The organism is Cryobacterium lactosi (assembly GCF_004403945.1).
GTDB lineage: Bacteria > Actinomycetota > Actinomycetes > Actinomycetales > Microbacteriaceae > Cryobacterium > Cryobacterium lactosi.
Window position 1 is genome coordinate 57,393 of the sequence record NZ_SOHM01000040.1, and the last position, 57,671, is coordinate 115,063.

Below are 57,671 nucleotides of genomic sequence, written 5' to 3' on the forward strand. Positions count from 1 at the left end.
TCTCGGTGGCAGTCCCCGTGGTGGACTCTGCGGTGGGGTCCGCTTCGGTTGCCGCTGTGGTGGTCGGGTCCGTGGGCGTGATCCCGGCGGGGACCTCGGCCGGCGCGGCCGCGGCCGCGGCATCGGTGGCCGTGGCATCAGCATCGGCGTCGCCGGCGCCGGCGCTGGCCGACACGGCGTCGTTCGGCGGCGAGCAGACGTCCAGGGTGAGCTGGGTGCCGTCGGGCTGGGTGGCGTAGACCACGTCTTCGTCGATCACCGCGTCGCCGGGCGCGGTGAACGTACGGATGCCGACAACCGCGGTGGTGTCGACCTCACTGGCGGTGCCGCCGGCCTGGGCGGGGGCCACCGGGCGCAGGTTCCAGTGCAGTCCGCCGAGCAGGGCGGTGGCAACGACGGCCATCCCTCCGGCGTACGCGACGAAGAGAACGAGAAAGCGTCGGGAGCCTAGTCCGATGATGCGGCGACCGGTGCTCACGGATGCTCCTGAATGCGCTGGGTGCGGGTACACCCGAGAATAGATCGGACCGGCCTGGCCTGCTAATCCGCGGGCGCCGCGGAGCAGTCCGGGCGCGTCGCGCTCAGCGGTTCGACAGTGCAGTCAGCCGGCCGGGACGCGGGGGCGTGGACGCGTCAGGCCGGTGCCGGAACGTCGCGGGTGATCCCCGGGCTCAGGGCGGCGATCATCCGGGTGATATCGAGGGCCGCCGCGCTGGCCGCGACAATGGCTTCCGCGCCCAGCTCCCGGTGTTCGTGGATCGCCAGGGTCACCGCGGCGGCGGCCTCCTCGGCCGCCGTCAGGGTGTCCAGGCTCGGTGTCCCGGTGTTCCATTCGTTCACCAGGGTGGCCGTCGCCCGCACCGCGGCACTGAGCGGCGGCCGCAGCACATCCGGCAGTTCAACCGGAACGGGTGTGCCCCAGGCCGCCCCGGCGAGGACATCGGTGAGGTCGCGCACATAGAAGGTCGCATTCTCGAGGGCCGCGAGGTCGTCGTAGTCGCTGCTGAGATCGTGCGGGCGGATGCGCGCCCGTGGGTTGATCCGGCGACTCTCGTCGGCCTCCGCCAACGCGCGCCGCACGGCGGTGCTGGTGCTGGCCAGCGTGGCACCCTGCTCGGACCACTCGCCCTCCTCCGGCGGCCAACTCCCGTCCATCGCATCGGCGAGGGAACCCAGGTGCAGCCCGAGCGCTTCGCGCAGCCTCGACAGCTCCTTCATCGCGGCGTTCACCCGCAGCGGCGGCGCGACCAGCAGGTTCACCGCCAAGCCCACCACGATGCCCAGGCTCATCTGCGAGACGTAGCCGATGGAGTAGCCGTCGGCGTTCGGGCCGCCCACGATCAGCACGAACAGTCCCGCGATGGGCACGTATTCCCGTCCGGCGCCCAGCTGCCGGATCCCTCCGAACAGGATGCCGATTCCCACCACGAGCGAAACCGTCAGCACGCTGGGTTCGCTGAAGATGATCACCGCGGCTGCCAGGCCGATGCCGATCACGAGTCCGGCGAGGGTCTGCGCGGCGTTCTTGATCGAGCCCATCAGGGTCGGGAAACTCGCCACGATGACCCCGAGCGGTGCGTAATAGGGGTAGTCGTTGGCGACGCCGGGCATCAGCGGTGCGAGCTTCCACGCGATCGCCACCGCAATCGCCGTCTTCACCGCCTGCAGCAGACGTGGATGTGCGAGAGCAGTCTTCACCAGGCCGCCGGTGGCACGCGGGGAGAGATCGGGAGTGGGCATCGACTGATTCTGCATGATCCCGGCCCTCCCGCCCAATCCCAATCGGCGCCGTCTCACCGGACGATTCGCGGCACCGGGCATAGAATCGCGGCATCATCGGGGCCTTGTCCCGCCGGGGTGCGGCCAGAGACGGAGGCGAAGTGAAGATCGCGATAGCCGGTGGAACCGGCACCGTCGGGAGGCACGTCACCGAGCTGGTCGGCCGGCGCGGCCACGAAAGCGTGGTCATCGCCCGGTCGACCGGTGTCGACCTGCAGTCCGGGGCGGGCCTCGCCGGGGCGCTGGCCGGAGTCGACGTGGTCATCGATGTCGTCAGCATCGCCACCCTGTCCGCCGCCGCTTCGTCACGCTTCTTCGGCGCGACCTCGACCAATCTGCTCCGTGCGGAGGCGAGTTCCGGGCTGCGGCACCACGTGTCGCTCTCGATCGTGAACGCCAGCCGGGTGTCGGCGGGCTACTACGCCGGCAAGACCGTCCAGGAGAACATCGTGACGGCGGGGTCAGTGCCGTGGACCATGCTCAGGGCCACCCAGTTCCACGAGTTCGCAGTCCAGACCCTGCAGCGCTCAACGCGCGCCGGCCTGGCCGTGGTGCCTGTCATGAGAACCCAGCCCGTGGCGGCGCGGGAGGTGGCCGAGCGCCTGGTCGAGCTTGCGCTCGGGTCGCCGCGCGGCCACGTGCCCGATCTCGGTGGCCCGAGGGAGGAGCACCTCCTCGATATGGTGCGCGCCTACGTGAGGGCCAGCCGGCGCCGCATTCGCGTCGTCCAGATCCGTTTGCCGGGCCGAATGGGTACCGCGATGCGCGACGGTTCCCTGCTGCCGGCGGGTAACACCGACCGCGGAACCCAATCCTTCGCCGAGTGGCTCGACAGCGACGTCCGGGCCACGCCGGCCGGCTGATCCGGCTGGTCCGCCGCCGGCGGCGCACTCCTTTTATCCAGAGGTCCTTCTGTCTAGAGATCCTTGCCGAAGCACACGCTGAACTCCCCGCCGACATACTGGCCGAACTGCGGGATCTCGACGTAACCGTGCGCCCGGTAGAAAGCGAGGGCGGCCACGTGCAGCGGTCCGGTTTCGAGCACCATACGACGGATGCCCCCGGCCGAGGCCGCCGACTCCGCCGCCTCGAGTAGCCGGCCGGCGACGCCCTCGCCGCGGGCGTCCGGGTGCACGAACATCCGCTTGAGTTCGGCGGTTGGCGGGGCGGCATCACCGGGGTGGAGCGGAACGACGGCCGCGGTACCGACGGCCGCGCCGGCGGCAGTGCGCGCCACGAAGAACAGCACGCCGGGCGCCTCGAGCTCGTCAACGCTGAGCAGGAAGTTGCTCTCCGGCGGGTACAGGGCTGCGGCGAATTCCCCGCTGAGAGTGAGCAGGGCGTCGACCTCGCTCTGGCGGGGCGCTTCCAGGGTCACGGTCAGTGGCATGGATCGAGCCTAGGACAAAGTGGTCCGTGACTTTTGGGACTCGATCAGGTAACGTAGACAAGTCGGCTCTTGACACCGCGTGTTTTATTGTGTGCGCGGATGGGTTTGTAAGTCAGGATGGGCCGGTTTCCCAGTAATCCGCTGGTGAAAAATCACTGTATGTGAACGGCCCCGGCCATAGACTGCCCGGGTTCTCAGGTTGCGTCGCTGTGCGACGCACTACTGCCATGTACTCAACACAACCCAGAAATACTTCTATGCCTTCTAGCAAGAAGCCGGCCGTCGGCCGCGCAGCCAAGAACTTCGACCCGAGCTACTCCAAGGGCGGCCCCAAGGGCGCACCCAAGGGTGGCAGCAAGAGCCCCGGACACCGCGGATACCGCGCCGACGAGGGTGCCCCCAAGAAGCAGCGTTGGAACGCCGACGAGCGCGCCGCGCGCTCCGGTGAGCGCTCCTCTTCCGACCGTCCCGCCTACGGCGACCGTCCCGCATACGGCAACCGCACCGAGCGTCCGGCCACCGGACAGCGTTCCGAGCGTCCCGCCTACAGCGACCGTGCCCCGCGCACCGACCGTCCTGCCTACAACCAGGACCGCAACAACGACCGCCCGTCGTACAACTCCGACCGTCCCGCCCGTGGCGGCGACCGTCCCTCCTACGGCGACCGTGCCCCGCGCACCGATCGTCCGGCCTACAACAACGACCGCCCGTCGTACAACTCCGACCGTCCCGCCCGTGGCGGCGACCGTCCGTCCTACGGTGACCGTGCCCCGCGCACCGATCGTCCGTCGTACAACAACGACCGCCCGGCTCGTGGCGGCGACCGTCCCTCTTACGGCGACCGTGCCCCGCGCACCGATCGCCCGTCGTACAGCAACGACCGCCCGTCGTACAACAACGACCGTCCGGCCCGCACGGAGCGTCCGTCCTACGGTGACCGTGCCCCGCGCACCGATCGTCCGGCCTACAACAATGATCGTCCGGCCCGTACCGAGCGTCCGTCCTACGGTGACCGTGCCCCGCGCACCGATCGTCCGGCCTACAACAACGACCGTCCCGCCCGCACCGAGCGTCCGTCCTACGGCGACCGTCCGGCCCGCACCGACCGTCCGTCGTACAACAACGACCGTCCGGCCCGTGGCGAGCGTCCCGCGTACAGCAACGACCGTGCGGCCCGCAACGACCGTTCGAACGACGGCGGCCACTCCAGCAACTTCTACCCCGACCGCGACTCCAAGCCCAAGTTCGCCGCCGGCGACGACGTGGTCCTCGAGCGCCTCGAGGCCATCGCCACGACGGCAGAGGATGTTGTCGGCGTGACGTTCGGCGACCTCGGCCTCGGTGGCAACATCGTGCGCGAGCTCGCCCTGCTCGGCGCCCCGTCCCCGTTCCCGATCCAGGCCGCGACCATCCCCGATGTGCTCGCCGGCCGCGACGTGCTCGGCCGTGGCAAGACCGGCTCCGGCAAGACCATCGCGTTCGCCGCTCCCATGATCGAGAAGCTCATGGAGAACAACGGCGCCAAGGACCGCAAGATGGCCCGCAAGCCGCGCGCGCTCATTCTCGCCCCCACCCGCGAGCTGGCCCTGCAGATCGACCGCACCGTGCAGCCCATCGCCCGCAGCGTCGGCCTCTTCACCACCCAGATCTACGGCGGTGTTCCGCAGTACCGCCAGGTCAGCGCCCTCCAGCGCGGCGTGGACATCATCATCGGCACCGCCGGCCGCATCGAGGACCTCGTCGAGCAGGGTCGTCTCGACCTGTCCGAGGTTGTCATCACGGTCCTCGACGAAGCCGACTACATGTGCGACCTGGGCTTCCTCGAGCCGGTTCAGCGCATCCTGCGCCTCACCAAGAAGGGCGGCCAGCGTCTGCTGTTCTCGGCCACCCTCGACAAGGGTGTCGCCTCGCTGGTCAAGGAGTTCCTGACCAACCCGGCCGTGCACGAGGTCGCCGGTGAAGACCAGGCCTCCAGCACGATCGACCACAAGGTCCTCCTCATCGAGCACCGCGACAAGGCCTCCATCATCGGCCAGCTCGTCGACCGCCAGGGCAAGACGCTGATCTTCAGCCGTACCCGTGCGTACGCCGAACAGCTCGCCGACCAGCTCGAAGACGCCGGCGTCAAGGCCACCAGCCTGCACGGCGACCTGAACCAGGCCCGTCGTACCCGCAACCTGCAGATGCTCACCAGCGGCCGGGTCAACGTCCTCGTCGCCACCGACGTCGCCGCCCGCGGCATCCACGTGGATGACATCGACCTGGTCATCCAGGCCGACATGCCCGACGAGTACAAGACCTACCTGCACCGCGCCGGCCGTACCGGCCGCGCCGGCAAGTCCGGTACCGTCGTCACGCTGATCCCCAAGCAGCGTCGTCGTCGCATGGAAGACCTGCTCGACCGGGCCGAGATCGAGTCCAGCTTCACCACGGCCACGCCGGGTGACGCGTCGATCAGCGCTCTGGCGAACCTGTAACACCCAGCACACCCGGCAGGGCATCCGCGTAAGCGGGTGCCCTTTCGTGCGTTAACCAGTCCGCGAACTGTGAGAAAAGCACCTTAACCGGCACATTTTGGGTGCAAAGCTCACAGTTCGCGTGATGCCTGGGGCTAGCGGATGCTGCCGACGGCCTCGAGTACCCGGTCAGAGAACTCAGCCGACAGCGGAGCCGAACCGGCGCTCTCGGCGGCGGCGGCCTGACCCTCGGGGCTGGCCACGTAGCCGAGGTAGGTCGATACCAGTTCGGCCTGGTCGGTGTCGGGGTATTCCTCGCAGGCGATCAGGTAGCTCACCAGCACCAGCGGGTACACGCCAGAGGTCGTGGAGGTCCGGTCGACGTCCACCACCAGGTCGTTGGGGTTGTCCCGCTCCACCAGGGGGGACGCGTCGATGATGGCCGCGGCGGCCTCGGTGGAGTAGTCCACGAACTCGTCGCCCACCTGCAACGCCGCGACGTCCAGGTCGCCCACCCGCGACGCATCCGCGTAGCCGATGGTGTTGTTGCCGTTGGCGACGGCGCTCACGACGCCGGAGTTGCCCTGGGCGCCCTCGCCGGCGTACGGGAACGCGTCAGCGGGTTCGTTCGTCCAGATGTCGGGAACGTTCTGGTACAGGTAGTCGGCGAAGTTCTTCGTGGTGCCCGAGTCGTCCGAGCGGTGCACGGCGGAGATCTGTTCGTCCGGCAGCGTGGCATCGGGATTCAGTGCCGCGAGGGCGGGGTCGTTCCACCGCGTGATCGCACCGGAGAAGATCTTCGCGATTGACGCCGGATCCAGACGCAGTGAGTCCACACCGTCCACGTTGTACACCAGCACCAGCGGCGACACGTAGACGGGCAGGTCGATGGCGGCGGAGCCTGGTGCGCAGGCCGCGAACTCGCCGGCCAGTTCCTCGTCGCTGAGGGCGGAGTCCGACCCGGCGAAGTCGACGCCGCCGCCGATGAACTGTTCCCGGCCCGCTCCGGAACCGGTCGGGTCGTAGTTGATCGTCACGCTGGCGTTGGTCCGCTGGAACTGGGATATCCAGACGTCTTCGGCCGAGGCTTGTGCGCTCGACCCGGCACCGTCGAGGGTGCCGGACAGAGCGCTTGTCTGGTCGCCGGACTCGTTGGCGGCGCAGCCCGATAGGAGCAGAGCGGCCACCGCGACTCCGGTGCCAAAGAACATTGCCGGGTACCTGTTTGTTGCCATCACGGTTCCCATTCTGCCTGACCCGGACTCCGCGTTCCCCTGGGTCCCGCCTGAATGCCTCGTCCTGATAGATTCGATGCACCGTATTAGAGGGAGAACCATGACCACACGCTGGGCGCGCTTTGCCCGTGGGTGGATCGTTGCGGCCTTCTCCACCTTCGTCGCCGCGCTCTCGCACACCGTCGGCGGCGGTGCAGTGCCCGGCCTGCTCGCCGTGGTGGTTTCCCTGGCGTTCGCGGGAATCGTGTCGATAGCCCTTGCGGGGCGCAGCCTCTCCACTTGGCGGCTGACGGTTGCGGTGCTGGTCAGCCAGTTGATCTTCCACGGCCTGTTTTCGTTCGGCGGTTCGGGCGGCCGCCTGGCGGCCACCGATGCGTCGATCACTCACGCGCACGCCGCCGGCCAGTCCGTGCAGCTGATGCCGGCCGCCGGCCCGTCGGAAGCCATGAGCGCCGGCGATCACGGGCTGATGATGACTCTCGCCCACGTCCTCGCCGCGGTGGTGACCGTGGTCGCGCTGCGCTACGGCGAGCGGGCGTTCTGGGGTCTGTTCACCACGGCGACGGTTGCACTGACGGCACTCGTGAAGGTCATCGTCCTCACGCCGATCCCCAACATCCCCCGCAGCATCCCGGCGCAGTCCACCTTCCTGCCGCCGCGCGATCTTCTTGTCCTGCTCAGTCCCATGCGCCATCGTGGCCCGCCGGTGCAGCTCATCGCCTGAGGTTTCCTCACGCCTGGCCCGTACCGCACCTTTTATTTGTCGACCTCAGTGTCGAACCGGTTTCTGCCTGCCCTGAGTTTCTGTGGGCGGCACTCGTTTCGACCAGCCACGATCCCAAGGACTCACCATGAAGCTCTCCACGCCCGTCTTCGCCGCCACCACACTCCTCGGCGCCGGCCTGCTCGCTCTCTCGGCCCCGCTGGCCGCCAGCGCCCACGTTGACGTCGAACCGTCCTCGACCGCCGCCGGCTCCTACAGCCTGCTCACCTTCTCCGTCGGCCACGGCTGCGACGGCTCCTCCACCACCGGCATCACCATCGACATTCCCGACACCATCACGAGCGTCAGCCCGACGGTCAATCCCGGCTGGGACGTCACTCCCTTGACCGACGGCCAGGTCAGCTACGCCGCCCAGACCCCGCTGGCCGACGGGCTGCGCACCACCTTCGTGCTCAGCCTGCAGATTCCCGCCGATGCGGCAGTCGGCGACACCCTCGCCTTCCCCGTGCTGCAGTCCTGTGAGGTCGGCGAGACCGACTGGGCAGAGCCCGTCGTCGAAGGCGAGGCCGAACCGGCGCACCCGGCACCGTCGCTCACCGTCACCGAGGCCAGCGCCGAATCCGGCCACGACCACGGTGCCGCGGAAGAGGTCGACGCCGACGCTGCCATGGCAACCACGCCCGCCGCGACCGATGACATCCTCGCCCGGCTCCTCGGTATCGGCGGCCTCATCGTCGGCGCCGTCGGCCTGGTCGTGGCCGTTGCCGCCCGTCGCAAGAACGCGGCGTAGGCATCCCGATGTCACGCCGTCGCGACAGCCGCCGGACCGCCACGACACTGAGGCGTTCGGCGTTGGCCGGAGTCGCGCTTGTCGTCGCGACGCTGGGCTGGTCCGCCGTCCCGGCGTTCGCGCACAACTACGTCGTCAGCACCTCACCGGAGGCTGGTTCGGTCGTGACCGAACAGCCCGGGGTGGTCACCGTCACCACCAATGACAACCTGCTCGATCTCTCGGGTGAGGGCGCCGGCAGTGCCATGCAGGTCAGCGGGCCGACGGATGCGCCGCGATATTACGGCGACGGGTGCGCCACGGTATCCGGGCCGAACCTTCAAGCCGAGGTGCAACTGGGCCAGCCGGGGGAGTACACGGTGGTGTGGCAGACGGTGTCCACCGATGGACACTCCATCTCGGATTCCTTCACCTTCACCTGGCAGCCCGACGCGAGCCAGGTGCTCGACGAGGGGTCCGCCACGGCACCGACGTGCGCAAGCGCGGGCGCCGGCGCTGCCGCTGCCGACACGGATGCGGCCTCCGACTCTGCCGGCACCGGCGGCACGGCCGTCAGCGGCACCGACCTGCTCTGGATAGGGGGAGCCCTCGTGGCGATCCTCGCCGCGATCGGTCTGACCCTGCTGTTCTTGCGCAAGCGCCCCACCGACTGACACCGCACCCGCACGCCCCGCCGGTCGACGACCGGGCCGGATCCCACCTCCCCAGGAGACGCAGATGGATACCAGATGGGCGCGGCTCGCTCGCGGCTGGGTCACCGCTGTCGTCTCGGTCGTCGTCGCCGCCGTCTCGCATGTCGGAGGCGGCGGCACGCTTCCCGGTTCCCTCGGCGCGGTGCTCGCACTCACCTTCGCAGGGCTGGCCAGTGTGGCCCTGGCCGGCAAGACACTATCCAGGCTGCGGCTGTCGGTGTCCGTGATGGTCAGCCAGTTCGCGTTCCATAGCCTGTTCGGGCTGGGCGCCGGTTCGGCGCCGAGATCTATGACCGGCCCCGGCTCAGGACACCAGCACGGAGCCATGATGGTCGAGATGACCGCGCCGGGCGGCTCTGCCCAGGCAATGAACATCGACACGTCGATGTGGCTCGCACATGCGGTCGCTGCAGTGATCACCATCGTCCTGCTCCGCCGGGGAGAGCGCGCATTCTGGGCGTTGCTGGGCCTGGCCCGCACCGCTCTCGGTGCCGTTTTCCCGCCGTTCGTCCACACGGCCTGCCCCACCTCGGCCGCACCGGTCCGGCTGCGTGTCGCGCTCGGTGACCGTCCGCCGCTTCGGGACCTCGTCGTGCTGCGGGCGGGGCGATCGCTCCGCGGACCGCCGGCGCTGGTCTGACCCCCGACCGGAACAGCCCCGCTGATCCGATAGTCCCGCCGCGGTGGCGTCCTCGTCCCGCGCCGGCCCTCTCCGCCCGCTGCCCGCCGGCCCGGGCGTTGCCTGCCGACGGCATTCGTGTTGTCGACCCAGTCCGGTTCCCGAACGACCCTTGGAGCAGACGCATGTCCAGATTCACCCCATCTCGCCGGGCAGCACTGACACTGTTCGGCCTCCTGGCCGGAGCGCTGATCGTCGCGGCGACCCCCCCTATCGGCGAGCGCACACGACCAGGTGCTGTCCACGGCGCCAGCCTCACAAGAACATCTCGACGTCGCACCCACCGAGGTGAGCATGGTGTTCTCCGACGCCGTACTCGACCTCGGGGCCACGATCCTGATCGTCGATACGGCCGGCACTGACTGGGCGGCGGGCGACGTGCGCATCGACGGGAGCTCGGTCAGTCAGGGCGTGACCGGTGACCTCGCCGACGGGCGCTACCAGGTTCGGTGGCGCGTCGTCTCGGCGGACGGCCATCCGATCTCCGGCACGTTCGATTTCGCGCTCGGCGAGGTGAGCGCTGCCGTACCGGCCGCGTCGGCCTCACCTTCCTCGACGCCGGCACTCCAGGCAGCCACGGACTCCGACGCCGGCCGGAACGCCGTCACCGGCCCGCCATTCATCCTGATCGGACTCGGCGGCGCCGTCGCCGGGTTCCTCATCTTCGTCCTCATCCTCACTCTCAGAAAGAGACCCACCACATGAACACAGCGTTCACCACCAAGACCAAGACCCTGCCCACCATGCTGCTGCTGGCCGTGACCACGCTCTTCGCGGCCACCGGCTGCGCGGCGGCGGCCGAGCCGGCAACGCCCACCGCCAGCGCATCCGCCGCCGATTCGATCACCATCGAGGACGCCTGGGTCAAGGCGGCCGACGACGGCATGTCAGCGGCCTTCGGCACCCTCGAGAACACCGGCGACACCGACATCACAGTGGTCTCCGCCGAGTCCCCGGCCTCGACCATGATCGAGCTGCACGAGACCGTGGAGAACGACTCCGGTGACATGGTTATGCAAGCCAAGAAGGGCGGCTTCGTCATTCCCGCCGGCGCATCCCTCGAGCTGGCCCCCGGCGGCAACCACATCATGTTGATGGGCCTCACCGCGCCGCTGGTCGCCGGGGATGACGCCACCTTCACGCTCACCCTGTCCGACGGGTCCAGCTACGACTTCACCGCCCCGGCGAAGGACTACACCGGAGCGAACGAGACCTACGAAGGCGACATGGACATGGACATGGAATCGGACTCGGCGAACTGATGCGCAACGATCAGCACCCCGCTGATCGTCGGGTCAGCCGGCGGCACCTGCTCCTGGGTGGTGCCGCCGCCGGGCTCGGCGCGGCCGCCTCGGTCGGTGTCGCGGCCGCGGTCACCCAAACCGGCGGCCAGTCACCGGCCGCCGCCGTCGACCTCAACGGAAGTCGCACAGTGCCGTTTTTCGGCGTGCACCAGGCCGGTATCGAGACAGTGCCGCAGGCGCAGGTGACCTACCTCGCCCTCGACCTGCACGACTCCGTCGACGCGGCCGCCGTGAAACGGATGATGCGGATCCTCACCGGGGACGCCGCCCAGCTGACCCAGGGCGAGAGCGCATTGGCGGACTCCGAACCCGAACTCGCGCTCGTGCCGGCCCGGCTCACCGTCACCTTCGGGTTCGGGCCGGGCCTTGTCGCGCGCACTGCCCAGCCGGCACCGGGGTGGCTGCGACCGCTGCCGGCCTTCACCGTCGACCGCCTCGAGGATGCGTGGAGCGGCGGCGACCTGCTCATCCAGATCGCCGCCGACGACCAGCTCACGGTGGCTCACGCCACCCGGATGCTCCTGAAAGACACCAGGTCCTTCGCCAGCCTGCGCTGGACCCAGACGGGCTTTCGCCGGGCGCCGGGCTCGGAGAAGCCGGGCACCACGATGCGCAACCTCTTCGGTCAGGTCGACGGCACCGTCAACCTCATGCCGGGCAGCGCGGACTTCGAGAAGCTGGTCTGGGGTAGCTCGTCGCCGGCCTGGCTCGCCGGCGGCACCAGTCTGGTGCTCAGGCGCATAACGATGGACCTCGACAAGTGGGACAAGCTCGACCGCGGCGGACGGGAGTCCGCCGTCGGCCGCACCCTCGCCGTCGGCGCACCGCTGACGGGCACGAAGGAATCCGACGAACCTGATTTCGCCGCCACCACGGCGATCGGTTTCCCGGTCATCCCCGAGTACTCGCACATCCGCCGCGCCCGCTCGGAGGACCCTGGCGAACGCATCTTCCGCCGCGGCTACAACTATGACGAGCCGCCGGCCGGCGGCTCGGTCTCCAACTCCGGGTTGCTCTTCGTGTCGTTCCAGGCGGATGTCGATGCCCAGTTCGTGCCGATCCAGAAGCGCCTCGACGCCCTCGACCTGCTCAATGAGTGGATCACCCCGATCGGCTCCGCCGTCTTTGCCATCCCGCCCGGTTGCACCAGCTCCGGCTACATCGGCGACACCCTCATCTAACCCTCTCCGCAACCCCAAGGACACCTGATGACCACCATCCTCATCACCGAAGACACTCCGCCGCCCACCCCGGACCAGCCGGGAACCCCGCCACGGAAGCAACCCTGGTTCGGGGCCTTCCTTCTGCGCCTGCACTTCTATGCGGGCATCCTGATCGGCCCGTTCATTCTCGTCGCCGCGCTCAGCGGCGCGCTCTACGCGGCCACGCCACAGCTCGAACAGGTGATCTACGCGCACGAACTGCGCGCGCCGGAGTCTGCCACCACCCTGCCCCTGGCCGACCAGATCGACGCTGCCCAGGCCGTGGTCGGCGACGAGGGTGCCCTCGTGGCCGTGCGCCCGGCACCGAACAACGGCGACACCACCCGGGTCATGTTCACCGGCGACGGGCTCGGCGAGAGCGAGACCCGCGCCATCTTCGTCGACCCCGCCACCGCAGAAGTCCGGGGCGACCTCACCGCATACGGCACCAGCGGGGTCCTGCCGCTGCGCACCTGGATCGACCAGTTCCACCGCAATCTGCACCTGGGCGACATCGGCCGCCTCTACAGTGAACTCGCCGCCAGCTGGCTCGGCGTGGTGGTTCTGGCGGGCGGGGCAATGTGGGTCATCCGCATCCGCAAGGTGCGGGCCAAGAAAGACCTGCTACGCCCCAACAACTCAGTCCCCGGCTACCGGCGCCTGTTCAGCTGGCATGCCTCGACCGGCATATGGCTCCTGGTTGGCGCCCTGTTCCTTTCGGCCACTGGCATCACCTGGTCGCAGTACGCCGGAGCGAACGTGTCGGAGCTGCGTGCGGCCTTCAACCTCGGCACCCCGTCGATCTCGACGGACCTCGGCGAGGCGGCCGCCGCGCCCACCGATGAGCACGCGGGGCACGGCACCGCCTCGGCGTCCACGGCCGCCATCGAGCCGGCGACCTTCGACGCCGTCCTCGCCGTCTCCCAGACCGTGAACGTGAACACCGGGTTGGTGGAGATCCGGCCGCCTGCCGCCGCGGGCCAGGCCTGGGTGGTGCAGGAGATCCAGCGCAGCTTCCCCACCGAGGTGGACTCGGTTGCCGTGGACGGTGCGACCCTCCAGGTCACCGACAGGGTCGACTTCGCCGACTTCAACCTGGCCGCCAAGCTCACCCGCTGGGGCATCGACACCCACATGGGCACCATGTTCGGCCTGGCCAACCAGCTCGTTCTCCTGGCCACGGCCCTCGGCCTGGCCGCGATGGTGAGCTGGGGGTACCTGATGTGGTGGAAGCGTCGCCCCACCCGCGGCGGGGCGAAAATGGGCCGGCCCGCTCCGGCCGGCGCTCTCGCCGGTGCCCCCTGGTGGGGTGTGCTGGCGGTGATGGCCGGCGCACTCGTGGTGGGCCTGTTCTTCCCGCTGGTGGGCATCAGCCTGCTGGTCTTCATCGTGGTCGACGCGGTGTTGAGCCTGCGCACTCCTCGGAGCACCCCGAACTGACCCCAACCCCACCCAGCACCATCTCGCGCCCATCTCGCGAAAGCGGCGCAACGGTCACCTCAGCGCACTGAGGCAACCACATCACCGCTTTCGCGAGAGCGGCGTTCCGCGAAAGCGGTGCAATGGTTGCTTCCCCGTCGGGAGGTGACCACTTCACCGCTTTCGCGGGTCGGACCGACCGCGGGTTCCGTCCACAATTCCCGCCGAGCCCGGCGGGGTCGGCGGGCGCGGGTAGAGTTGGCGGGTGAGTTGGAACGCCGAGATACCGTGGGATCCTGACGAGTTCGAGCCACCGGACGACTTCGATGCCCCACCGCCCCCCGACCCTCACGGTCAGGGCGGCTCCGCTCTGCCCACCACCCGGCAGGGAGCATCCGCCCCCGCCGGTGCCGGCCCGGTCGACTTCGGCGACTACGCCCCGCCCGCCGGAGGCGCCACGTTGCTCGCCCCGCCGCCGCCCAAGCGCGCGACCGCCAAGTTCGCAACCGCCGCCGAGGCCCTGCACACCGTCTTCGGCTACGACTCGTTCCGTGGCGAGCAGGCGCAGATCATCGACCAGCTCATCGGCGGCGGCGACGCCGTCGTGCTGATGCCCACCGGTGGCGGCAAGAGCCTCTGCTACCAGATCCCGTCGCTCGTTCGCGAGGGCACCGGCATCGTCATCTCCCCGCTGATCGCGCTCATGCAAGACCAGGTGGATGCGCTCACCCTCGTCGGCGTGCGCGCCGCGTTCCTCAATTCCAGCCAGGACTCCGCCGCGCGCAGCCAGGTCGAACGGGACTACCTCGCCGGCAACCTCGACCTGCTCTACGTCGCCCCCGAGCGGCTGAGCAACGAGGCCACCAAACGGTTCCTCGATCGCGGCACCATCGCCCTGTTCGCCATCGACGAGGCGCACTGTGTCTCCCAGTGGGGCCACGACTTCCGCCCCGACTACCTCGCGCTATCCGAGCTCGCCGACCGCTGGCCCGACGTGCCGCGCATCGCGCTCACCGCCACGGCCACCGATGCCACCCACAAGGAACTCACCGAGCGCCTGCAGATGGGTGAAGCGCAGCACTTCGTCGCCAGCTTCGACCGGCCCAACATCCAGTACCGCATCGTCGGCAAGAACGAGCCGCGCAAGCAGCTGCTCAGCTTCATCAAGACTGAGCACCCCACCGACGCCGGCATCGTCTACGCGCTCAGCCGCAAGACCGTCGAGCAGACCGCGGAGTTCCTGCGCGCCAACGGCCTGAACGCCTACCCGTACCACGCGGGCCTCGACCAGGGTCTGCGCGCCCGCACGCAGTCCAGGTTCCTCCGCGAGGAGGGCGTCATCATCGTCGCCACCATCGCGTTCGGCATGGGCATCGACAAGCCGGATGTGCGCTTCGTCGCCCACATCGACCTGCCCAAGTCCGTGGAGGGCTACTACCAGGAGACCGGCCGCGCCGGCCGTGACGGGCTGCCGTCCACCGGATGGCTGGCCTACGGCCTGCAGGACGTCGTGCAGCAGCGTCGCATGATCGACGAGTCGCCCGGCGACCTGGCGCACCGGCGCAAGATGAGCGCCCACCTCGACGCCATGCTCGCCCTCTGCGAGACCGTGCACTGCCGCCGGGTCAACCTGCTGCGCTACTTCGGCCAGCCCAGCGAGCCCTGCGGCAACTGCGACACCTGCCTCACCCCGCCCGAGGCCTGGGATGGCACCGTGCCCGCCCAGAAGCTGCTCTCCACGATCGTGCGCCTGCTGCGCGAGCGCAACCAGCGTTTCGGCGCCGGCCAGCTCATCGACATCCTGCGCGGCAAGACCACCCCGCGCACCACCCAGCACAGCCACGACCAGCTCGCCACCTGGGGCATCGGCTCCGATCTCACCGACCAGCAGTGGCGTGGTGTGGTGCGGCAGCTGCTCGCCCAGGGCTTCATCGCCACCTCCGGCGAATACGGCACCCTGATCCTCACCGAGGCGGCCGCCGAGGTGCTCGCCGGCAACCGTGCCGTGCAGCTGCGCAGCGAACCCGACCGGCCCGTCAAGCGCACCCCCGCCGCCCGCGCCGCCACCGCCAAGGCCGGCCTCGCCGAGCTCAGCCCCGAGCAGGAAACACTGTTCCAGGCCCTGCGCGCCTGGCGCAGCACCACCTCCCGAGAGCAGGGCGTTCCCGCCTATGTCGTCTTCGGCGATGCCACCCTGGTGGCCGTCGCGGCGGCGAAGCCGCGCACCCTGGCCGACCTCGACGGCATCACCGGTGTCGGCGCCAAGAAGCTCGAGTCCTACGGTGAGGCCCTGCTCGAGGTCGTCGCCGCGAACGCCTGACCTGGCCCGATCGTCCGACTCGGGGTGTGTTTCTCAGGAGATAGTGAGTCTTCTGGGACACGATTCGCAAAAAGCATCCCCGTAATCTCACGATGTCCTGTGATGCTTCCGAGCGAGACTTTGTCGCCCATCGCAGGTGAACGCACCGTCGACTTGTAGAAGAGCTACAGTCCGAGGCCGCGGCGCCGCACCCGCCTTTGTAGCCCCGTCACGCACTATTTCCGTAGCAGAGCGGCTCGACCTAACGTGGTCGAACACTCCCCAGCCGCGCGTAGACGTAAGGACCAATGATGGTTGACACTGCCCAGCGCCCCACTCCCCGGCCCGCAGCGGTCGACACCGATACCGGGCCCGTCCGGGTCGCGGGGGACCCGGATGCCCCGCGCATCGACCTGCCCGCACTGCAGCACACCCTGCTCGGCACCTGGGCCGACGTGCGCCTGAAGGCCCGCGAGCTCACCGCCCGTCCCGACCTGCAGCGCATCGAGGGCCAGTCCATGGCCGACCACCGCTTGCGGGTCCTGGGGCAACTCAAGATCCTCGCCGAGAACGGCCATGTGCATCGCGCATTCCCGAGCTCGCTGGGCGGCTCAGACGACCACGGCGGCAACATCGCCGGCTTCGAGGAGCTCGTCACGGCCGACCCGAGCCTGCAGATCAAGGCCGGTGTGCAGTGGGGCCTCTTCGGCGCCGCGGTGCTGCATCTGGGCACCACCGTGCACCACGAGAAGTGGCTGCCCGGCATCATGACGCTCGACGTACCCGGTGTTTTCGCGATGACCGAGACCGGCCACGGGTCGGATGTCGCCGCCATCGGCACCACCGCGACCTACGACGTAGAGGCGGGCGACTTCGTTCTGCACACCCCGTTCCGGGCCGCCTGGAAGGACTACCTCGGCAACGCCGCCAACGATGGTATCGCCGCCGTGGTCTTCGCCCAGCTGATCAGCCTCGGCGTCAACCACGGCGTGCACGCCTTCTACGTTCCCCTTCGGGGCGAGTCCGGCGCCTTCCTGCCCGGCATCGGCGGCGAGGACGACGGCCTCAAGGGCGGTCTGAACGGCATCGACAACGGTCGGCTGCACTTCGACCAGGTGCGCGTCCCGCGCACCAACCTCCTCAACCGGTACGGCGATGTCGCCGCTGACGGCAGCTACACGAGCCCGATCGGCAGCCCCGGTCGGCGCTTCTTCACCATGCTCGGCACCCTCGTGCAGGGCCGGGTGTCCCTCGACGGGGCCGCCACCCAAGCCTCAGCGCTCGCGCTCACCATCGCCATCCGTTATGGCAGCGAACGCCGCCAGTTCACGGCCGGCAGCGACACCGATGAGGAGGTCATCCTCGACTACCAGCGGCACCAGCGCCGGCTCATCCCGCGTCTGGCCACCGCCTACGCGCAGACCTTCGCGCACGACGAGTTCCTGGTCAAGTTCGACCAGGTGTTCAGCGGCGCCGCGGCCACGGATGTCGACAGGCAGGACCTGGAGACCCTCGCGGCGGCGCTCAAACCGCTGTCCACCTGGAACGCCCTGGACACCCTCCAGGAGGCCCGCGAGGCCTGCGGCGGCGCCGGATTCCTCGCCGAGAACCGGCTGGTGGGCCTCCGCGCCGACCTGGACGTGTACGCCACCTTCGAGGGCGACAACAACGTGCTGCTGCAATTGGTGGCCAAGCGGCTGCTCACCGACTACAACCGCAAGTTCGCCGGCGCGGACGCCGGGGCCCTGGCGCGGTACGTCGTGCAGCAGACCGCCGGCCGGGCCTACCACGGTTCGGGCCTGCGACGCCTGGGCCAGTCGGTCGCCGACCTCGGCTCCACGGCCCGCAGCGTCGGGCAGCTGCGCGAGACAGCCACCCAGCGTGCCCTCCTCACCGACAGGGTCGAGACCATGATCGGCGGTATCGCCCAGTCGCTGCGAAACGCCAACAAGCTGCCCAAGAAGGAAGCGGCGGACCTGTTCAACTCGCACCAGAACGAGTTGATCGAGGCGGCCCGCGCCCACGCGGAGCTGCTGCAGTGGGAGGCATTCACCCGTGCGGTGGAAACCACCACGCACGTGGGCACCCGGCAGGTGCTCACCTGGCTGCGTGACCTGTTCGGGCTGCGGCTCATCGAGGAGCACGCGGCCTGGTACCTCATCAACGGGCGGCTCTCCGGCAAGCGGGCGCTGGCGGTCACCGCGTACATCGACCGCATCATCGCCCGGCTGCGACCGCACGCGCTCGACCTCGTCAACGCGTTCGGCTACGCCCCCGAACACCTCCGGGCAGCTATCGCCACCGGCGCCGAGCGCGAACGCCAGGTCGAGGCCCGCCAGTACTACCGCGACCAGCGCGCCGCCGGCAGCGCCCCCGTTCCCGAGAAGCCGGCCCGCCGCCCCTGACCCGTCTCGCGCCTGATTGTGTGCACCCACCCCCTGGATTCTGGGGTGGGTCGGACGAGAGGATGAGGCCGGAAGCGGCAAAACCATCCGCTCGACGGATGCTGCGCCCAGCCGGTGCCTCTACTCTCGTCTGTGGGGGACGATGCGGCATGCATCTTTCCCGCAGACGATGGGAAGAGGAACCGGATGATTCAGGCACAGTCCCTGACCAAACGCTACGGAAGAAAGACCGCCGTCGATGCCGTCGACTTCACCGTGCAGCCGGGTCGGGTGACCGGGTTCCTGGGCCCGAACGGTGCAGGCAAATCCACCACCATGCGCATGATCGTCGGCCTCGACCGGCCCAGCCACGGCTCGGTCACCGTGAACGGCAAAATGTACCGCGAGCACAAGGCCCCCCTGCGTGAGGTCGGTGTGCTGCTCGACGCCAAGGCCATCCACACCGGCCGCAGCGCCTACAACCACCTGCTCGCCATGGCGGCCACCCACTCGATCCCGGCCAGCCGGGTGAAGGAGGTCATCGAGCTCACCGGCCTCGAATCCGTCGCCCGCAAGCGCGTCGGCGGGTTCTCGCTCGGCATGGGCCAGCGCCTCGGTATCGCCGCGGCCCTGCTCGGTGACCCGGCCACCCTGATCCTCGACGAACCCGTCAACGGACTCGACCCCGAGGGTGTGCAGTGGGTGCGCAATCTGGTGCGTCACCTCGCCGGCGAAGGCCGCACCATCCTGCTGTCCTCGCACCTCATGAGCGAAATGGCCGTCACCGCCGACCATCTCATCGTGCTCGGCCGCGGCCGGGTCATCGCTGATGCCCCGGTCGCCGACCTCATCGGCGCCGCCACCCGCAAGGCCGTGCGGGTACGTACGCCGTACGCCCCGGAACTGGCCGCGCTGTTCCCCGGCCCCGACGTCAGCGTGACTCGCTCCGAGAACGACCTGCTCGAGATCGTGGGCCTGTCCGCAGCCGAGATCGGCAATCAGGCCGCCCGCGCCGGCATCGCGCTGCACGAACTCACCCCCATCAGCGCGTCCCTCGAGGAGGCCTACATGGCCCTCACCCAGAATGACGTCGAATACCGCACAGGCGGTTCGGCCGATGACCCCGCCGCTGAGCACCGCACGGCCGACCTCCAGGAGAGTGTCCGATGACCACGACAGTGGCTTCCACCGCACCAGCCGCCACCCCCACCTTCGTGGCCTCCGGTTCCGCCCTCAGCCTCGCCGGCCTGCTGCGCTCCGAGTGGATCAAACTCCGTTCTGTGCGCTCCACCATCTGGTCCTACGCCACGGTCATCGTGATCTCGCTCCTCCTGGCGCTGCTGATGTCGAGCACCCTCACCCTCGATGGCAGGCAGGTCGCCGCGTCCGATCAGGCGAGCTGGATGATCCAGGTCTCCACGTTCGGGATCATCTTCGGCCAGCTCATCGTCGCCGTGCTCGGCGTGCTCTCGATCAGCGGGGAATACAGCACGGGCATGGTGCGGTCCAGCCTCACCGCGGTTCCCCGCCGACTGCCTGTGCTGGCCGCCAAGGCCATCGTGTTGTTCGTCTGCACCTACATCATCGGACTGGTCAGCATTGTCGGCTCGTACCTGGTGGCCACGCCCATCATGGCCGGCAAGGGTATCTCGGCCAGTCTGACCGATCCGGACCTGTTCCTTCCGCTGATGAGCGCCGCGCTGTATCTCTCACTGGTGGCGGTCTTCAGTCTCGGCCTCGGCACGATCCTGCGCAGCAGCGCGGGCGGTATCGCCGCCGCGCTCGGTGTCATCCTGCTGCTGCCCACGGTGTTGCAGCTCATTCCGGCGGAATGGGTGGCGGACATGATGCCCTACATCCTCTCCAATGCGGGTACGGACAGCTTCGCCATGACCGGCACGATGGAGCCGTGGCAGAACATCCTCATCGTGCTCGGATGGGTAGCCGTCTCGCTCGCAGGTGCGGCGGTGCTGCTCAAACGTCGGGACGCCTGAGCCGCAGCGGTTGCTTGTGGCGCACACCCCGTCGGATGTGCGCCGCGAGCCTCGAGTCACGCCCCCGGCCCGGGCCGTAGGCTCGAAGCATGAGAGAGTTCTACCCCGAGATCGAACCGTACGACACCGGCATGCTCGACGTCGGCGACGGCCATACCCTCTACTATGAGGTCTCCGGCAACCCGGACGGCAAGCCGGCGGTGTACCTGCACGGCGGCCCCGGCGGCGCGTCCAGCCCCACCCAGCGGAGGGTGTTCGACCCGGAGAAGTACCGCATCGTGCTCTTCGACCAGCGCGGCTGCGGCCGAAGCACCCCGCACGCCAGCGAACCGGATGCGGACCTGTCGAGCAACACGACCTGGCACCTGGTCGCCGATATCGAGCGTCTCCGCGAGCACCTCGGCATCGACCGCTGGCTGGTCTGCGGCGGCTCCTGGGGCAGCTCGCTGGGACTGGCCTACGCCGAGACGCACCCCGAGAAGGTCACCGAACTCGTGCTGCGGGGCATCTTCACCCTGCGCCCCATCGAGCTGGACTGGTTCTACGAGGGCGGCGCCGCGGCGATCTACCCCGACCTCTGGGAGGGCTTCATCGCCCCCGTCCCGGTCGACCAGCGCGGTCGCCTGATCGAGGCGTACAGCCGGCTGCTGCACGATCCCGACCAGTCCGTGCGGGAACGCGCCGGCGTCGCCTGGTCCACTTGGGAATCCTCCACCATCACACTGCTGCAGCAGCCGGAGACCATCGAGAGGTTCACCGAGCCGTCCTTCGCCGTGGCGTTCGCGCGAATTGAAAACCACTACTTCATGAACAAGGGGTGGTTCGAGCCGGAACAGCTGATCCGGGACGCGTCCAAGCTCACGGACATTCCCGGCGTCATCGTGCAGGGCCGCTACGACATGTGTACGCCGGCATTCACCGCCTGGGCGCTGCACCAGGCCTGGCCGGAGGCCGACTTCCAGATGATTCCGGATGCCGGCCACTCGTTCGAAGAGCCCGGCATCCGCGCCGCGTTGCTCGACGCGACGGACCGCTTCGCCGGCTAGCCACGCCGGGATCTGGGCGGCCCGTGTTGTCTGGCCGCCCTTGGCAGCAGGCCGGGACCGTGCCTAAATGGCAGGACCAGCGCACCGACAGGTTCGCTGATCCCGAAACGTCCCGAGCGGTAGGAACCCGACTATGCGCCCAGCCGATGCCCGCAGCGCTGGCGCGCGCGGACGGCAGCGGTGGCAGGGGATCGGTGTGCTGGGCGTCAGCGGAGTCGCCATCGCCCTCTTCGTCGCGTCGCTGTCGCTGACGGCAGGCGGCACGTCCGCCGAGGCCGGTGCCACGGCCGTGACCAGGCTGGGCTCTCTGGCGCTCAGCGAGTCCGGGGCAGCAGAGCCGCCAGACCCGCTCGGACCGGATGAGTCGGCCTCGGTGACGGCCGGTGCCGAGCCTGAGGCGCTGGAGCCGTTCGCGGCGGAATCTCCGCTGGTGGAGCTCCCATCGGTTCCGCTGACCGAGCAGGTCGCTCCCGTGCCCGGGCTGGTCTTCACGATCGGCGCAGTCCGATCCGTCGACGTCATCGACCCTGGCGAGGGCGAGGGCGAGGGTGTTGCCGTGGCGCCGGCGCTGCGCCTGTCCGTGACCCTGCGGAACGACACGAACGACACGGTGTCCCTGGAGTCCACGGCCGTGAGCCTCTACGCGGGGACCCAGCTGCTGCCGATGACCGCCCTGCCCGAGTCGCGCGGCGGCATGCTGCCCGAGTGGGTCCCCGCCGGGGCCACGGTCACGGGCCTGTACCTGTTCGCCGTGCCGGCCGAGGACCGGTCGTCGGTACGGGTTGTTGTTGACTATGCGGTCGGCGCGCCGCGGGTCGTGTTCGCGGGTACGGTGCCCCGCTAGGACGCGCAGCGGCCACCCATAGCCTGTACCCGACGCGCGGGGGACCTCTCGATTGGGCATGCGAGTGCCCTGGATACGTATACCTATATATAGGTACGCCCGCCGGCGTCCACCGGTTCGGGCCCGGGGACGGACGGTCCTGCGGTCCCTCTCACCAGTCGCAATGCGGTTGCGTAAGCTGCTCGGTGTTTGGCGGCGATGAGCGGCCAGGCCCGGGCCGACAGATCCGGCCGTTCGGCCCGGTGCGCCCGTTCTGCCCGGCACTCGGTGAGAGCGCCGTCAAGTATCCGGGCGGTCAACGCCCCGGTGTAGGTGAACACCCAGCCTCGACCTACTTCGGCACGCAGCGCGCGGGTGGCGGCGTTCGCCGGCACCAGAACCGGCCGGGCCAACGACAGCGCGAGCACCGAAGCCTCCGATCCGTATAGGTCTTGGTAGGGCAGGATGACCAGTTCCGCCTGGGCGATCTCCGCGGCCAGCTCGGAATCGCTGAGATGGCCCAGCGAGACGCTGACGCGGTCGTCGTCCAGGGCGGCCAGCAGCACCTCCGCGCCGATATCGGTACTGATGGGCGTGCCGACCACACGCAGGGAGATCGGCCCACCATCGGGGCCGAAGGGGAGGGCGGTGAAGGCCTGGACCAGGTCCGGAACCCCCTTGTGCGGACGGATGAGCCCGGAGTAGAGCAGCCGGCCCGGCACCGAGGATGCGGCGCCGGCCTCGTCGAACCAGTACCTGTAGTCGCCGTGCTCGATGGTTCGGGCCACAGCGCCGTCCGGAACGGGTGTGGCCGGGTTGAGGCGGATCCACAGGGCGGTGCGCCGGTCGAGCCGTGCCAATAAGGCACGGTCGATCCGGCTGCCGGACCGGTGACTGTGGGCGTCGTGCAGGGTTCGCACGACCGCTGTCCGGTGCCGGCGAGCCCAGAGCCTCAGCAGCAGGGCGCGGAACAACATCCTCCTCAGCGCCGACGAAGAACCGGGCAGCAACGACTCCGGCCAGTGCACGTGGAACACATCATAGGGAACGCCGAGGGCGCGGCGCCAGGTGAAGCCGAGCACCTCGGTTTCCGGGCCCAGCTGGGCACCGAGCTGTACGAGGTAGGGGTTGGTGGTGCCCTGGCCGGTCCGGAAGGACTGCAGGACTCGCATCAATGAACCGCTGATTTCGCCGCCGTCACGGGTGGATACGATCCAGAGCCGGTCAGCGGAATGGTGAGCGTCCGGATGGCCAGGGCGGCGCCCGCCCCGGTGCCACGCACTGCCGCAGCCACGAGCGGTGCGCCGGATCGGGCCGCACCGCGACCGGTCCCGCTTCGCAGGACCGTCATCGCGTAGACCGGGCTGAGCAGAAGCCAGCGGATGAGATGCCGACGGCTCAGGTGCCGTGCAGCGAAGGCCAGCCGATTTCGGCAGGCGGAATAGACCTGCAACGGCGCCCGCAGCGCGGGGCCCTGGCCGCATTCCTCGCGAACGACCCAGATGTCCTCCCGAACGGCCAGGGATCCGCCGGCGGCCACGCACCGCCAGGACAGGTCGACATCTTCCCAGTGCAGGAAGTAGCTCTCGTCGAAGCCATCCAACCAGTCCCACAGGCCTGCGTGGATCATCAGGCAGGCACCGCTCAGCCAGCCGGCCGGTGCGGCACTGTCGGCCGCGCCGCCGTTACGGGTCAGGCCCCGACGGATGTCCACGGTGCCGCCGCCGAACCAAACAGTGCCGTTGGGGCGCAGAATGCGCGGGCTGACCAGCCGTTGGGGGTTCGAGGCGCAGTCCAGGGCCAGCGCGGAAAGCGCCGGCTCGTCGATGCGCACGGCCGGATCGAGCACCAGCAGGAGCCGGCACCCACGCGAGCGCAGCAGGCGCACTCCGGCATTCACCGCGGCGGCGAAGCCGAGGTCGAGCCCCGGGGCGAGCAACGTCCAGCCTTCCCGCTCGCAGACTGCCGTCGTCGCCTCGCGCTCTGCGAGCCCGGAAAAATTGTCGACAATGACGACCCGCCGGAGCGGCACCTGCCGTCCGAGTTCGACGAGGTTGCGTTCGAGAAGCGCGGGGTCCCCGTAGGCGACCACCACAACGCCCAGGTCAGGCGGCAGGGGCGTCACGGAGTGCCTCGCGCCGCAGTGCTCTGCCCGCGTGCGCCGTCGGATTCCTTCCATCGTGACCGAGCGGCCCGGCCCGGACTCAACCCCTGGGTGCTGTACCCCGAGACAAGGCGCCGGGCGAGGTCTTCGTAGCCGTCGGTGACGTGGCCCCAGTTGTAGCGGGAGGCGGCCCGGCGCTGCAGAGCCTCACTGACCTCCTGGGTGTGATGCGGGTTCAGCTCGGCATCTTCGATCAGTGCGGCGAGTGTCGCTGCGTCGTGGAAGTACGCTCCATAGACGCCGAGAACGTCGCGGTTGAAACTGACGTCCCAGGCGATCGCGGCGGTCCTGGCTCCCATCGCACGCAGCAGCGACGGGTTCGTCCCGCCAACTGAATGACCGTGCAGATAGCTGACCGAGTGTGCATACAGCTGGTCGAGTTGGTCCTGGTCCCACAGCTTGCCGAGCAATCGCACGCGCGGGTCGTGTGCGAGGGCAGTGATCTTTCGTGCGTGCGCGCCCGGGTTCGGGGCGGAGCCCACCACCACCAGGGGCAGCGCGGCGCTGCTTCGCCGGTAGCCGTCGATGATGACGTCAACGTGGTTCTCCGGTTCGAAGCGGGCCACGACGAGGTGGTACCCGTTGGGTGTCAGCCCGAGTTCGGCCAGGCGAGTCGCCGGTGGGTTCTGCAGCAGGTGGGTGCCATAGCCGATCAGTTCGGTGGGGATTGCGAACTCGGCGCGGTAGTAGTCGACGATCCCCGGTGCATCGGCGATGAGGGCGTCGGCGCAGCGCGCCGACAGCTGCTCCGCCCACCGATAGTAGCGCCGTGCCGTGCCACCCCATTTGTCGCGCTTCCACTCCAGCCCGTCCACGTGCACACCGGTCGGGATGCCGCGTCTGCGCAGCAGCGGAACGAACGGTGCGTTCGCTGAGTTGAAGACGAACGCGGTGTCCGGGCGCGCCCCGGTGCTGGCGTGCAGCACCGAGAGCGCCGTATGGCTGAGCGCTTCGAGGTGCCCCAGCCGCGCTGCCGGCAGGTGCACGAGTCGCATCCCCAGGTGCATGGAGTCCGGCGGAACCGGGGCCGGCGTTGACCGGCGGGAACGGCAGTAGACGGTCACGGCGTGCCCGCGATCGACCAGTCGCCGACCCACCTCCTCGACAGCGGTCTCGAACCCGCCGAAAGCGGCAGGCACACCGCGGGTGCCGATCATCGCGATGCGCAACGCCTGCACACTGGAACGAGCCTCCGGATCGGAGCTGTCCTGGGCTCCCATCTCAGTAGGCCCCCTCGGGCCGGATGACGATCTTCACGGTTCGCCAGATGATCATCAGGTCGCCGGCAAGCGACCAGTTCTCCACATAGTAGAGGTCGAGCCGGACGCTCTCCTCCCAGCTGAGGTTCGAGCGTCCGTTGACCTGCCACATGCCGGTGAGACCGGGCTTGATGTAGAGCCGGCGGTGCATGTGCGTCTCGTAGTTCTCCACCTCGGCGGGCAACGGTGGGCGGGGCCCGACCAGGCTCATCTGGCCGACGACGATGTTCCACAGCTGTGGCAATTCGTCCAGGGAGTACTTGCGCAGGACACGGCCGACCCTGGTGATGCGCGGGTCGCTGCGTATCTTGAAAAGCACCCCGGACCCCTCGTTCTGATCCAGCAGCCCGGCCAGGTCGTCTTCGGCAGTCCGCACCATCGAGCGCACCTTGAGCATGGGGAAGGTCTGGCCGTTTCGTCCGACCCGTTCCTGCCGGAAGAGCACCGGCCCGGGGCTGTCCAGCTTGACCAGGATGCCGATCACAACGAGGAGCGGGCTGATCACGAGCAGGGCGGCGCCGCCGAGGGTGATATCGAGCGCGCGTTTGAGCACATGCTTGGCACCGTCGTACTGGGGGATCTCCACGTGGATGAGGGGTAGGCCCTCGACCGGGCGGAAGTGGATGCGGGGACCGGCGACATCGGTCAACCGACTGGACAGGACGAGCTCGGCAGACGTCTTCTCGAGGTCCCAGCCCAGGTTGCGAATGAATGTGCTTCCCAGGCTCGGATGCCCGGCGACGATGACGGCGTCGACTCCCAGCGACTGCGCCGCGGCGGCGACGTGGGCGAAATCGGACACCACGGGAACCCGGTGGCCGGCCGAGGTCACACTCGTCGTGTTCTCACCCTCCAGCGCCGCGCCGACCACCTGGTAGGCGGCGCCGGATTTCTCGTTGATCTGCTGCACGACGTACTCGATGTCCTCCCGGCCGCCGACGACGATGGCGCGGGCGAGGTAATGGCCGAACCTTCGCTGCCGGATCAACCACTTACGCCACAGCCAGCGCTCAAGGACCAATGCGGCAACCCCGAACGGCAGGGCGACGACGAAGTAGGCGCGGGCCGTGTCGACCTGCAACAGCAGGAACGCGATGGCGAGCATGCCGAAGGTGAGCGCGCTGGCGTTGATCACGAGCTTGTATTCGGTGGCTCCCACCGCGACAACCCGGGGGTCCCTGGTCCGGAAGGTTGAAAGCGTGACGATCCAGATGCCGACCACGAGGGCGATGATCGCCCAGGTGGAGAGCGGGAGTACTCTGGCGGTCGTGATCGGGGTCGCCAGGGCGAACCGGGCCAGGAAGGCTCCGGCGACGGCAGTGATGATCACCGCGGCATCCGTGAGTTGGAGTTTGGTGCGATAGCTTCGCGCCCACGCCGCGCCGGACAGTCCGACGGCAGCGTCGGGAACGATGGGGGCATGCGCGACCGGGGCTGTGGTCCTGACCAGGCGCAGTGGGGCACGGTAGGCCCCCGCAAGAGCGCCGGCACCGGCGGATTGCTGCTTCGGCGTGCTCATCCGAGGCCGGCGCTTCCGGCCGGAGGCCGGGCAGGCCGAGCGCGGTCGACACCTGCCGTTGTCGGCATGGGCGTATTTCTGGGTCGACGAATAGGTCGACACGTCACAGACGTATTCACTGAGGGGTCCCCTGCATTTCGGGTTTACAGGTTCTAGCGGGTAGTGGAGCTGGTGGCGCGGTGACACGGACGGGTTGGCGAGTATCACGTGAGGGATTCTCATCCCTCACGACGTGACCATACCTGCTCCGCATTTTCCGCGCTGTGACCTGAACAGGGGTCAGATCAGGGGATCTGCAGGTGACCCCCGGTTGGGGGCAGCGAATCGCCGAACTCGGTGGCACTCTGGCCGACTGAGCCACACTCATCTTTCGACTGGTTGCGGCTCATGCCGTCAACCATCCAGCCATGGGGGTTCACACGATGATGGATGCTTCCGACAATCAGGCCGGCGAACCGCCGGGCGCGTCGCACCGTGCGCTCCGAGGAGGGCGCCTCGCCGCCGTCCTGATTGTGGTGCTCGTTCTGGCCGTGGTGGCGGGCCTGTGGTTCATGGTCTCGGCCGGCCAGGCGCCACGCGAGAGTGACGAGGGGCTGTCCACCTCCGCGGCACCCGAGGCGTCGCCGGCCCCGGGCGGACAGGACCGCACTGCCTTTCCCTCTGCCGAAACGTCGGGGCTGCCCCAAGGGACCGTTTTGTCGGAGTATACCGGTCCCTGCCAGATCACGACTCCGGACACCATCCTCGACGCGAAGCGGGTGGATTGCTGGCCTTTGCTCATAGCTGCGCCGGGAGTCGAGATCACCCGGTCGCAGATCAACGGCTTCGTCTATACGGCCGAGGAGGGCAACGGGTCGTTCAGCATCACCGACACCGACGTCCAAGCGGGCGAAAACCCCGTCACGGGGATCGGGGATGTTCGCTTCACCGCGACCCGGGTGCACGTGACCGGTGGCAATCGCTCCGTCATGTGTCACCTGGACTGCACAATCGAGGACTCCTACGTGCATGGGCAGTTCACCGACGCAACGGGGACCTATCACGAGTCCGGAATTCGGATGGGCTCGAACGCCGTCATCCGCGGAAACACCATTGCCTGCGATGCGCCCGACGTGCCCCCGGACGCCGGATGCTCCGGAGCGCTGACCGGATACGGTGATTTCGCTGCCATCCAGAACAATGTGATCGACGGCAACCTGTTCGTCGCAGGATCAGGCGGCTACTGCACCTACGGGGGGTCCACAGCCGGCAAGCCGCACTCGAGCGAAACCAGGGACGTGCGCTTCACGAACAACGTGTGGCAGCGGGGAGCGTTTGGGACCTGCGGCTACTGGGGGCCGATCACGTCGTTCGACTCCGACGCGCCGGGAAATGTGTGGAGCGACAACCACTGGGAGGATGGTGCTCCCGTTGCGCCGGCGAACTGAGCCGAGGTGCTGCCGGCTCGCATCGTTCCGAGTGAGGGTACTGTGCGCCGCATGATCATCAACCTCTGCTTCCACGGGATCGGCACCATCGACCACGAACGGGAGTCGGGCGAGTCCCGGTACTGGGTCACGGAAGCAAACTTTGCCCGCATCCTGGATGACGTGCGAGACCGGCCCCAGGTGAGGCTCAGCTTCGACGATGGCAACCGGTCCGACCTCACGGTGGCGCTTCCGGCCCTGAGTGAGCGGGGGCTGACTGCCTCGTTCTTTGCGCTCGCCGGCCGATTGGGCGACCCGGCGAGTCTCTCCCCCTCCGATCTCCGTGAGCTGCGAGGCGCCGGCATGTCGATCGGTAGCCACGGCTGGACGCACGCGCCGTGGCGCGGGCTCGACGCGGACCAGGCCCGCAGGGAGCTGGTCGACGCCCGAGCCTTTCTCGCCGAAGCCAGCGACGGCGCGATCGAGGATGCCGCCCTCCCGCTCGGTCGGTACGACCGCCGGCTGCTCACCCGGTTGAGGAAGGCCGGCTATCGCACGGTGTTCACCAGCGACCGGCACCCCGCGCGGTCGTCGGAGTGGCTCCAGGCGCGCTACAGCGTGACCGCACAGGACTCCGTGGAATCGATCCGGTCGATCCTGACGCACCGGGCAGGCGCGCAGGACGCACGGAATCTCCTCGCCGGCGCGGTCAAGCGGATTCGCTGAACACTCCGGAAAGCCCGTCGGGTGGCACTCGATTGGGGGGTGTGCGGGGGGCTGGTTCAATCTGAACAATCCTCATACATTCTCACTGTCCCAGTTGCGAGCCGTGCCACGTCTGGCCCTGGATTATTCGGCTTCCTCGTCATGACCCACCTGAGCGGCAGGAAACACTCATGGACTTGCAACCGATCACCGCTCAGCACGGTCAATCCGCGCGCCGAAGCCGACTCGCGGTCGCGGTCGCGCTGATCGCCGCCCTGGTCGTCGCCGGGCTCACGGCCTCGCCCGGCGCGGCCAACGCGGCGAGCGGATGCCGGGCCGCGGCCAACCCCGTCGCCTGCGAGAACGCGAAGCCGGGTACCGACCCCGGCATCTGGAACATCTCCGGCGCCGGCGACCAGAGCATTCAGGGTTTCGGCACCGACATCTCGGTGGAGAACGGAGCCACGATCGGTTTCAAGATCGACACCGACGCGGCACGGTATTCCATCGACGTGTACCGCACCGGCTGGTACCAGGGCCTGGGAGCGCGCAAGGTGGCGTCCGTCACCCCATCCGCGATCCTGCCGCAGACCCAGCCGCAGTGCCTGTCCGACCTGAGCACAGAACTCTACGATTGCGGCAACTGGGGCCTCTCGGCCAGCTGGTTGGTGCCCGATGACGCGGTCTCCGGTGTCTACGTCGCGTTGCTGAAACGCGCAGACACCGGCGGCGAAAGCCACATCATCTTCATTGTGCGTGACCAGAGCTCACGCTCCAACGTGCTGTTCCAGACGTCCGACCCGACCTGGCAGGCCTACAACTCGTATGGTGGCTCCGACTTCTACCAGGGCGCCGACAACGGGAGGGCCTACAAGATCAGCTACAACCGCCCGTTCGTCACCAGGGAGAGCACGACCAAGCGGGACTTCTACTTCAGCAGCGAATACGCCCAGGTGCGTTTCATGGAGCGAAACGGCTACGACGTCAGCTACTTCAGCGGTGTCGACACCGACCGGTTCGGCTCGCTCCTGGCGAACCACCGGGTGATTCTCTCCGTCGGTCACGATGAATACTGGTCAGGCCCCCAAAGGGCGAATCTCGCGGCCGCCCGCGACGCGGGGGTCAACCTTCAGTTCCTGACCGGGAACACGGGGTATTGGCGGACCCGGTACGAGCCGTCGTCAGCGAGCGGCACGTCAACGAACTATCGCACCCTGGTCTCATACAAAGAAACCTGGAGCAACGACAAGGTCGACCCGTCGACCCAATGGACCGGGACCTGGCGGGACCCCCGCTTCGCGTCCCAACAGGCCGGAGGAGGCCTGCCGGAGAATGCTCTGACAGGCGCCATGTTCCAGGCCAACCACGATGACCTTCCGGTGACGGTCTCCGCGCAGGAGGGCAAGCTGAGGACCTGGAAGAACACCGCTCTCACGAACCTGACAGCCGGTACCTCGGTTCAGCTGGCACCGCACACCGTTGGCTACGAGTCCGATGAAGACGTCGACAACGGGTACCGGCCGGCGGGCCTCATCCACCTGTCCACAACGGTAGGCCCGACCCCGCAGTACCTGACGGACTACGGTAATACCGTCGTCCCCGGCACGACCACGCACAATACGACCCTGTACCGGGCGCCCAGCGGCGCGCTCGTCTTTTCCGCGGGTAGCGTGCAGTGGGCCTGGGGGCTCGACCAGACCCACGACGGCGACGGCGCCCCGGCCAACTCCGCCATGCAGCAGGCTCAGGTGAATCTGCTCGCGGATATGGGTGCGCAACCTGCAACGCTTATGTCAGGACTGTCCGCAGCACAGAAGAGCACTGACACCACCCCGCCCGTCGCCACGGTCACGTCCCCGGTCACGAATTCGACGATTGCCGCGGGTGCTCGCGTGACGGTCACCGGCACCGCATCGGACGTCGGCGGCGTCGTAGCCGGCGTCGAGGTCTCGGTGGATGGTGGCGCCACCTGGCGGCCGGCAACGGGAACCACGTCGTGGTCGTACAGCTACTACCAGACCGGCCTCGGCACCGCCGGCATCCGCGTCCGAGCGATCGACGACAGCGCCAATTACCCCTCGACACCCACCTCCGTCAGCCTCGTCGTCACCGGACCCACCGGCGTATTCGGACAGGTGGTGCCGGCTGTCCAGGACTCCGGCGACGGCGCGGCCACCGAGGTCGGCATGCGGTTCAAGCCCGAATCGAACGGATTCGTGTCGGGCGTGCGCTTCTTCAAGAGCGCGGCGAACACGGGCACGCACACGGGCTCGCTCTGGGACAGCGCCGGCACGAAGCTCGCCTCGGTGACGTTCTCCGCCGAGACCGCAACAGGGTGGCAGTCCGCGAGCTTCGACCCCCCGGTCACCGTCGCAGCCGGCCAGGACTATGTCGTGTCATACACCGCCCCGCAAGGACGCTATGCGGTCGCCCAGTACTACTGGCCGTACTCGACGAGAAAGAGCTCGCCGATCGCGGTACCGAGCGGTTTCGGAGCACCAGACCCTGGCGTCTTCGGGTCGCCGGGGGCGTACCCCACCGAGACCTATCAGGGCTCGAACTACTTCGTTGATGTTGTGTTCAACACCGTCAGCACCACTGCGCTCACCGCGCTCGGACAGTATCCGACTCCCGACGCGACGTCGGTGCCGACGGGCACGACGATCAGCGCGCGCCTGTCGAGCGACGTGACGAGCTCCTCGGTGGCCTTCGCCGTGCAGACCGCGGCGGGTTCGGCCGTCACGGGGACGACAAGCTATGACCCGAGTTCCCGGACGGCGTTGTTCACCCCGGCCGGTGCGCTCGCGCCGAGCACCTCATACAGGGTCAGCCTGACGGCAACCGGAACCAGCGGAGGCCCCATCGTCGCGGGAGCGACGTGGGCGTTCACGACGGCAGCGAGCGATGCGGCCTGCCCGTGCTCACTGCTCGGACCGGCAGTGACACCTGTCATCGCGCAAGTGAATGACAACCCCGTGACCCTCGGCGTGCAGTTCACGGCGCGCGCCAGTGGCGCCATCACCGGGGTCAAGTTCTACAAGGGTCCCGGCAACACCGGCGAGCATGTCGGCACACTCTTCAGCAGTACCGGCCAGGCGCTGGCCTCCTCGACGTTCCTGGCGGAATCCGCCGCCGGGTGGCAGACCGTGTACTTCGCTCAGCCCGTACCGGTCCAGGCCGGTTCGACTTACACCGCGTCCTATCGCTCCACCACCGGCAAGTACTCGGCGACGGTCGGAGCATTCAACGCAGGGTTCACGAGCGGCCCGCTCTCCGTGGCCGCCTCGGCAGGGCGCTACACGTACGGAACCGGAGCTCCGACGTCGTCGTCGACGACGAACTACTTCGTTGATGTCGTCTTCGTCACCGACGGCGCGACCACGCCCCAGCCGGTGTCGGTCTCCCTGGTCAGCCCGGCGGCGAACCAGACTGCGGTGCCACCGTCGAGTCTGGTGACGGCGGTGCTCTCCGCCGCAGTACCCACCGGCACGATTCCGCAAATCGGCTTGACCACCTCGGCAGGTGCCGTGGCGGGCACTTCGACCTATGCCTCAGCAACGCGAACGATCACCTTCACACCGGCCACCACCCTGGCCTGGTCGACCGCGTTCACGGCGACGGTGACGATCGCCGGAACCGTGCCGGCTGGCGGTAACTGGTCGTTCACGACGGCCGCGAACACGCCCGTGCAGGGCACGTTCACCCTTCTGGGGGCAGAGACCCCCACCGTCGCGTCCACGGATGACAATGCCGCCGTCGAGTTGGGCATGGCCTTCGCGGTCTCCCAACCGGGGCAAGTCACCGCCATCCGCTTCTACAAAGGAACGGGCAACTCGGGAACGCACGTCGGGAGCCTCTGGTCGGCCGCTGGCGCCAAGCTCGCGTCGGTGACATTCACCGGCGAAACGGCCAGCGGCTGGCAGACGGCCTCCCTCGCGACGCCGTACACCCTGATACCGGGGGAGCGCTATGTCGTCTCCTATCTGGCGCCCAACGGACGCTACTCGCACACGCCGGACTACTTCTCGCTGCTACGCAGCCAGGGTCCGTTGACCGCCGACACCGCGGCGAACGGCCTGTACCGCTACGGGGCCACCGGCGGCTTCCCGACGGGAACGTGGCAAGCGTCGAACTACTTCGTCGACGTTGAGTTCCAAACCACGGGCACGACGACGCCGGCTCCGGCCCCGGTGACGGTGACGTCAACCGCGCCGGCCGCAAACGCGACCTCGGTAAGCCCGACCAGTGCTATTTCAGCCGTGATCTCGGCCGGAACGCTTTCGCAGACCCCCGTGCTCGCGCTCAGAGGCCCTGCGGGTAACGTCGCCGGCACATCGGTCTTCACCGCGGCCTCCCGAACCGTCACGTTCACGCCGGCAGCGCAACTCGACGGGTCCACGCAGTACACGGCGACGGTCGAGGTGGCTGGAAGCGTGCTGTCCGGTGGAACGTGGACCTTCACAACCGCCGCCGCGCCGGTGTCGAGCGGGGTGTTCACCCTGCACGGCCAGACGACGCCCACGATCGACTCGGTCAATGACGGCACCGCGGGAATCGAGCTCGGCACCGCTTTCAGCGTCACCCAATCGGGTTCAGTGACCGGGATCCGCTTCTACAAGGGCAGCGGAAACACGGGCACCCACTCGGGCACATTATGGTCGGCAACCGGCGCCAGGTTGGCAACGGTGACGTTCACGGGAGAGACCGCCAGCGGTTGGCAGACGGCTTCCCTCGCGACACCGGTGGTGCTCACCCCGGGCCAGGGCTACGTCGTTTCCTACTACGCACCGGTTGGGCGATATTCCGCCAGTGCTAACTACTTCGCCACTCAGCGGACCAGCGGGCCGATCGTGGCGGTGACCGGCGCGAACGGCCGCTACGCCTACGGAGCGCCGGGGGCGATGCCCACATTGAGCTACAAATCGACGAGCTATCTGGTGGATGTCGTCTTTGCCACCGGCACCGTAGCTCCCCCTGCCGCCCGGATGGCTCCGACGCCGTCGCCAGAGTCCACTCAGACACCGACGACGACACCGACACCGACAACTGAGTCGACACCGACACCGACGCCTACGCCTACGCCTACGCCGACGGCCAAGTCGACGCCGACGCCGACGGCCAAGTCGACGCCGACGCCCACACCCACACCCACCCCTGAGTCGACGTCCACACCAGTACCCAGTGGGACTCCGACTGCGACGCCAGAGGTGGCCACCGAACCCCCGGATGTCACCTCGCCGTCCCCCGCTGCAGGCGCCAGCCGCGTCAGCCCCACCGTGGTGCTGTCAGCGACGGTTGCCGGAGCGAGCGCCGCGTCAATCACCGTCTCGGGTCCCCAGGGTGATGTCGTCGGTGAGTCAAGTTTCGACCCGGCCACGGATGTGGTGAACTTCACGCCCACTGTGCCCCTGGACTGGACGACGAGCTACCGCGCGACGGTGACCGTCGGAGGGGCGACCGCGGATGAGTGGCGTTTCGCCACGGCCGATGTACCCCTCATCGACGACACGGCGGTATTCCTGCCGGCAGCGCCCTCCCGCACCGCGGATGATCCGGCCGTGCAGGTAGGAGCGCGATTCACCGCCTCCGTAGCCGGCGTGGCATCCGGCATCCGGGTGTATGTGGGCGCTGAGGCGGAAGGCGATCACACCGGGTACCTGTGGGGTAGCGACGGGGCACTTCTCGCAACGGTTGAATTCGGCGGCAAACCGAGCAACGGGTGGCTGACCGGTGGGGTGAGCCCGGCGATTGATCTCACCATCGGTGCGGAGTACCGCGTCACGGTGAGTAGCTCGACCGGGAGATACGCACGGGTACCGAACGGACTGACTCTCCCGGTCGTGAACGGCCCATTGTCATCGCCGGCCTCAGCCGGCGTCTACGGCTATGGGATCCCGGATCAGCCTTCACCCGACAGCTTCCTGGTCGACGTGATCTTCGGCAGGACCCCCTGACCGGAACGCTTAGGCGACCTGACGACACGCCGGTGACGGGACGGGACCACAGCCGGCAATCCAGTTGCGAGACCACGCCCGGAATGGGGCGGTCCGCCCCCCGGTTGGGGGAACGCGAAATGCCCGGCGCGGTGGCACTGTATGCGATTGAGCGGCCCTCATTTTTTCGATCTGGTCGCCAGACGCAAGATTTCAACCATCCAACCATTGGGGTTCACTGTGACCGACACGTTGCGGATTGCCGTTATCGGCGCTGGGTATTGGGGGCCGAATCTGGCCCGGAACTTTCGGGCGAGCCCGCACTGGGAACTTGCGGCGGTCTGTGACCTCGACACCGACCGGGCCCAGCGTCTCGCCGGTCCCGGAAGCGGAGTGCGGGTGACGTCCTCCGTCGAGGCCCTGCTCGCCGACGACACCCTGGACGCCGTCGCCATCGCCACGCCGGCGGGGACCCATCACGACATCGCCTGCGCGGCGCTCGCCGCCGGCAAACACGTTCTGGTGGAGAAGCCGCTCGCGGACACCAGCGGGCGCGGTGCGGCGATGGCGCGGAAGGCCGCCGAGAACTCGTTGGTCCTGATGACCGACCACACCTACTGCTACACCCCGGCGGTGCTGAAGATCCGTGAGCTGATCGACGAGGGAGCGCTCGGTGACATCCTCTTCATCGACTCCGTCCGTATCAATCTCGGCTTGATCCAACCGGACGTCGACGTGTTCTGGGACCTCGCCCCGCACGACCTGTCGATCATCGACTTCGTCCTGCCCGGTGGCCTGCGCCCGCTCAGCGTGTCGGCGCAGGGAGCGGACCCGCTCGGGGCAGGCAAAGCCTGTGTCGGCTACCTCACCCTGCCGCTCCAACACGGAGCCATCGCCCACGTCCACGTGAACTGGTTGAGCCCCACAAAGATTCGCACCATGATCATCGGCGGCACCAAGCGCACCCTGGTCTGGGACGACCTCAACCCGCAGCAGCGGGTCAGCGTCTACGACCGCGGTGTGGACCTGGAGACCCAATCCCTGGACGGACTCGAACGACGGGCCGCCGCGATCTCCTACCGGCTGGGCGACACCTGGTCGCCCGCCCTGTCGGAGCGGGAGGCGCTGGACTCCATGGTCACCGAGTTCGCCACAAGCATCAGGGAGCGGCGCGCCCCGCGCACCGATGCCGGGTCAGGGCTGCGGGTGCTCGAGGTGCTCGAGGCCGCCAGCCGCAGCCTGGCCGAGAACACCGTGGTCACCTTTCCGTCCACGCCACAGGCCACCGTGCTGCAGGCCCAGTTGGCTGGAGAGCCGGCATGACCGCGTTGTCGGGCGCCGAGGTGCTGGTCACCGGGGGTGCTGGCACCATCGGCTCCACTATCGTCGACCAGCTCCTCGACGCGGGGGTCGGCCACATCGATGTGCTGGACAACTTCGTGCGCGGCCGGATGGCCAACCTCGACAGGGCGATGGCCGATGGGCGGGTGTCTGTCATCGACGGCGATATCCGCGATGCCGCCCTGGTGCACCGGGCAACAGCGGGGAAGCGCCTGGTCTTCCACCAGGCGGCGATTCGCATCACCCAGTGCGCCGAGGAGCCGCGCCTCGCCAACGAGGTGTTGGCCGACGGGACGTTCAATGTGCTGGAGGCCGCCGCAGCCCACGGTGTCGACAAGGTCGTCTCCGCGTCCAGCGCCTCGGTCTACGGGCTCGCAGAGGTCTTCCCCACGCCGGAGAGCCATCACCACCACAACAACGACACCTTCTACGGTGCGGCGAAGTCGTTCGGCGAGGGGATGCTGCGCAGCTTCCACACCATGTACGGGCTGGATTACGTGGCCCTGCGTTACTTCAACGTCTACGGTCCACGGATGGATGTGCACGGTCTCTACACGGAGGTCCTGGTGCGTTGGATGGAGCGCATCGCCGACGGGAAGCCGCCGCTGATCTTCGGTGACGGGCTGCAGACCATGGACTTCATCTTCACCACCGATATCGCCAGGGCGAACATCCTGGCGGCAGCCGGGAATCGAACCGAGGGCGTCTACAACGTGGCAAGCGGCACCGAGACCACCCTGCTGGGGCTGGCCGAGGCGCTGCTTGAGGTGATGGGCTCCGACCTGGCGGTCGAGCACGGGCCGGACCGTGCTGTCAACGGCGTGGTCCGCCGCCTGGCCGATACCGGCGCCGCACGTCGGGACCTCGGCTTCGAGGCCCAGGTCGGACTGCACGACGGCCTGCGACGGCTTGTCGACTGGTGGCAGCCGCAGCGCGAGGAGATCTCGGCCGGTCGCGTGGGCGTGGCGTCATGAGCCGGATCAACGTGATGAAGCCGTGGATGGGCGTGGAGGAGATCAACGCCCTGACCGAGGTGATCGAGTCCGGCTGGGTGGCGCAGGGTCCCAAGGTCGCCCAATTCGAGCACGAGTTCGCCGCCTCGATGCAGGCCGGCCACGCCGTGGCGACCTCGAATTGCACCACAGCTCTGCACCTGGCGCTGGTCGTGGCCGGTGTCGAAGCCGGTGACGAGGTGATCGTGCCGTCATTCTCCTTCGTCGCCACGGCGAACGCGCCCACCTACGTCGGCGCGCGACCGATCTTCATCGACGTCGACCCTGACACCGGATGCGTCACGGCGGACGGCGTCGCCGCCGCCATCACCGATCGCACACGTGCCGTCATCGTGGTCGACCAAGGCGGTGTCCCGGTCGACCTCGACCCGATCCGCGACCTCTGCGACCCGCTGGGCATCGTGGTGATCGAAGACGCCGCGTGCGGTGCCGGGTCCACCTACAAGGGCCGCCCGGTCGGGGCGGGAGCCGTGCTCGCCGCATGGTCATTCCACCCGCGCAAGCTGTTGACCACGGGAGAGGGCGGCATGCTCACGACCTCGAACGCGGACTGGGCCGCGCGTGCCAGGCGACTGCGGGAACACGCCATGAGCGTGTCGGCGAACGACAGGCAGGCGAGCATCCTCGCGCCGGCCGAAGAGTACCTGGAAATCGGCTTCAACTATCGGATGACCGACCTGCAGGCTGCCGTGGGGATCGTGCAACTCGGGCGCTTGCCGGAGATCGTGCGCCGACGGCGTGAGATCGCCGATACGTACACCGCTGCCCTGGCTGGTGTCGCCGGGCTGCGCCCGGTGCGCGACCCGGAGTGGGGCACCTCGAACTATCAGTCCTACTGGGTCGAGGTCGGCGAGGACTATCCGCTCGACCGGGAAACGCTGCTGCTGCACCTCGCCGAAGCCGGGATCTCGGCTCGCCGGGGCATCATGTCGGCGCACCTGCAGCCGGCCTACGCCGGGAGCCCGTCGCAACGCACCCCGCTGCCGGTGTCGGAGCGCCTCACCCGCAATACCCTGATCCTGCCGCTGTACCACCAGCTCGATGCGGCCCAACAGGCCACCGTCATCGACGCTGTGCTCGACCCGCTCACGGTGGTGGCACATGGCTGAGGTACTGCTCGTCGCGGCGAGCGGCCTGGCCAGGGAGGCCCTCTCGGTGCTGCGCCGATCGGGTCAGCACACGGCGATCGGCTACCTCGACGACGACGCGAGCCTGTGGGGGAAAAGCCTGGACGGGCTGCCGATCCTGGGCGGAACCGCGCAGGCCGCAGAGCATCCGCGGGCCCGGCTGGTCATCTGCGCCGGACACGGGGCCGCCCGGGCAGCGATCGCGGCTCGCCTGGCCGGCACCGGCCGCAGCAACGACGACTACGTCAGCATCATCGAGCCCGGCGTGGTGGTACCGGGGGATTGCACGGTGGGGGTGGGCAGCATCCTGCTCGCCGGCGTCGTCCTGACCACGAACGTGGAGCTCGGCCGGCACGTTGTGGTGATGCCGAACGTCACGCTGACCCATGACGACCTCGTCGAGTCCTTCGCCACGCTCTGCGCGGGGGTCACCCTCGGCGGTCATGCCTGGATCGGTGAGGGCGCCTACCTGGGCATGAACGCGAGCGTGCGCGAGGGCGTGCGGGTCGGCAAATACGCGGTGCTGGGAATGGGCGCCGCGCTCACCCAGGACCTGCCGAACGAAGAAACCTGGCTGGGCGTACCGGCCCGCCCCAGAGAGGTAGCTACAGCATGAGGGTTCCCTTTCTCGATCTGGTCGCCCAGCAGGCGGAGATCGCCGACGAGGTGCTGCCCGTCTGGCAGGCGCAGTTCACCTCAGCGGCATTTGTCGGCGGCGCCGAGGTCGCCGCATTCGAGCGGGAGTACGCCGCCTACATCGGCACAAAACACTGCGTCGGTGTGGCCAACGGTACCGACGCCGTCGAACTCGCGCTCCGCGCCGTCGGTGTCCGCCCCGGCGACGAGGTCATCATCCCCGTCAACACGTTCATCGCGACCGCCGAGGCCGCGACACGTCTCGGCGCGATTCCGGTCTTCGTCGACGTCGACGAGCAGTACCTCCTCATCGACCCTGCCGCCGTCGCTGCGGCTGTCACCACGCGCACCAGGGCGATCGTGCCCGTTCACCTGTACGGCCAGACCGCACCGATGGAGGAGCTCATCCCGATCGCGAACCGGCACGGGCTGGCGATGGTGGAGGACGCCGCCCAATCGCAGGGTGCCACCTCGACGCTCGGCCGAGCAGGCTCACTCGGCCGGGTCGCCGCGACGAGCTTCTACCCCGGCAAGAATCTCGGTGCCGCCGGCGATGCCGGCGCCGTGCTCACCGATGACCCGGCCGTCGCCGAATTCGTCCGGAACTTCGGCGCCCACGGCAGCTCGGTGAAGTACGTGCACGACCGGGCCGGCGTGAACTCGCGGCTGGACGCCGTGCAGGCCGCGGTACTGCGGGCAAAGCTGCGCAGGCTCGACCGGTGGAACGCCGCCCGCCGCGCGGCCGCCGCGCGGTACGCCCAGATGCTCGCCGATGTGTCCGGCGTGCGGGTACCGGCCAGCCGGCCCGGCAACGAGGATGTCTGGCACCTGTACGTCGTGCAGGTCGCCGAACGCGACCGCGTGCTCGCCGAGCTCGGCGACGCGGGCGTCGGCGCGGCCATCCATTACCCGACGCCGTTGCACCTCACCGCCGCCTACGCGGGCCTCGGCTATCAGGAGGGACAATTCCCGGTCGCTGAGGCAGCTGCCCAGCGGATCCTCTCGCTGCCGATGTACCCGCACCTCACGATGGAGCAGCAGAGGTTCGTCGTCGACTCCCTCGAGCGCACCAACGTTCCGGAGAGGGGCATGGCTCCCTCCCAGCTGGTCCGGGAGGCGCTGTGAGAATAGTCCGGCCCACGCCGCTGAAGGGGCGGCCGACGGTGTCGGTCGTGGTTCCCTGCTACAACTACGGGCGATACCTGCCCGAGGCCGTGGGCAGCATCCTCTCGCAGCCCGGGGTCGATCTCGAAGTGATCATCGTCGACGACCACTCGACGGACGGGTCCGAACTCGTGGCCGCCGAACTCGCCGCTCGGCATGAACAAGTGCGCCTGATCCGCAATGCGGTGAACAAACGGCACATCGCGACCTACAACCGGGGACTCGCCGAGACCACTGGCGACTATGTTGTCCTGCTCTCAGCCGACGACATGCTCGCGGATGGCGCGCTCGCGCGCGCGGTCGCCCTCATGGAACGCTATCCCAACGTCGGACTGGTCTACGGGTATGCGCCGGGGTTCAGCGAGACGCCGGAAGCATCGGCGGCCGGGCGGACCTGGTCGATCTGGCCGGGGCGGGAGTGGGTGGGTGCTGTGACCCATCGCGGAGACAGCGTCGTCATCAATCCCGAGGTCGTCATGCGCAACTCGGTGATGAGGAGGCTTGTCGGCTACGACGCGGCATACCCGCACGCTGCTGATCTGCTGCTGTGGCTGCAGGCGGCGACCCTCTCGGACGTCGGGCGAGTGAACGGCGTGCAAGCGCACTATCGCACCCATGCGCAGCAGATGCATGTCACGGACTACTCGGGGACCCTGACCGACATGCGCGAGCGTACGGCGGTGTACCGCGACTTCCTCAACGACGCGGAATGGGGCCGTCACCTCCAGGGGAACGATCGGATGCTTCGCAACGCGCTGCGGTCAACGTCACGGGAAGCGGTGTGGTGTGCGCTGTTGGCCGAGATGGACCCAACCGCGACAGGAGGAAGCGGCAGCGACTTCCGGAACTTCGCGCGCACGCAGTATCCGCCCATCACCCGGACGCTGCTCTGGAAAGAACTGGATCGACGGCGTCAGGGTCGCAAGCCCGCGATTCCGGATGCGGTGCTTTCCCTGGTGTATCGCGTCAAGTGGGCCGTCAAGTGGCGAATGTGGCGTCGGTGGGGGCTCTGATGACGTGGTGATGGACGGTGAGCAGGGAAGGGATGCCCAGCCCGGTCGGACCGATGTGCCCGAGATGGATGTTGTGCACAGCATCGCACCGACGAGTGAACCAGAGATCGACCTCGGGCGCAGTGCCGCCGAGGGCGTTGTGTGGTTGACGATTCAAAAATGGGTCATCCGGGTGCTGGGCATCGTGACCATCGCGCTGCTGACCCGCCTGCTCACCCCGGAGAATTTCGGCGCCGTCGCGGCGGCCTCGACCGTGCTGCCGTTCTTCTTCCTACTGGCCGATCTCGGGTTTGCGGCGTACATCGTGCAGGTCGAGAAGACCGACGGACGGATGTTGAGCACCGCTTTCTGGTTCTCGATGACGGCGGGGATCCTGCTGTGCGGATGTCTGTTCATCATCTCGCCGCTGCTCGGCTCGATCTTCGCGTCACCCGACGTGGTGCCCGTACTGAGGGTGCTCTCGCTCTGGGTCGTCATCACCGCGATCGGCTCCGTCCCCACGGCTCTCCTGCGCCGGGACATGCGGTTCGCGACGATCGCGGCCCAGGGCACGGCGGCCGCCGTTGTCGCCCAGATCGTCGCTGTCGTGATGGCATTCACCGGGTACGGCGTCTGGGCGCTCGTGGCACAGTCTCTCGTCGCCGCCGTCCTCTCCACGGTGCTCGCGTGGTGGGCCGTCACGTGGCACCCGACCTGGGAAATCTCCAGGCTGGACTTCGTCAGGATGGCGCGCTTCGGCGGCCAAGTTCTGGGTGTCGAATTTGTTGCGATGCTCCGCGCCTGGGGTGAGGCCGCCGTCATCTCGGCGACTCTGGGCATTGCGGCACTCGGATACATGAGCATCGCGCAGCGCCTGGTCCAAATCGTGCAGGACATGACGGGTAGCGCAGTGGTTCCCGTCAGCGTCGTCGCCTTCGCCAAGATCCGGAACTCGGTGGCGAGACTGCGCGACGCGTACCGGCGTGCGCTGAAGGTCGTATACGCCGCGCTGTCGCTGCCTCTCACCATCGTTGCTGTCGCCGCGCCGCTCATGCTCCCCATCCTTTTCGGTGACGGTTGGGAGCAGAGTTATCAGGTTGCCCAGGTGCTCGCCCTTGCCGGCACGTTGGCGGTCGGTGCGTGGCTGGATCACGGCCTGTTCTATGGGCTGGGCAAACCCGGTGCCTGGTTCGTGTACGCCGTGATCATCGATGTTCTGACCTTCGCCACGACGGTGTTCACCGTGCGATGGGGGCTCGTTGCCATCGCCATCGGCTTTCTCTGCGTCGCGATCTTCGCGACAATTCTCCGCTGGTTCCTCGTCGCACGTCACCTCCAGACGAAAGCGCGCGTGATCGCAGGGCCGTTCGTGTATCTGGTCGCCGTCGTCACCGCGATGACCGTGTCTGGTTGGGCCGTGAAGCTCTGGACCGCGGAGCTTCCCCCGTGGCTGGCCCTCATCCTGATCGCGCTTGTGATGCTTGTCGTGCACATCGGAATCACGCTGCTGATGGCCCGACCCGTCGTTCATGAAGTACTCAGGCTCGCCGGCCGGTTCAGGCTCGGCTCACGCCTTCCCTTCCTGGCACGGGTTCGAGAGCAGTCATGACCGCCCCGCGCACGCTGGCCGCTCGAGCGGGAGGACGCGTCAGCGCGTTGGTGCTGGGCGTCGTCACCAGAGCGACCGGAGTGCTGCCGGCACGCGTTCGCTACGGGTACGTTCATCGAACCACCGGGTTCCTCCTGCGCAAGCCGCTGCCGGCCTTGCGCGCCTTCGATCCCGGGCCCGGCTCGGAGCCGGCTGCGCGGATCGCCCGGACCGGAGACCTCACCTGTGTCCTCGGGGTGGGTGCACTGGACATCGGCGGTATCGGTTCGATCGTGGAGACACTCGCCAGCCGTCTTCCAGCGCTCGGGGTCACGCCGGCGGTCTTCTGCGCCGACGACGGAGAGCGCGCACAACGGCTCCGTGACCTGGGCCTCGAGGTGCGGTCCGTCTCCGACCGGGAGTCGGCCGTGCGCGCCATCCAACAGCTCGGCCCGGATGTGATCCAGCTTCACGGGGCGCCGGAGTTCCTTGAAGCAGCGGCCAGGGAGAGCGGGATACCCCTCGTACCTGTACTGCACAACACTGAGATTCACTTTTCTCCAGCCCGATGGCGCAGGCTCGCGCACCTCCTCGGACGGTCCTCATCTGCGATCGCCGTCAGCCAACTCGTGCGCACGTTCCACGTCGCCCGCCTGCCCGCTGGTGTGCAGTCGCGGATCACCGTGATTCCCAACGCGGCACCCGGACGGCGTGCGCCCGACACTCAGCAGCGCAGGGTCGCTCGAAGCCTCCTTGAGAAAGCGGTCCACAGCCGTTTTCACTCAGACGTAGTCTTCGTGTGCCTGGCGCGTTACGACGCCCAAAAGAATATAGCCGGGACGGTCGCATCGTTCCTGAGGTGCGTGGCCACGGGCGTGCCGGCTCAGCTGGTGATCGCGGGCGAACCATCCGACTGGGTCGAGTTCCGGCGATCAGACGCAATCCGCCGCTGCAGTCCCCATGCCGATCGTGTGCACCTGCTTGCCACTTCGGACGCACGGACCCTGTTGGCCGCAGCTGACGCGTTCCTGCTCAACTCCTTCTTCGAGGGATGGCCGGTTGCCGCCACGGAGGCGTGGACTGCTGGACTGCCACTCATCCTGAGCGATGTGGGTGGAGCACGTGAGCTCGTGGCCCGCGATCCCGGCCGTTCGGTGCTCATCGCCAACGCGGTGGGTGACGCGAACGAGGTGACCGACGCCCGGGTTGAGCGCTCACGGTGGGAATCCAGGCATCAGCGCAACTCGGCCGAGTTCGGGGACGCTATCCGGTGCGTCGTGGACACTGTGCATCGCGAACGAACAGTGCCTGCGGCATCGTGCGACTCATCTGACGGCGTCGATGCAATGATCGCCGCCCACGCACGTGTGCTTCGCCTCGCAGCACTCGGCGATGCCTCCGGCGGTTCGACCCTGCCGGGCGAGCTGGCGCCGGCTGTGCTTCCCGATCGGCTCGCCCCGGAAGAAAGGTCATGATGATGACGGTGGCACGAACCACGATGGGCGAGAAGTCCCGCCAGCTGGGATCCAGGGTCTCCCGGGTCACCGGAATCCTCCGCACCGAGGGCCCGCGTGCTCTCGCCCAGCGGCTGGCGCGATACACGTACAACGAGCTCGGTGCGGCGAGTCTCGGGGAGCCCCTCCTCGACGACGACATCGCCGACTCGACGGAATTGAACCTGGAGTTGCCCGACCGCCGACCGCCGCGCTCGCGGCCACTGCGAATCGGGTGGGTGATCGTGCCACCCAGTGCAGGCTCCGGGGGACACACCACCCTCTTTCGCATGGTCGAGGCACTCGAAAGGGCAGGCCATCAGTGTGAGCTGTTCCTCTACGACCGATATGGCGGCCAGTTGAGTTCGCACGAGCGGGTCATCCGCGACTGGTGGCCGAACATCCGCGCCAACGTGCGCGACGCCACCGGTGGCATCACGGATGTGGACGCCTGCGTCGCTTCAGGGTGGGATACGGCCCATGTCCTGGCTCGCCGGAGCCCCTCCCCGATGCGCCGCCTCTACTTCATCCAGGACTATGAACCGTATTTCTACGCTCACGGATCCCTGTACTCACTGGCGGAGGACAGCTACCGGTTCGGTTTTCGCATGATTGCCCTGGGAGAAATGGTCGCCGGGCTGCTTCGGTCCGAGATCGGCCTGTCCCCGGACGTTACGGAGTTCGGCTGCGACACGTCCGTGTACAGGCTTCTGGCCGAGCGTGACCGCTCGGGCGTGGTCCTGTTCGCCCGGCCCGAGGTGCCCCGCCGTGGCTACCCGTTGGCGCGATTGGCGCTCGGGCGCTTCCACGAACTGCATCCAGAGGTCACGATCCACCTCTATGGATCTGAGGTCAGGGGACTGGCGTTTCCGGCGACCCAGCACGGCAGGCTCACGCCGACCGAACTCAACGAACTCTACAACTCCAGCATTGCCGGACTCGCGATGTCGTTCACCAACATTTCCCTGGTCGCCGAGGAGATGCTGGCGGCGGGAGCCATCCCCGTGGTGAACGACTCGGTGAATTCGCGGGCGGACCTGGTGAACACGAACGTGACCTGGGCAACCCCAACGCCCCAGGGGATTGCCGCTGCGCTCGGAGCGGTGGTGACGCGCTCCGACGTGTCCGCCGCGGCACGGCGAGCAGCCGAGTCTGTGCGGCAATTCGGCTGGACCAAAGCCCAGGCCGACGTCGTCCGAATCGTCGAAGACGAGGTGTACGGACCATGACACCCGTCCCGGAGAAACGACCAGCTGGTCCGCACCCGCCTGGACGCCACAGGCGGCAGGTCTTCCGATTCTCGTCAACGCCGAAGGAGCGCTCAATGAACCGCAGGACGACCGCACCGCACGTGCTCATCATTGTGGAGAACCTCCCGGTTCCGCTCGACCGACGGGTGTGGCTGGAATGCCAGGCCCTGATCCGGCGGGGATACCAGGTCAGTGTGATCTGCCCTCGGGGACCGGGTGACCCGGCCCGCGAGCACCTCGACGGGGTGGACATCTACAAGTACAAGCCTGCGCGCGAGGCGAAGGACACCCTCGGTTTCGTGTGGGAGTTCGCCTACAGTTGGCTGCGCACAGCGTTGCTGTCCCTGGTGGTGCGCCGTATCCGACCGTTCGACATCATCCAGGCGTGCAATCCGCCGGACACCTACTGGTTGTTGGCGCTGATGTGGCGTCCCTTCGGCGTGAAATTCGTCTTCGACCACCATGATCTGAATCCCGAGCTGTTCATCTCCAGGTTCGGTGCACCCCGGGGCGGGCTCAAGTGGCTCGAATACCGTGGCCTGCTCTGGCTCGAACGTGCCACCTTCCGCGCCGCGCACCGGGTCATCTCGACGAACGAGTCGTACAAGGCGATCGCCGTGCGACGCGGAATGCGCCGTCCTGAGGAGGTGACGGTGGTGCGCAGCGGACCTGACACCGCACGGATGCGCCCCATCTACCCGGAACGGCCCTGTGCGGCCGACGAGATCAACCTGGTGTATCTCGGGATCATGGGACCCCAGGACGGGGTCGACCAGGTGCTGCTCGTCGTCGACGAACTTGTGCATCGCCGGGGGCGTGCCAATGTGACCGCCACGCTCCTGGGCTTCGGCGACTGCTTCACCGCCCTCACTGCCCAAGCGCGAGCCCTGGGGCTCGAGGACCACGTGACCTTCACGGGCCGGGTGGACAAGGCCGCCATCGCCGAGCACCTCAGCCGGGCCGACATCGGTCTGTGCCCGGATCTGAAGACGCCGCTCAATGACCTCTCGACGATGAACAAGACCATGGAGTACATGGCGTACGCGCTGCCTGCGGTGTCTTTCGACCTTGTCGAAACCCGGGTCTCGGGCGGAGACACCCTGCTCTATGTGCCTTCGGGCGACATCACGGCTTTCGCGGACGCCGTCGAGACGTTGATCGACGACCCCGCGCTGCGGGCGGAGCTAGGCCGCAAGGCCAGGTCACGAGTGGCCACGCTCATGGACTGGCGCCCCCAGGCGCAGGCGTACCTGTCCGTGTACGACGATCTGGCCGGGCCGACACGGCCGACGCAGCCCGCGGCGGCAGACACTGAGACGGCCAGTGACACCGATCCCCAGGGCCGGCGCTACGTCGATCTCGACAATGCCGAGGAATTCGACCGGTATCTGGTGGAGCGCAGCGCGCGGGCCGAGCGGAGCGCCCGATGACGCCGGCCAGGACGTGCCTGCATCACCTGCTCAGCCAGGCCGCCGCCGCGACCCCGGATGCCCCGGCACTGACCTATCGCAACACCACCATCAGCTACGCCCAGACCTGGCGGATGGCCAGCGCCGTCGCCGCGCAGCTGCTTGACATGGGACTGAAGCGCGGCGACCGGGTGGCGATCTACCTCGAGAAGCGCATCGAGACCGTTACGTCGATCTTCGCCGTCTCCGCCGCCGGTGGTGTGTTCGTTCCGGTCAACCACGTGCTCAAGGCGGCACAGGTCGGCCACATCCTCGGCGACAGCGGCGCAGCAGTGCTCATCACCTCCGCCGGCAGGCTCACGCAGCTGGCCGAGGTACTGGCGGTCTCCGCTGTGACGCAGGTGATCGTGATCGATGACGCGGCGCCCGAACCTGGCGCACCCTGGCAGCTCCACCGCTGGGCCGACGGGCAGGCGGTGCCGGAGGAGCCGCATCCCGCGCGCAGGATCGACATCGATCCGGCGGCGATCCTGTACACCTCGGGAAGCACCGGCAAACCCAAGGGCGTCGTGCTCAGCCATCGCAACCTGATCGTCGGCGCGGAGAGCGTGAGCTCCTACCTGGAGAACACCAGCGACGACGTGATCCTCAGCGTGTTGCCCCTGAGCTTCGACGCGGGTCTGAGCCAGGTGACGACGGCTTTTTCGGTCGGCGCCCACTGCATCCTGATGAACTACCTGCTGCCACGGGAGGTACCCAAGCTGTGCGAGCAGTACGGCGTCACCGGCCTGACCTGCGTGCCGCCGTTGTGGCTGGCACTGGCCGAGCTCGACTGGCCGACGGCGGCCGCGAGTCGGCTGCGGTACTGGGCCAATACCGGCGGCAGGATGCCCCGCCCGACCCTGGACCAGCTGCGGCGGATTTTCCCCGCGGCAACCCCCTACCTGATGTACGGCCTCACCGAGGCGTTCCGCTCCACCTACCTCGACCCCGCTGAGGTCGACCGACGCCCGGACTCGATCGGCAAGGCCATCCCGAATGCCGAAGTCCTCGTCCTCCGCCCCGACGGGACGCGATGTGCCCCCGGTGAGGAAGGGGAACTCGTGCACCGGGGGGCACTTGTCGCGCTCGGCTACTGGAACGACCCGGTCCGCACTGCCGAACGCTACCGGCTGGTGCGCCATCCGGACCAGGAGTGGCTGGCCCCGGAGAGAGCCGTCTGGTCCGGGGACACGGTGGTGGCCGACGACGAGGGTTTTCTCTACTTCGTGGGTCGCCATGACGAGATGATCAAGACCTCCGGATACCGGGTGAGCCCGACCGAGATCGAGGAAGCGGCGCACAGCACCGGTCTTGTCCGCGACGCTGTGGCCGTCGGAGTGGACGACCCGGCGCTTGGCCAACGGATCGTGCTGCTGGCGACCCCCATAGCTGCCGACCTCGATGTCGGCGCACTCACGGTCGCACTGAAACGGGTCTTGCCGCTCTACATGGTTCCGTCGCGCATCGATGTGCGCCGTGAGATGCACCGTTCCCCCAACGGCAAGTACGACCGCGCCCGTCTTATGTCAGAGCTGATGTCGGAGGTGTCCGGATGAAACCGAACGAACATATCGCCCGGTTCGGAACCGTGGACGGGGAACTGCAAATCGGCGGCCTGCCGCTCAGCAGGGTCGCCGCCCGCGTCGGTTCGACGCCGTTCTTCGCCTACGACCGTGGTCTGCTCGACGAGCGGGTCAACCTGCTGCGTTCCGCGCTGCCCGAACGGGTCGAGCTCAGTTTCGCGATGAAGGCCAATCCGATGCCCGCGATCGTGCAACATTTGGCCGGCAGGCTCGACCGGATCGACGTCGCGTCGGGGCTGGAAATGCAGACTGCGTTGGACACCACCATCCGTGTCGACAGGGTCAGTTTCGCCGGCCCGGGCAAGACCCCGGCGGAGATCCGACAGGCCGTCGCGGCCGGCATTCTCATCGAGGTCGAGTCCGGCACCGAATTCCGCCGGGTGCTTGCCGCCGGCGACCAGCTCGGGCTCACGCCGAACGTCGCCGTCCGGGTGAACCCCGACTTCGCTGTCAAAGGATCGGGGATGCGGATGGGCGGTGGACCGCAGCAGTTCGGCATTGACGCGGAACAGGTGCCAGCGGTGCTGCGCGAGTACGGCACGGCGGGAGCGAACGTGCTCGGTTTCCATGTGTTCGCCGGCTCGCAGAACCTGAACGCGGCCATCATCGCCGAGGCGCAGCGGCGCACCGTCGACCTGGTCAGTTCTCTCGCGGAGCACCTGGCCGATCCGCTGCGTTACCTCAACCTGGGGGGTGGGTTCGGTATCCCGTACGTCGACAAGGACCGGCCGCTGGACCTCGACGTCGTCGCCGCGAACCTCCACGAGTTGGTGGACGGGCCGATTGCCGAGCGGATGCCCCAGGCCAGTCCGGTCATCGAACTCGGCCGGTACCTCGTCGGGGAGTGCGGGGTGTACGTCACCCGGGTCCTGGACCGCAAGGTGTCCAGGGGCAAGACCTTCCTGGTCGTCGACGGTGGGATGCACCACCAGCTCGCGGCCTCCGGCAACTTCGGCCAGGCCATCCGCCGCAACTATCCCGTCGCGGTGGGCACCCGCGCCGAGCGGGCCTCCGCCGAGGCCGTCACCGTCGTCGGATGCCTGTGCACCCCGCTTGACCTGCTGGCCGACGACGTCGACCTGCCCACCTCCGACATCGACGACCTCATCGTGATCTTCCAGGCGGGGGCCTACGGCCTGACCGCCAGCCCGACAGCCTTCCTCGGTCACCCAGCGCCGGCGGAAGTCCTCATCTGAATGTCCCCGTCTGAATCAGTCCCGCCTCGACAAGGAGCACCAATGACCGACACCCTGAACGACATCCGTACCCTGCTGATCGAGGCCCTGGAACTGCGTCAGCGCCCCGAGGACCTGCGAGAGGAAACCGCACTGTTCGGCGCGATGCCGGAACTCGACTCGTTCGGAGTCGTGAGCCTGGTGGCGTCCCTCGAAGATCACTTCGACATCACCGTCGACGATGACGAGTTCGGTGCCGAGATCTTCGAGACGGTGGGCACCCTGACCGGATTCGTCGATGCCAAACTCGCCGCAGCCTGATCGGGCGGCGCCGCACGGCGGCCTGCCTGGTTTCATTGCCGTGCATCGGCACGAATCGGGCCTCGACGTGGGGCGCGCACTGCCAGAGGGAGCGACGCAGTCGGACCATGGGCCGGCGATGCTGGCCACCTGGGGTGTGGCGGTGCCGCGGCAATCGACGCAGACCGTGGCCCTCTCCAGCGTTCTGAGAACCGAACGAGGGACAGTCTCGTTAGAAGAGATCGACGAAGGTATGCGCAGTAATCCCCAGGGCTTGACGCGGCTGCTGCCGCCCTTCGCCGCCGTGCGCGGTGACGACGACGGGGTGACCATGGTCGCCGACTCGATGGGGTTCAGGCAGCTGTACCACAGCACGCCGGCCGCCGCGGGTGCGCCCGTGCTGTGCACGTCGGCGCTGCTCGCCGGGTGGCACAGGGGCGCCGCCGTGGATCACACCGCGGTCGCTGTGCAGTCCCTGCTGGGGTGGCAACTGGGCCAGCGCACCCTGCTGTGCGGGGTCGACAAGCTCGCCCCGGGTGCGACCGCCCGCCTGGACGCTGATGGTGTGAGCGCGAGCACACCGGACCGGGTGAGCGAGGCGGCGATCGGGCTCGACGAGGCCGTCGCCGCAGCGGCAGCCCTGCTGCGTGCGTCACTGGACGCGCTGCTGGACGATCACCCCGACGCTGTACTGCAACTCACCGGCGGGCAGGATTCCCGCTTGCTGCTCAGCGCCATCCCCGTCGCCAGGCGCCGGGGACTCCGGGCGATGACGCTGGGGGTGCCCGGCGGCGGCGACGTCGACGTGGCCAGCCGGCTCGCCGAACGATACGGACTGCGGCATGACGTGCACGGCCTCGCCGGCCTGGACGGCCTGAGCGGCGCTGAAGCGTGGGATCTCGTGTCAGCGGCCGCGATGCGTCTGGACGGCATGGCGGATCCCATCGCCCTCGCCGCCCTCACGGTTGCGGAGAGCAGCTTCGATCAGGGCGTGCGAATCTCGGGGCTCGGCGGAGAAGTCGCCCGCGGCTTCTACTACGTCGGCGCCGTCAAGGAGCGGGCATTCGCGCGCAAGGACGCCGAACAGCTCGCGGCCTGGCGCATGTTCGCGAACGAATCCGTCGAGCCGGGCCTGCTCGAGCCGGAGTTCACAGTCTGGGCGAGGAAGGCAGCCGACGACGAGGTGGTCTCTGCCCTGTCCTCCGCCGGTGGCGAGTGGTTCCACGCCACCGACGAACTCTACCTGCGGCACCGCATGCAACGATGGGCGGGCGTCACCGATACCGCAGCCGGATCCGACCGGATCATCATCAACCCGATGCTGAGCGCAGAATTCCTCGGCATCGCCTCACGACTGGCCCCCGAAGACAAAGCACATTCGCTCTTCCTCGCCAGACTGCAGATGGAACTCGACCCCGAACTCGGCAGGATCCCGCTGGAGGGACGCGCGGCACCGATCCGCGCGGCGTACCCGACCCCGTGGCGTTCGGCAACGACAACGCTGGGCACGGGACGGCGGCTGGCCCGCAAAGTCGCCCAGCGAATCCGGCACGGGAATCGATCACCGGCCGGGGGGCCGGTGCTTGCCGCCAAAGTCGTCGACCACTGGCGGCGGCATCCGGAATTGCTCTCTGCGGCGCACCTGTCACCCTTTGTCCGACCCGCGTGGATCGACGGCGTGATCGACGGGCGCGTCGCACCGAAACCCAGTTCGGTGGCGTTTGTGACCAACCTCATTGTGGCGACTACGGCGCGTGTTCCGCAGGGTGGCCGAGCGGACGTGCGCTAGTACGCAACCCGTTTGACGGACCGATGGAACGGTGCAGAAAACGACAGCCCGGTAACCCGATTCGGTCGTACGGCCCGCCTGCCGTGGAGGGTGAATCGGTCCACGGATAGAGCGGGGACCGGTCAGGTGTTTCCGGGACTCGATTTGACGAGGTGAGGTTAAGTCACGTCTAATGGGGTGCGCGTGCCCCAAAAGGGGGTAAACGTGAACTCCACGACGGTCACCACCACGGCCAGAGATGGTCGGTATTCGTCGTGTCCGAAACACAAGATTAGGACGCAATATGCACCTCCTAGGAGGCTCGGCGAGCCAATTCGCCACCACGCCCCACAGTCAGCCCCGTATCGGCCGCATCGCGGTCGCCCTCGCTTTGCTGCTCGCTCTCGTCGCCACAGCCGGTCAATGGGGGCTGAGCCCCGCGGCCGCGGCCACCAGCAGCACGATCCTCGGGACCTCCACTCCGACCCGCCTCGTGCAGCACTCCGATTCCGCCGCGGTCGAAGTGGGAACTCGTTTCACAGCACGCTCGGATGGCACAGCCGCCGGAATGCGCTTCTGGAAGGGCGAGGGCGCAGCCGGACCCCACACCGGCACCCTGTGGAGCGCAACGGGCAAGAAGCTCGCGGGCGCGACCTTCTCGAATGTGTCGGGTTCCGGTTGGCAGAAAGCTGATTTCGACAAGGCGATCACCCTGACCAAGGGCGAGTCCTACGTGGTCTCGTACCACGCCCCCAAGGGGCGGTACGCGGCGACCCAGAACTACACCGGGACGTCGCTCTCACCCGACTTGGCGATCACCGCTGAAGCCGGCGTGTTCAGGTACGGGTCACAGGCGCGCTTCCCCACCAAGACCTACAAAAACAGCATGTACTGGGTGGATGTGGTGTTCACTCCGACGGGTGCCGCCACCCCGACGCCGCCGGTCGTCACACCGACGCCGACGCCGCCGGTCGTGACGCCCACGCCGACCCCGCCGGTCGTGACCCCGACCCCGACCCCGACGCCGCCGGTCGTGACCCCGACCCCGACGCCGCCGGTCGTGACGCCGCCCGCCGCCGGTGGGTTCCCCTCGGCTGCCAACACCGGAGTTCCGGCCGGGACGGCCCTGACCGACTACACCGGGCCGTGCCGGATCACGGCGCCAGGTACCGTCATCGACGCCAAGCGGGTGAACTGCGGCACACTGTCGATCGCCGCGACCGGAGTTTCGATCACTCGCTCGGTCATCAACGGCGGCGTCTACAACGATGACAGTGGCACCGGATCCTTCTCCATCACCGACAGCCAGGTCGACGTGGGCAACAAAGCGGGGACCGGTATCGGCGACGTCCGTTTCACTGCGACTCGCGTCCATGTGACGGGTGGCAACCGTTCGGTGAACTGTTTCCGCGACTGCACCCTGGCAAACTCCTACGTGCACGGCCAGTTCCGCGACAGCACTGGGACCTACCATGAATCCGGCGTCCGGATGGGGTCGGGTTCGGTTATCCGGGGCAACACCATCGCCTGCGACGCGCCCGATGTGGCTCCGGATGCAGGATGCTCAGCAGCGCTCACCGGCTATGGTGACTTCGCCGTCGTGCAGAACAACATCATCGACGGAAACAAATTCGTCGGCGGTTCGGGCGGCTATTGCACCTACGGCGGTTCGACGCAGGGCAAGCCCTACTCCAGTGGGACCCGCGATATCCGCTTCACCAACAACGTGTGGGAGCGCGGGAGCAGCGGCAAGTGCGGCTTCTACGGTCCGATCACGTCGTTCGACACCAACGCGCCGGGCAATGTGTGGAGTAACAACAAGTGGGACGACGGAACGGCGGTCCAAGCCGCGAACTGATCCACGAACGGTCAGATGTCCTGACTGAATGACGCGAGGGCCTCCGCGGCCGACACGGGTTGTCACAGCACCCGTGTCGCCGCGCGAAGGCCCTCGTTGGTCAGTCGCCGTCTACCACTGGAGCAGGGCCAGCTCGCTGTAGAGATAGTCGATGTCCTCGGCCGGCACGGTCCCGCTCCGAATCATCTTCGACCGAGGCGTACCCACGTCGATGCCGAGAACAGGGGCGAAGCCGAGCATCCGACGCTCGGCAAGCGTCGCCAATTCCGCGTGCCGAAGCAACAGGTGTGAACCGATCTGCGGCCACGCCCGCCTGAGCAGCTCACGGCTGCCACCGACATACAGCGGCGATGAGAACACCGGAAGACGTTTGCGGCGGTCCTTGCGAGCGACGAGATAGCTGTACTCGCCCTGCGAGATCGCCACGATATGGCGGGCAGCGGGGGCGTCCACATGGTCACGGTACACGCGGGCGTCCCGCCCGGTCAGTACCCCCGCGATCAGCCTCGGGTTCTCCGTCACGGTGAGGCCTCGTCGAGGCAGGCGCGGCAGGTTCGGCGCCAACCGGGTTGCGGTGTCAAGAGAGGTGAAGCCGAGCCGCTTGTTCAGCGCCACGACGTTTCCGCTCGGCGAGAAGTCGGTGAACTCGAACCCCTTCTGAGCGAGGATCGCGCGCATCAGGCGAAAGCTGTGCGCGCGGTAGTCCTCCAGAACGCAGAAGGCCGCCAGATTGCAGAACCGGCGCTGAACGCCGTTGACCTCGCGTGCGGAGTAGACCGCCAGATAGACCCCCACGATCCTGCCGCCGTCGACGAGGGCGAAACCGTGGTTGGGCGGATCGGGATTCCACGGGGGAGCGAGGATGGCGCGCCACGCACGAGGACTGACCGCCGCGTTCAGGTGATCGTGGAGAAACTCCGTGACCGCACCGGCATCCTCGGCGGTGATGGGCCGAAGGTCGATCACGGTCGGCGAACTGACGATGAGTGGAAGCGCCGGGTGAGGATCATGCCGATACCCCGGGTGTTTCTGGTCGGGCCCGCCCCCTGGTGCTCTCATCGCGACCCCAGCCCTCACCCTGCCCCACCCTTCGCCGGGCGAGAAGACCGGCGAGGAGGGTGATGAGCACATACGGCAGTGCGCTGGGCAACAGACGCGGGTTGGGCAGCACGACATCGCGCAGCCATGCCCAGCGGTCGGCTGAGCGCACCCGCACACCCAGCTGCCCTGCCGTGCCGGCCGCCCGCATCTGGGCGTTGCCCCGACGAACGCGAACCAGCCGTCGGACCAGGTCACGGGTCGTGAACGGAACGGCGACCACCACCTCGACGGTGCTCACTTCGGTTTTCTCTTCGTCGGTGAACTGCGAATCCAGGAACAGATCGTCGGCGATCATCGCCGGGAACTCGTCGAACCGTGCGCGGCCCGGTTCAGAGAGCGCAATCATGCCCCGCCCGAACAGCCCGTTCCGGAATGCCGGCAACTTCTCGTTGATCGAGAAGTAGGCACGCACGGGCCAGGGGCGTCCCTCCATGTCCAGCCGCCGCCGAGGCACCACGGCGAGCGGGAGCGGGGTCTGTGCCAGGCGTGCCACCAACGCGGCAACACCGCCGGGGGGCACCAGGATGTCGGCGTCGAGGTAGATCCGGGGGAACCCAGTGGCCGCCCGGTCCCCGGCATTCAGCGCGGCGGCCTTGCCCGGTTCCGGGCGATCGATCACGACAACGCCAGGACGTGTTGCCAGGGCCACCGTGTGGTCACTGCACCCGTTGGCGCTGACGACGATCTCCATGGGAGCGCCGGGCTGCGTGGCGAGCAGCGCGTCGAGACTCGGACCGATCACGTTCTCCTCGTTGTAGGCGGCGATCACGATGCTCGGCATGAGATTCCTTTCGATGCTTCTCTGTGGGGCATCAGGTGGGCAGGAGCGCACGGCTCGCGCCCAGTTGCGGCGGACGGGTGGAGGGCCTCAGCAGCGCGCGCAGCGTCGTCCAGGACCGGCGGTCCCCGAGGACGGCCCGCCGGAGTTCGACGACGATGGTCAGGCCGAAATACAGCCAGGCGCGAACCCCACCCGTGCGGCGGCGATAGAGGCGCACCCGGTTGAGCATCTGCATCGTGTGCGTTGTCGCGCTCTCGCCAGACCCCCCGCCGACATGCATGGCGCCGGCGTTGGGGGTATAGACGGTGGCCCAGCCCGCATCACGAGCCCGGAGGCTGAAATCGGTCTCCTCCGAATAGAGGAAGAACGACTCGTCGAGGCCGCCTAGGCCGTCAAAACACCGGCGGTCAACGAGCAGGATCGCGCCAACGGCCCAATCGACCTCGTGCTCGGTCTGATACTGCCCCGGCAGCTCGATTCTCTCGGCGAACACCGGCAACCCCGTGAAGCTCAGCCCGCCGACACGCCCAAGCGTCGGTCCGCGGCGAAGTGTCGGGGAGAGGCTTCCATCTTCCTCGCGCACCCTCGGGGCGATGATGCCTGCGCCGGTACGTCGGCGCAGAACCTCGAGCATCCGTGGCACCGCGTGGGGATCGAGAGTTGCATCGGGGTTGAGGATAAGAATGGCCGGCGCGGGTGGTGACGCGTTCACGGCCCGGTTGATGCCGGCTGCGTAGCCATCGTTCGAGGCCCGGATGACTCGGCAATCGGTCCGGCCAGCCAGCAATTCCGGCGTTCCGTCGGTCGAATCATTGTCGACCACGACGACGGAATACCGCAGTTCGCCGAACGCATCGGGCAGGCTGTCGAGGAGGGCTGCCACGTGGCGGGTGCTGTTGAACGTGACCACGACTGCCGCGACGTCGACCTCGTCCGCCGAGGCACCCGGCTCACTCATTGCCAGCCGCGATTCGTGCGCGCCCGGTCGGCCACGTTCTCGAGGCCACATCCGAATCGGCGATGGCGCGGACGCTCCCGCAGAGTCCCGCCACCAGGAACAGCACACCGCCCGCGATCGGGAAGGAGAGACCGTCAAAGAATGCGAAGAGTACGGCGACATTGAACACTGAAGCGGCCAGGGCGTGACCGAGCAACCTCATGTCCCTGGTGCTGGAGTGTCGCGCCCGACGGGCGCTCCAGATTGCCGCGCCGAAGAACGCGGCGAAAGCCAGGAGGCCCAGGATGCCGACCTCGATAGCGACCAACACCCACTGGTTGTCGAAAATGTAGTACCTGGGCAGGAACAAGCCGAATCCCGAGCCGATCACGGGGGAGGGGGACATGAACTCGGGAATCCGCTCAAGCCCCGTGGTGCGGGACTGGGTGCTCGGATCTGACGCGATGCCCGAGAAGAGAGCGAGAGTTGTCGAGAGCAGACCCGGCACAAACGCGAAAGTCGCCGCGGCGAAAAGGGCGCCGGCACTGATCACGATGGCTCGGTACCGTCCGGGCACGGCCGGGATCATCGAGATCACGGCCACCGCGAACCCGATGATGGCCGAGCGGGATACGGCGACCAACGACGAGACCGTGATGAGGCCGACGGGAAGCCACCACCAGAGCCCGCCGTGGGTGCGATCAGACCGGAATCCGCGCGTGATGGCCGCGGCGATGACCAACGGCAGGGCTGTGTTGATCGCTGTCGCGTACTCGAGTGGATGGATAGCCGTTCCCGTCGACCGAATCACGCCGGCGCGCTCCTGGATTCCGCCCGCCATGCTCAGGCCGGGGATCGTCCCGAAAAAGTCGACGAACGCCTGTCCGGTGAAGAACTGGAGGAGGCCGAGT

General features: G+C 68.0%; 46 protein-coding genes (2 of these 46 cut by a window edge). 34 read left to right on the plus strand and 12 right to left on the minus strand.

From position 1 onward, the window contains the following. Together E3T61_RS18915 and E3T61_RS18920 are read right to left on the minus strand one after the other, a co-directional pair. Nucleotides 1–478, minus strand: the beginning of a protein-coding gene (locus E3T61_RS18915) for an alpha/beta hydrolase (RefSeq protein WP_134642400.1). 701 nt of this gene lie to the left of the window's left edge; only the first 478 of its 1,179 coding nucleotides appear in the window; the start codon lies at nt 476–478; its stop codon lies beyond the left edge, outside the window. Between the two features lie 155 nt (nt 479–633). Further along, a complete protein-coding gene (locus E3T61_RS18920) occupies nt 634–1,740 on the minus strand; it encodes an FUSC family protein (protein ID WP_134642401.1) in 1,107 nt (368 codons plus the stop codon). 140 nt (nt 1,741–1,880) lie between these two features. On the opposite strand from E3T61_RS18920, the gene E3T61_RS18925 reads away from it, so the two are divergent. Continuing rightward, nucleotides 1,881–2,642: an SDR family oxidoreductase gene (locus tag E3T61_RS18925; RefSeq protein ID WP_134642402.1), complete on the plus strand. Its 762-nt coding sequence runs from the start codon at nt 1,881–1,883 to the stop codon at nt 2,640–2,642. Nucleotides 2,643–2,695: 53 nt separating this feature from the next. Here E3T61_RS18925 and E3T61_RS18930 read toward each other — a convergent pair whose 3' ends face one another. Further along, the gene (locus tag E3T61_RS18930; RefSeq protein ID WP_134642403.1) at nt 2,696–3,169 is read right to left on the minus strand and encodes a GNAT family N-acetyltransferase; all 474 of its coding nucleotides are present in this window, start codon (nt 3,167–3,169) and stop codon (nt 2,696–2,698) included. Nucleotides 3,170–3,426: 257 nt separating this feature from the next. Between E3T61_RS18930 and E3T61_RS18935 the strand changes: the two genes are divergently transcribed. Then, on the plus strand, nt 3,427–5,646 hold the full coding sequence (locus tag E3T61_RS18935) for a DEAD/DEAH box helicase (protein ID WP_134642404.1): 2,220 nt from the start codon (nt 3,427–3,429) through the stop codon (nt 5,644–5,646). A 134-nt stretch (nt 5,647–5,780) separates the two neighbouring features. Here the strand turns inward: E3T61_RS18935 and pstS are convergent, their stop codons facing one another. Beyond that, nucleotides 5,781–6,860, minus strand: a complete 1,080-nt coding sequence (gene pstS / locus E3T61_RS18940) for a phosphate ABC transporter substrate-binding protein PstS (RefSeq protein WP_241992685.1) — start codon at nt 6,858–6,860, stop codon at nt 5,781–5,783. Nucleotides 6,861–6,960: 100 nt separating this feature from the next. Between pstS and E3T61_RS18945 the strand changes: the two genes are divergently transcribed. From E3T61_RS18945 to E3T61_RS19010, 14 genes are all read left to right on the plus strand, one after another. Next, complete coding sequence (locus E3T61_RS18945; RefSeq protein ID WP_134642405.1) at nt 6,961–7,584, plus strand: hypothetical protein; 624 nt, start codon at nt 6,961–6,963, stop codon at nt 7,582–7,584. 127 nt (nt 7,585–7,711) lie between these two features. Beyond that, nucleotides 7,712–8,374, plus strand: coding sequence for a YcnI family copper-binding membrane protein (locus E3T61_RS18950; protein WP_134642406.1), 663 nt, complete (start codon nt 7,712–7,714; stop codon nt 8,372–8,374). An 8-nt stretch (nt 8,375–8,382) separates the two neighbouring features. Further along, complete coding sequence (locus tag E3T61_RS18955) at nt 8,383–9,027, plus strand: copper resistance CopC family protein (RefSeq protein ID WP_134642407.1); 645 nt, start codon at nt 8,383–8,385, stop codon at nt 9,025–9,027. 64 nt (nt 9,028–9,091) lie between these two features. Then, nucleotides 9,092–9,706 (plus strand): hypothetical protein, encoded by a 615-nt coding sequence (locus E3T61_RS18960; RefSeq protein ID WP_134642408.1) that lies wholly within the window; start codon nt 9,092–9,094, stop codon nt 9,704–9,706. A gap of 273 nt (nt 9,707–9,979) precedes the next feature. Beyond that, nucleotides 9,980–10,450, plus strand: a complete 471-nt coding sequence (locus E3T61_RS18965; RefSeq protein WP_134642409.1) for a copper resistance CopC family protein — start codon at nt 9,980–9,982, stop codon at nt 10,448–10,450. After that, nucleotides 10,447–11,007 (plus strand): copper chaperone PCu(A)C, encoded by a 561-nt coding sequence (locus tag E3T61_RS18970; RefSeq protein WP_241992686.1) that lies wholly within the window; start codon nt 10,447–10,449, stop codon nt 11,005–11,007. Before E3T61_RS18965 ends, E3T61_RS18970 begins: the two co-directional genes overlap by 4 nt. Further along, on the plus strand, nt 11,007–12,230 hold the full coding sequence (locus E3T61_RS18975) for a Dyp-type peroxidase (RefSeq protein ID WP_134642410.1): 1,224 nt from the start codon (nt 11,007–11,009) through the stop codon (nt 12,228–12,230). The genes E3T61_RS18970 and E3T61_RS18975 overlap by 1 nt, the downstream gene beginning before the upstream one ends. Nucleotides 12,231–12,257: 27 nt before the next feature. Continuing rightward, nucleotides 12,258–13,691: a PepSY-associated TM helix domain-containing protein gene (locus tag E3T61_RS18980; RefSeq protein ID WP_134642411.1), complete on the plus strand. Its 1,434-nt coding sequence runs from the start codon at nt 12,258–12,260 to the stop codon at nt 13,689–13,691. A gap of 244 nt (nt 13,692–13,935) precedes the next feature. Then, entirely contained in the window at nt 13,936–15,990 is a 2,055-nt protein-coding gene (gene recQ / locus E3T61_RS18985; protein WP_198418730.1) for a DNA helicase RecQ, read from the plus strand. A gap of 290 nt (nt 15,991–16,280) precedes the next feature. Further along, nucleotides 16,281–18,374: an acyl-CoA dehydrogenase family protein gene (locus E3T61_RS18990; RefSeq protein ID WP_134642412.1), complete on the plus strand. Its 2,094-nt coding sequence runs from the start codon at nt 16,281–16,283 to the stop codon at nt 18,372–18,374. A 186-nt stretch (nt 18,375–18,560) separates the two neighbouring features. Then, nucleotides 18,561–19,523 carry an ABC transporter ATP-binding protein gene (locus tag E3T61_RS18995; protein ID WP_134642413.1) on the plus strand — a complete coding sequence of 321 codons (963 nt, stop codon included), beginning with the start codon at nt 18,561–18,563 and terminating at the stop codon, nt 19,521–19,523. Beyond that, nucleotides 19,520–20,347 carry an ABC transporter permease subunit gene (locus tag E3T61_RS19000; RefSeq protein ID WP_134642414.1) on the plus strand — a complete coding sequence of 276 codons (828 nt, stop codon included), beginning with the start codon at nt 19,520–19,522 and terminating at the stop codon, nt 20,345–20,347. Before E3T61_RS18995 ends, E3T61_RS19000 begins: the two co-directional genes overlap by 4 nt. Before the next feature lie 89 nt (nt 20,348–20,436). Continuing rightward, on the plus strand, nt 20,437–21,393 hold the full coding sequence (gene pip, locus E3T61_RS19005) for a prolyl aminopeptidase (RefSeq protein WP_134642415.1): 957 nt from the start codon (nt 20,437–20,439) through the stop codon (nt 21,391–21,393). Between the two features lie 133 nt (nt 21,394–21,526). Continuing rightward, entirely contained in the window at nt 21,527–22,237 is a 711-nt protein-coding gene (locus E3T61_RS19010) for a hypothetical protein (RefSeq protein WP_134642416.1), read from the plus strand. 83 nt (nt 22,238–22,320) lie between these two features. Here the strand turns inward: E3T61_RS19010 and E3T61_RS19015 are convergent, their stop codons facing one another. Genes E3T61_RS19015 through E3T61_RS19030 form a run of 4 tightly spaced genes read right to left on the minus strand, consistent with a single transcriptional unit; the run spans nt 22,321 to nt 27,158 of the window. Then, nucleotides 22,321–23,388, minus strand: coding sequence for a glycosyltransferase family protein (locus E3T61_RS19015; RefSeq protein ID WP_134642417.1), 1,068 nt, complete (start codon nt 23,386–23,388; stop codon nt 22,321–22,323). Continuing rightward, nucleotides 23,388–24,341, minus strand: a complete 954-nt coding sequence (locus E3T61_RS19020; RefSeq protein WP_166793311.1) for a glycosyltransferase family 2 protein — start codon at nt 24,339–24,341, stop codon at nt 23,388–23,390. Before E3T61_RS19020 ends, E3T61_RS19015 begins: the two co-directional genes overlap by 1 nt. After that, nucleotides 24,338–25,600, minus strand: coding sequence for a DUF1972 domain-containing protein (locus tag E3T61_RS19025; RefSeq protein WP_241992687.1), 1,263 nt, complete (start codon nt 25,598–25,600; stop codon nt 24,338–24,340). The genes E3T61_RS19020 and E3T61_RS19025 overlap by 4 nt, the downstream gene beginning before the upstream one ends. 1 nt (nt 25,601) lies before the next feature. After that, nucleotides 25,602–27,158, minus strand: coding sequence for a sugar transferase (locus tag E3T61_RS19030; RefSeq protein ID WP_134642419.1), 1,557 nt, complete (start codon nt 27,156–27,158; stop codon nt 25,602–25,604). Between the two features lie 407 nt (nt 27,159–27,565). Here E3T61_RS19030 and E3T61_RS19035 point away from each other — a divergent pair, with 407 nt between their 5' ends. From E3T61_RS19035 to E3T61_RS19120, 18 genes are all read left to right on the plus strand, one after another. Beyond that, nucleotides 27,566–28,585: a hypothetical protein gene (locus tag E3T61_RS19035; protein ID WP_134642420.1), complete on the plus strand. Its 1,020-nt coding sequence runs from the start codon at nt 27,566–27,568 to the stop codon at nt 28,583–28,585. Between the two features lie 51 nt (nt 28,586–28,636). Beyond that, nucleotides 28,637–29,290 (plus strand): polysaccharide deacetylase family protein, encoded by a 654-nt coding sequence (locus E3T61_RS19040; RefSeq protein ID WP_134642421.1) that lies wholly within the window; start codon nt 28,637–28,639, stop codon nt 29,288–29,290. 170 nt (nt 29,291–29,460) lie between these two features. Beyond that, nucleotides 29,461–35,223 carry a DUF4082 domain-containing protein gene (locus tag E3T61_RS19045; RefSeq protein ID WP_134642422.1) on the plus strand — a complete coding sequence of 1,921 codons (5,763 nt, stop codon included), beginning with the start codon at nt 29,461–29,463 and terminating at the stop codon, nt 35,221–35,223. Between the two features lie 219 nt (nt 35,224–35,442). After that, nucleotides 35,443–36,525, plus strand: a complete 1,083-nt coding sequence (locus E3T61_RS19050) for a Gfo/Idh/MocA family protein (protein ID WP_241992688.1) — start codon at nt 35,443–35,445, stop codon at nt 36,523–36,525. After that, nucleotides 36,522–37,517: an NAD-dependent epimerase/dehydratase family protein gene (locus E3T61_RS19055; protein WP_134642424.1), complete on the plus strand. Its 996-nt coding sequence runs from the start codon at nt 36,522–36,524 to the stop codon at nt 37,515–37,517. Before E3T61_RS19050 ends, E3T61_RS19055 begins: the two co-directional genes overlap by 4 nt. After that, nucleotides 37,514–38,665, plus strand: coding sequence for a DegT/DnrJ/EryC1/StrS family aminotransferase (locus tag E3T61_RS19060; RefSeq protein WP_134642425.1), 1,152 nt, complete (start codon nt 37,514–37,516; stop codon nt 38,663–38,665). The genes E3T61_RS19055 and E3T61_RS19060 overlap by 4 nt, the downstream gene beginning before the upstream one ends. Beyond that, a complete protein-coding gene (locus E3T61_RS19065; protein WP_134642426.1) occupies nt 38,658–39,299 on the plus strand; it encodes a NeuD/PglB/VioB family sugar acetyltransferase in 642 nt (213 codons plus the stop codon). The genes E3T61_RS19060 and E3T61_RS19065 overlap by 8 nt, the downstream gene beginning before the upstream one ends. Next, nucleotides 39,296–40,444, plus strand: a complete 1,149-nt coding sequence (locus E3T61_RS19070; protein ID WP_134642427.1) for a DegT/DnrJ/EryC1/StrS family aminotransferase — start codon at nt 39,296–39,298, stop codon at nt 40,442–40,444. Before E3T61_RS19065 ends, E3T61_RS19070 begins: the two co-directional genes overlap by 4 nt. Continuing rightward, entirely contained in the window at nt 40,441–41,496 is a 1,056-nt protein-coding gene (locus E3T61_RS19075; RefSeq protein ID WP_134642428.1) for a glycosyltransferase family 2 protein, read from the plus strand. The genes E3T61_RS19070 and E3T61_RS19075 overlap by 4 nt, the downstream gene beginning before the upstream one ends. A gap of 64 nt (nt 41,497–41,560) precedes the next feature. Continuing rightward, a complete protein-coding gene (locus E3T61_RS19080) occupies nt 41,561–43,084 on the plus strand; it encodes a lipopolysaccharide biosynthesis protein (protein ID WP_241992689.1) in 1,524 nt (507 codons plus the stop codon). Beyond that, on the plus strand, nt 43,081–44,538 hold the full coding sequence (locus tag E3T61_RS19085; RefSeq protein WP_134642430.1) for a glycosyltransferase family 4 protein: 1,458 nt from the start codon (nt 43,081–43,083) through the stop codon (nt 44,536–44,538). Before E3T61_RS19080 ends, E3T61_RS19085 begins: the two co-directional genes overlap by 4 nt. 2 nt (nt 44,539–44,540) lie before the next feature. Next, the gene (locus E3T61_RS19090) at nt 44,541–45,785 is read left to right on the plus strand and encodes a rhamnosyltransferase WsaF family glycosyltransferase (protein WP_241992690.1); all 1,245 of its coding nucleotides are present in this window, start codon (nt 44,541–44,543) and stop codon (nt 45,783–45,785) included. 95 nt (nt 45,786–45,880) lie between these two features. Further along, nucleotides 45,881–47,236, plus strand: a complete 1,356-nt coding sequence (locus E3T61_RS19095; protein ID WP_134642431.1) for a glycosyltransferase family 4 protein — start codon at nt 45,881–45,883, stop codon at nt 47,234–47,236. Further along, nucleotides 47,233–48,813 carry an acyl-CoA ligase (AMP-forming), exosortase A system-associated gene (locus E3T61_RS19100; protein WP_134642432.1) on the plus strand — a complete coding sequence of 527 codons (1,581 nt, stop codon included), beginning with the start codon at nt 47,233–47,235 and terminating at the stop codon, nt 48,811–48,813. The genes E3T61_RS19095 and E3T61_RS19100 overlap by 4 nt, the downstream gene beginning before the upstream one ends. Continuing rightward, nucleotides 48,810–50,036, plus strand: coding sequence for a pyridoxal-dependent decarboxylase, exosortase A system-associated (locus E3T61_RS19105; protein ID WP_134642433.1), 1,227 nt, complete (start codon nt 48,810–48,812; stop codon nt 50,034–50,036). The genes E3T61_RS19100 and E3T61_RS19105 overlap by 4 nt, the downstream gene beginning before the upstream one ends. A 42-nt stretch (nt 50,037–50,078) precedes the next feature. Then, nucleotides 50,079–50,336: an acyl carrier protein gene (locus E3T61_RS19110; protein WP_134642434.1), complete on the plus strand. Its 258-nt coding sequence runs from the start codon at nt 50,079–50,081 to the stop codon at nt 50,334–50,336. A gap of 232 nt (nt 50,337–50,568) precedes the next feature. Then, on the plus strand, nt 50,569–52,104 hold the full coding sequence (locus E3T61_RS19115; protein WP_134642435.1) for a hypothetical protein: 1,536 nt from the start codon (nt 50,569–50,571) through the stop codon (nt 52,102–52,104). Nucleotides 52,105–52,387: 283 nt separating this feature from the next. After that, entirely contained in the window at nt 52,388–53,941 is a 1,554-nt protein-coding gene (locus E3T61_RS19120; protein ID WP_166793312.1) for a DUF4082 domain-containing protein, read from the plus strand. Nucleotides 53,942–54,052: 111 nt separating this feature from the next. Here E3T61_RS19120 and E3T61_RS19125 read toward each other — a convergent pair whose 3' ends face one another. The 4 genes in view from E3T61_RS19125 to E3T61_RS21975 are tightly spaced (at most 40 nt apart) and all read right to left on the minus strand, a layout consistent with a single transcriptional unit that may run on beyond the window. Continuing rightward, nucleotides 54,053–54,907: a GNAT family N-acetyltransferase gene (locus E3T61_RS19125; RefSeq protein ID WP_198418731.1), complete on the minus strand. Its 855-nt coding sequence runs from the start codon at nt 54,905–54,907 to the stop codon at nt 54,053–54,055. Between the two features lie 40 nt (nt 54,908–54,947). Continuing rightward, nucleotides 54,948–55,823, minus strand: a complete 876-nt coding sequence (locus E3T61_RS19130) for a glycosyltransferase family 2 protein (protein WP_134642437.1) — start codon at nt 55,821–55,823, stop codon at nt 54,948–54,950. A 31-nt stretch (nt 55,824–55,854) separates the two neighbouring features. Further along, entirely contained in the window at nt 55,855–56,781 is a 927-nt protein-coding gene (locus E3T61_RS19135; protein WP_166793313.1) for a glycosyltransferase family 2 protein, read from the minus strand. Next, nucleotides 56,774–57,671, minus strand: partial view of an O-antigen ligase family protein gene (locus tag E3T61_RS21975; RefSeq protein ID WP_338145547.1) — the 3' portion only. It continues 476 nt past the right edge of the window; only the last 898 of its 1,374 coding nucleotides appear in the window; the start codon falls outside the window, past its right edge; the stop codon is at nt 56,774–56,776. The genes E3T61_RS19135 and E3T61_RS21975 overlap by 8 nt, the downstream gene beginning before the upstream one ends.

Bases quoted from the DNA above. Each gene is read 5' to 3' on its own strand.
- E3T61_RS19115 (WP_134642435.1), top strand. From the start codon at position 50,569: ATGCGCAGTAATCCCCAGGGCTTGACGCGGCTGCTGCCGCCCTTCGCC.
- pstS (WP_241992685.1), bottom strand. From the start codon at position 6,860: ATGGCAACAAACAGGTACCCGGCAATGTTCTTTGGCACCGGAGTCGCG.
- E3T61_RS19060 (WP_134642425.1), top strand. From the start codon at position 37,514: ATGAGCCGGATCAACGTGATGAAGCCGTGGATGGGCGTGGAGGAGATC.
- E3T61_RS19000 (WP_134642414.1), top strand. From the start codon at position 19,520: ATGACCACGACAGTGGCTTCCACCGCACCAGCCGCCACCCCCACCTTC.
- E3T61_RS19105 (WP_134642433.1), top strand. From the start codon at position 48,810: ATGAAACCGAACGAACATATCGCCCGGTTCGGAACCGTGGACGGGGAA.
- E3T61_RS19045 (WP_134642422.1), top strand. From the start codon at position 29,461: ATGGACTTGCAACCGATCACCGCTCAGCACGGTCAATCCGCGCGCCGA.
- E3T61_RS19070 (WP_134642427.1), top strand. From the start codon at position 39,296: ATGAGGGTTCCCTTTCTCGATCTGGTCGCCCAGCAGGCGGAGATCGCC.
- E3T61_RS19095 (WP_134642431.1), top strand. From the start codon at position 45,881: ATGAACCGCAGGACGACCGCACCGCACGTGCTCATCATTGTGGAGAAC.
- E3T61_RS19055 (WP_134642424.1), top strand. From the start codon at position 36,522: ATGACCGCGTTGTCGGGCGCCGAGGTGCTGGTCACCGGGGGTGCTGGC.
- E3T61_RS18955 (WP_134642407.1), top strand. From the start codon at position 8,383: ATGTCACGCCGTCGCGACAGCCGCCGGACCGCCACGACACTGAGGCGT.
- E3T61_RS19130 (WP_134642437.1), bottom strand. From the start codon at position 55,823: ATGCCGAGCATCGTGATCGCCGCCTACAACGAGGAGAACGTGATCGGT.
- E3T61_RS19080 (WP_241992689.1), top strand. From the start codon at position 41,561: ATGGATGTTGTGCACAGCATCGCACCGACGAGTGAACCAGAGATCGAC.
- E3T61_RS18960 (WP_134642408.1), top strand. From the start codon at position 9,092: ATGGATACCAGATGGGCGCGGCTCGCTCGCGGCTGGGTCACCGCTGTC.
- E3T61_RS19090 (WP_241992690.1), top strand. From the start codon at position 44,541: ATGACGGTGGCACGAACCACGATGGGCGAGAAGTCCCGCCAGCTGGGA.
- E3T61_RS18920 (WP_134642401.1), bottom strand. From the start codon at position 1,740: ATGCCCACTCCCGATCTCTCCCCGCGTGCCACCGGCGGCCTGGTGAAG.
- E3T61_RS18935 (WP_134642404.1), top strand. From the start codon at position 3,427: ATGCCTTCTAGCAAGAAGCCGGCCGTCGGCCGCGCAGCCAAGAACTTC.
- E3T61_RS18995 (WP_134642413.1), top strand. From the start codon at position 18,561: ATGATTCAGGCACAGTCCCTGACCAAACGCTACGGAAGAAAGACCGCC.
- E3T61_RS19100 (WP_134642432.1), top strand. From the start codon at position 47,233: ATGACGCCGGCCAGGACGTGCCTGCATCACCTGCTCAGCCAGGCCGCC.
- E3T61_RS19015 (WP_134642417.1), bottom strand. From the start codon at position 23,388: ATGCGAGTCCTGCAGTCCTTCCGGACCGGCCAGGGCACCACCAACCCC.
- E3T61_RS19040 (WP_134642421.1), top strand. From the start codon at position 28,637: ATGATCATCAACCTCTGCTTCCACGGGATCGGCACCATCGACCACGAA.
- E3T61_RS18980 (WP_134642411.1), top strand. From the start codon at position 12,258: ATGACCACCATCCTCATCACCGAAGACACTCCGCCGCCCACCCCGGAC.
- E3T61_RS19030 (WP_134642419.1), bottom strand. From the start codon at position 27,158: ATGAGCACGCCGAAGCAGCAATCCGCCGGTGCCGGCGCTCTTGCGGGG.
- E3T61_RS18970 (WP_241992686.1), top strand. From the start codon at position 10,447: ATGAACACAGCGTTCACCACCAAGACCAAGACCCTGCCCACCATGCTG.
- E3T61_RS18975 (WP_134642410.1), top strand. From the start codon at position 11,007: ATGCGCAACGATCAGCACCCCGCTGATCGTCGGGTCAGCCGGCGGCAC.
- E3T61_RS19035 (WP_134642420.1), top strand. From the start codon at position 27,566: ATGGGGGTTCACACGATGATGGATGCTTCCGACAATCAGGCCGGCGAA.
- E3T61_RS19010 (WP_134642416.1), top strand. From the start codon at position 21,527: ATGCGCCCAGCCGATGCCCGCAGCGCTGGCGCGCGCGGACGGCAGCGG.
- pip (WP_134642415.1), top strand. From the start codon at position 20,437: ATGAGAGAGTTCTACCCCGAGATCGAACCGTACGACACCGGCATGCTC.
- E3T61_RS19120 (WP_166793312.1), top strand. From the start codon at position 52,388: ATGCACCTCCTAGGAGGCTCGGCGAGCCAATTCGCCACCACGCCCCAC.
- E3T61_RS18990 (WP_134642412.1), top strand. From the start codon at position 16,281: ATGGTTGACACTGCCCAGCGCCCCACTCCCCGGCCCGCAGCGGTCGAC.
- E3T61_RS18945 (WP_134642405.1), top strand. From the start codon at position 6,961: ATGACCACACGCTGGGCGCGCTTTGCCCGTGGGTGGATCGTTGCGGCC.
- E3T61_RS19110 (WP_134642434.1), top strand. From the start codon at position 50,079: ATGACCGACACCCTGAACGACATCCGTACCCTGCTGATCGAGGCCCTG.
- E3T61_RS19025 (WP_241992687.1), bottom strand. From the start codon at position 25,600: ATGGGAGCCCAGGACAGCTCCGATCCGGAGGCTCGTTCCAGTGTGCAG.
- E3T61_RS19085 (WP_134642430.1), top strand. From the start codon at position 43,081: ATGACCGCCCCGCGCACGCTGGCCGCTCGAGCGGGAGGACGCGTCAGC.
- E3T61_RS18950 (WP_134642406.1), top strand. From the start codon at position 7,712: ATGAAGCTCTCCACGCCCGTCTTCGCCGCCACCACACTCCTCGGCGCC.
- E3T61_RS19065 (WP_134642426.1), top strand. From the start codon at position 38,658: ATGGCTGAGGTACTGCTCGTCGCGGCGAGCGGCCTGGCCAGGGAGGCC.
- E3T61_RS19135 (WP_166793313.1), bottom strand. From the start codon at position 56,781: ATGAGTGAGCCGGGTGCCTCGGCGGACGAGGTCGACGTCGCGGCAGTC.
- E3T61_RS18930 (WP_134642403.1), bottom strand. From the start codon at position 3,169: ATGCCACTGACCGTGACCCTGGAAGCGCCCCGCCAGAGCGAGGTCGAC.